The organism is Nocardia sp. NPDC052112 (genome assembly GCF_040680135.1).
Classification (GTDB): domain Bacteria; phylum Actinomycetota; class Actinomycetes; order Mycobacteriales; family Mycobacteriaceae; genus Nocardia.
Genome location: NZ_JBFAWD010000011.1, coordinates 1 through 57287, shown reverse-complemented (window position 1 = coordinate 57287; position 57287 = coordinate 1). Strand labels below are relative to the sequence as shown.

Sequence of the window (57287 nt, the reverse complement as noted above, 5' to 3'; positions counted from 1 at the left end):
AATCGGACCTGCTCGGCGCCACCGAGGTGATCCGGCCGCTATCGCGCTCCGGGACCGAGGAACTCGCGATCGGCAGCCTCAGCCTGGATGACGTCGGGGACATGATCGAGACCAAGGAGGCGCTCACCGAAACTGTGCTCTGGCCGCTACGGCACCCGGATTCTTTCGCCCGTCTCGGTATCCGTCCGCCGCGCGGCGTACTGCTCTACGGTCCGCCGGGTTGCGGTAAGACCTTCCTGGTGCGCGCACTGGCCGGGACCGGTCAGCTCAGCGTGCATGCGGTCAAGGGCGCCGAATTGATGGACAAATGGGTCGGCGCCTCTGAGCGAGCGGTACGCGAATTATTCCAGCGCGCACGCGATTCCGCGCCGTCGCTGATCTTTCTGGACGAGGTGGACGCGCTCGCGCCGCGCCGCGGACAGAACAGTGACTCCGGTGTCGGTGACCGCGTGGTCGCGGCGCTGCTGACCGAACTCGACGGCGTGGAACCGCTCCGCGATGTGGTGGTGCTCGGCGCGACGAACCGTCCGGAATTGATCGATCCGGCACTGCTGCGGCCCGGTCGATTGGAACGGCTGATCTTCGTACCACCGCCGGATGGCGACGCCCGACTGGAAATCCTGCGGGCCGCCGGGAAATCGGTGCCGCTCGCCGCCGATGTCGACCTGGCCGCACTCGCCGCCGACCTGGACGGCTATTCCGCGGCCGATTGCAGTGCCCTGCTACGCGAAGCGGCACTGGCCGCGATGCGCCGCGACGTCGACGCCGCCGACGTCAACGCGGGGGATGTCGCGGCCGCCAGGGCGGTGGTGCGTCCTTCGCTCGAGGCCGAGCAGGTCGAGTCGCTGCGCCGGTACGCGGACAGCCGCCGATAGCCGTTCAGCGCAATCCACTGGCAATTGTCGCCTTCCTGCTGTTTCCGCAGTTCCGACATGTTCGGGCGATATGGGCGCAATCACCCGTTCCCACATCGAGCGCGGGTAAGTTCGACGGGGTGCGCAAGATCGGCGATGCGATCGACACGATCACGGCCTTCTTCGGGGCCGCGGTCGCGGGCGTCGCACTATTCCTGCCGATCACCTTCAGTTGGTCCGCCGACAGCTCGCCGTATCGGTTGGCCAGCCTGAACAACAGCGTCCCGCGCAGCGCGGCGATCGGGGTGATCGTCGCGGTGGCCGTCGCCGTGCTGGTGATCACCTTCCGCAAGCCGCTGCTGGCCTGGGCGTCGGCACTGTTCGGCGCGGTCGCCATGGACGTCAATCACTTTGCCGGACGCCATGTTTCCTCAGCCGACCTGCTGACCACCCAGAACTATCTGGATTCGATTCTGGCCGGTGTACTGCTCGGCGCGCTGGGCGCGGCGGTGCTGCGCCGACCAGGTCCGGCGGCCGGCTACGCGATCGGCGCCGCGGGCTTCTTCGTTTTCGGTGATCTCGCGCAGGCGCTGGAGATCGCCGATGACAATCCGTACTCGGTGCTCGAGACACCGCCGCGCTGGCTTGTCAGCGTCGCGGTGGCCCTACTGGTCATCAGTACGCTGCGCAATCGGTCCCGACCGAAGGAATCGAAGCCGCCGCGGATCGCCGTCGAACTGCCGGTCACGCCGATCCTGGCCGCGATGGTGCTGGCACTGGTGATCCTGGCCATTACCGAATGGCTGGCGCGGCAGTATCAGCATGCGCCGGGGGTCAGCCATGCGGTCGAAATCGGGATGGCGGTCGCCGCGACGGTCATCGCCGCCACCGCCGCCGCCATGCTGCTACCAGGGCGCGACGGGACCGGGGTGTATCTGGCGGTGAGTCTGGTCGCCACCGCGGACGCGATGGGCGGCGATCCGCGGCCAGGGTGGAGCGTCGCCGCGCTGATCGCGGCAACCGCGGTCGGGCTGCTGATCGGGATGCGCCTGCCCTCGACCTTCATCGCCATCGTGCTGATCGTGGGGCTCGCGGTATTCGCCCTGGTGAAATCCCCCCACGACCATCGCTTTGTGGCCGCGGTGGGCAGCACGGCCCTGGCATTGACGGCCGGTTACTGCTGTGGCACCGCGTGGCCGCGCTACGCACCGAGCGGGGTGCTCGCCATTTCGGCGCTGTACCTGCCGTCGATCATCACCGCATTGCCGCACGACAGCGCCGAATGGCCGCTGAACGGGGGCGCCGACCATCAAGAGCTGGCAGGCCGGACCGCGCTCGCCATCGCCTGCGGTTCGGCCCTCGGGTTGGCGGTGCTGCGCCGATTCCGGCCGCGCAGCCGGCGCAAGCCGGGGCGGTCCGTCGACGACGAGACGTTAGCGGACATATAGCCCACCCGCGTGGAGATGGCATACGCCATACTCGCTCGGCCGACGAAAGCCCCAGGCTCCAAGTAAGATCATTCGCATCACCCCGCCGCAACTACCCGACGGAGTGCAGTTTGCTCGGAATCCTGCTCGCGCTCGTGCTGGCCGCACTGGCGGCACCGTTGTGCGTGCGGGCGTTGGGGCGCAACGGTTTCTACGTCCTCGCGCTCGTGCCGTTCGGCTGTCTCGGCTGGGTGATCGCGAATTGGGGTAGGACACAACGGGTTCGGGTCGGTTGGGCGCCGAGCATCGAAATGAATATCGAACTGCGCTTCGACTCACTCGCCGCCATCATGTCCGCGCTGGTACTCGGCATCGGCGCGGTGATTCTCGCTTATTGCGCGCGGTATTTCGAGGACGACGAACCGCGGCTGCCGGTGTTCGCGGCCCAGTTGGTCGCCTTCGCCGGGGCCATGTTCGGCCTGGTCACCAGCGATAACATGTTGCTGCTGTTCGTCTTCTGGGAAATGACGACGGTGCTGTCGTTCCTGCTGGTCGGCCACAATGCCGAGCAGGCGGTGAGCCGGCGTGCGGCCATCCAGGCGCTCCTGGTGACCGGGGCGGGTGGCCTGGCCATGCTGGTCGGGATTGTCATCCTCGGTCAGGTGCGCGGCAGTTATCTGCTCTCGGATCTGCTCGCCGGGCCGCCATCCGGGGTCGCGGTCGATGTCGCGGTGGTGCTGTTGCTGGTCGGGGCGTTGAGCAAATCGGCGATCGTGCCGCTGCACTTCTGGCTGCCGGGTGCGATGGCGGCACCGACACCGGTGAGCGCATATCTGCACGCGGCGGCCATGGTGAAGGCGGGCGTTTATCTGGTGGCGCGGTTGGCGCCGGTATTCGCCGAAAGCCCGGCCTGGCATCCGCTGATCCTTACGCTCGGCGTGGCCTCGATGGTGCTCGCGGGGTTGCGGTCGTTGCAGGTGACGGATCTGAAGCTGGTGCTCGCCTTCGGGACGGTGAGCCAGTTGGGCTTTCTGATTCTGCTGGTCGGACTGGGTACGCCGGATGCGGCGCTGGCCGGTGCGACCTTGATCGTGGCGCATGCGCTGTTCAAGGCGTGTTTGTTCATGGTGGTCGGGATCATCGACCACGGTGCCGGTACGCGGGATCTGCGGGAACTGTCGGGGCTGGGGCGGCGCGCGCCGGTGCTGTGCGGGGTTGCGGTGCTGGCGGCGCTCAGCATGGCCGGAATTCCACCGTTGCTCGGGTTCGTGGGCAAGGAAAGTGCGTTGGCCGCGGTATTGGATGCGGATGTCCTCGCCGAACCGGCCAAGGCCGCGTTGGCCGCCGGTGTGGCGCTCGGATCCGTACTGACCGTCGGCTACAGCATTCGGTTCATCTGGGGAGCCTTCGCGGACCGCGAGGTGCCATCCTGGACCGAGTCCGATAGCGCGGATTCACACTCTGCCGGGAACATACCCCCAGCGGAGCCCGGTTATCCGCAACCGCGTCACTGGCATGCACCGGGAGCGCTGTTCACGGCTGGGCCCGCCTTACTCGCGGTGGGGAGCCTGGTAGCGGGTCTCGAAGCACCGTGGCTGGACGAACTGTTGAGCCCGTACGCGGAAACCCTTCCCGGCGTTCTCGATTCGCATCTGTCACGCTGGCACGGATTCAATGCCCCACTGGCGCTCACGATCCTGATCATCTGCGCGGGCATCATGGTCTTCCAGCTGCGTGGTCGCATCGGCGAATCCGCCACCATGCTCGGCAATGCCGACCGCGCCTACGATGCCACCCTGCGCGCCATGGACCGGCTGTCGCTGCGGATGACCGGTGCGGTGCAGCGCGGTTCGCTGCCGCTGAGCCAGGCTGCGATTCTGGTGACACTGATCCTGCTGCCGACGATTCTGCTCGCGGTCGGCACCCGCACCGGAGTTCGCCTGCGCCTGTGGGATTCGCCGTTCCAGGTGGCCATCGGCGCGATCATGGCCGTCCTGGCACTGGCCGCGACGGTGCTGCGCAACCGGTTGGCCAGTGTGCTCGTGGTCGGGGTCACCGGTTACGGCTGCGGTGTGATCTTCGCGCTGCACGGCGCGCCCGATCTGGCGCTGACCCAATTCCTGGTCGAGACACTGACTTTGGTGATTTTCGTGCTGGTGCTGCGGGCCTTCCCCGCCGACATCGACGAAAGCCGGACGGCGGCATTCAAAGCTCGGCGTGCGATCCTGTCCGCACTGGTCGGCGCGACCGTCGCGGTGTTGGCCGCCTTCGCCGTCGCCGCCCGCTCCACCGAACCCATCTGGCGCCTGATTCCCGATGCCGCATACACATTCGGCGGCGGCAAGAACGCCGTCAATGTGCTGCTGGTCGACATCCGAGCCTGGGATACCCTCGGCGAGATCTCGGTCCTCGTCGTTGCCGCGACCGGTGTGGCATCACTGGTGTTCCGCAGTCGACGATTCGGCAGCGCCCCGCGCGCGGCGGATGCGCCGAACTACGATCCGGACCTGGTCAGCTGGTTACCCGCGGGGCGACTGGTGGATCGGCGCGACCGATCGATGGTCCTGCAGGTCACCACCCGGCTGGTCTTCCCGACCATCATGGTGCTGTCGGTGTACTTCTTCTGCTCCGGCCACAATGCGCCGGGCGGCGGTTTCGCGGGCGGGCTGACCGCCGGACTCGCACTGACGCTGCGCTATCTCGCGGGCGGCCGCTACGAACTCGGCGAGGCACTGCCCGTAGATGCGGGGCATCTGCTCGGCGGCGGTCTCGCGCTGGCCGCCGGAACCGCGAGCACCTCACTGCTGCTCGGCGCCCCGCCGCTGTCGTCGGCGATCGTGGAAGTGACGCTGCCGGTGCTCGGGCACGTCGAGGTGGTCACCGCGATGTTCTTCGATCTCGGTGTCTATCTCATCGTGGTCGGCCTGGTCCTGGATGTGCTGCGCAGCCTCGGTGCGCGCCTGGACAGTGAACTGGCCACAGCCGAGGACGAATCCCCCTCGGTGCGCGGAGGTTTCCAGTGACCGCGAATCTGACCCTGCTGATCCTGATCGGGATTCTCGTCGCGTGCGGTGTCTATCTGATCCTCGAACGCGCGGTGTCGAAGATGCTGCTCGGCATGATCCTGTTCGGCAATGCGGTGAATCTGCTGATCCTCACCGTCGGCGGACGCAACGGTCGGCCACCCATTCGGGGCGCGGCCGGGCATCAGGGCGAAGAGATGGCCGATCCGCTGGCTCAGGCCATGGTACTCACCGCGATCGTGATCACTATGGGCCTGGCGGCCTTCGTGCTGGCCCTCGCCTATCGGTCCTACATCCTCACCACCACCGACACCGTGCAGAACGATCCGGAGGACGCCGAGGTCGCCGCCCGGCGCCAGGGAGAGGATCCGGAGCATTGAGTCCGCTGCCCACCCTCGCACCGCTACCGGTCCTGGTGCCCCTGCTCGGGGCGGCGGGCACGCTGGCGTTCGGGCGGCGACCGCGCATCCAGAGCTTCGTCATGCTGTTCACGCTGTCGGTCGTGGTGGTCGTCTGCGCAACGCTGCTGTATCTGGTCGATCGCGACGGGACCACCGCACTACAGGTCGGCGGCTGGAGTACGCCGATCGGCATCACGCTGGTGGTCGATCGACTTTCCGCGGCCATGCTGCTCGTCTCCGCGATCGTGCTGTTCGCGGTCTCGGTCTACGGTGCGGGCCAGAACATCCGTGACGGTGACGAGCGCCAGCCGACCTCGATCTATCGACCGACGTATCTCGTACTCACCGCCGGTGTTTCGGCCGCCTTCCTGGCCGGTGACCTGTTCAACCTGTTCGTGGGCTTCGAAATCCTGCTCGCCGCATCGTTTGTGCTGCTCACCGTCGGCGCCACCGCGGACCGGATCCGCGCAGGCATCGCGTACGTGATGGTCTCGATGGTGTCTTCGCTCATCTTCCTGACCGGCATCGCACTGGCCTACGCGGCCACCGGAACACTGAACCTGGCCCAATTGGCGGTGCGAATGGGCCAGGTGCCCAACGGTATTCGGATGGCCGTCTACGCGGTGCTGCTGGTGGCATTCGGTATCAAGGCGGCCGTCTTCCCGCTGTCGAACTGGCTGCCCGACTCCTACCCCACCGCACCCGCACCGGTGACCGCGGTTTTCGCGGGCCTGCTGACGAAAGTCGGTGTGTACGCGATCATCCGGACGCACTCCCTGCTGTTCCCGGACGGCCGATTCGACGATGTGCTGCTGGTCTGTGGCCTGCTCACCATGTTGGTCGGCATCTTCGGCGCGATCGCGCAGAGCGATATCCGACGCCTGCTGTCGTTCACCCTGGTGAGCCATATCGGCTACATGGTGTTCGGCATCGGACTCTCCAGCGCCGCCGGACTTTCCGGCGCGGTGTTCTACGTCGCGCACCACATTCTGGTGCAGACGGCACTGTTCCTGGTGGTCGGACTGATCGAGCGACAGGCGGGCTCGGTATCACTGCGACGACTGGGGGGCTTGGCGGCGGCCAGTCCATTGCTGGCGATCCTTTTCCTGGTGCCCGCCTTGAATCTCGGTGGGATACCGCCGTTCTCGGGATTCATCGGCAAGGTCGCATTGCTGCAGGCGGGCGCGGCCGATGGCAGTGTGCTGGCATGGGTGTTGGTCGCGGGGTCGGTGGTGACCAGCCTGCTGACGTTGTATGCCGTTGCGCGGGTGTGGAGCAAGGCGTTCTGGCGGCCGCGCATCGAGGCACCGGAGGGACATCTCACCGCGGCGAAACCCCCGACTCTGGTCGAGGAGTCGACCGATGTGCTGTATGACGAACGCACCGACCCGGGACGCATGCCGCTGCTGATGGTGGCATCGACGGCGGCGCTGGTGGCGGTCGGTCTGTGCCTGACCGTATTCGCCGGTCCGATCCTGCGTATCGCGGACCGCGCCGCCGACGATCTGAGCGATCCGGTGGTGTATGTCGTTGCGGTACTCGGCAATCCGTCTGCCGCAGCGAAGGGCGCCGTCCGATGAGGACCGTTCGTCGGCTTGTCCCGAATCGCTCGACAATCGTGCGCATCGGCGTGCTGTTGTGGCTCACCGCCGTTTGGGTGACGCTCTGGGGCGATCTCAGTGTGGGCAACCTGCTGGCCGGACTCGCGGTGGCTGCGTCGATCATGTTGACCTTGCCGCTGCCCCGCGTCCCGGTATCCGGGCGGCTGCATCCGCTGTCGCTGGTCGAATTGATCATCGTCAGTTCGTATTACGCACTGGAATCCAGTCTGCAGATCGCCTGGTTCGCCATCCGTCCGGCACCGCCGCCGGTCTCCGGTGTACTGCGGGTGCATCTGAGTATGCGATCGGATCTGGTGCTGGTGTTGTGCGCCGACTTGCTCAATCTGATTCCCGGCACCATGGTGCTGGAGATCGACCGGCAGCGTTGCGTCTTCTATGTACACGTCCTGGACGTGGGCAGTGAGAAGGCTGTCGACAAGTTCTTCCGGACCACCCGACGGCTGGAACGGCTGCTCATCTCATCATTCGAGCGCCCGACCGAATGGCGTTCGGACCGAACAACTCCGGAGGAGAAAGAGGTGCAGCCGTGACTGTTGTCGCGATTGTGGCGGGCATCATGCTGATGGCGGCTGCCGTCATCGTCAGCTACCGCATCCTGGTCGGACCGAACACCCTCGACCGCGTTGTCGGCATCGACTCGCTGATGGCCATCGCCGCCTCCGGCCTGGCGGTCTGGGCCGCTTACAGTGACGACACCACGGTCATTCCCGCGATCGTCGCGCTGGCACTGGTCGGCTTCCTCGGCTCCGCCGCGGTCTCCCGCTTCCGCGTCCGGGACGACGTATGAATCTGTGGCATGTGGCCGCCGCGACCCTCATCCTGAGCGGCGCAACGCTCGCGCTGACCGCATCGATCGCCATCGTGCGCTTTCCGGACACCCTCACACGCATGCACGCCGCCACCAAACCCCAGGTGGTCGGCCTGATCCTGGTGCTGGAGGGGGTGGCGCTCCAATTGCGCGGCCACGGCAATATCTGGCTGCTGGTGCTGGTCGGGCTGTTCACCCTGCTCACCGCGCCGGTAATCGCGCATCTGATCGGCCGGACGGCCTATCGGGAGCAGCGCTACCGCGACGGGCTTTTGCGCGTCAACGAGTTGCGGGACGACACGTTGTGAGCTCCTGACCAGCTGCCGGGACCACCACAGGAATGGGCGCAACGACTATCGAGCCGCACCCACCGGCCTCTGGTCCGCCGCGACTTCGGGCGTCGCGGCAAACCACGTCGCATGGAATGCCGCGGCCATCGCGGCCAGCAGCGCGAGCACGACCGTCCCGGCCAGCACCGGGTATTCGGCCATCGAAACCGCGAGATACCGGAATGAAAGCAGCAGCGTGCCGAGGATTGCCGCACCGAAAAGCACAAGGCGCACCCGGAACCAGCCCCAGCCGCGCTCGGGATCACGCAGCGCGGACTCGATGGTCAAGCAGAGCACCGCACCGGCGACCAGATCGACACCGTAGTGGTAGCCGAAGCCGAGCGTCGCCGTCAGCGTGGCAGCCAACCAGAACGCGCCGAGGCAGCGCAGCCACAGCGGAGCGCGCGAACCATCGCCGTCCCGGCGAGTATGCAGAAAGACCGACAGCGCCCAGGCCGTATGCATGGACGGCATGCAGTTGCGCGGCGTAAACGAATCGAATGGCAGCGGTACCGGATTGCGATCGATCGGCGGGATGGCACCGGGCCAGAAGTTGCCGACCTGCAGGCCGTGGCCGTCCGCACCGAAGGCGAACATCGGGCCGACCACCGGGAAGATCACATAGATGACCGGACCGATCAGTCCGAGCACCAGGAAGGTACGCACCAGATAGTGCGTCGGCCATACGCCGGTCGACACCACCCGGCGCAACTGCCACACCGCGACGACGATCGCCGCCACCGGCAGTTCGATATAGACCCAGTGCAGCACCGCGTAGACGGCCGGTCCCAGCGCATCCACCACGCGGCCCAGCACCCAGGACGGATCGCCGAGCGCGTGATCGGCCAGGGCCACATAGACGTCGTAGACCTGTGGCCGACTGACGACCGTAATGTGCAGCCACACATCACCGACCTTGGTGGCCAGCACCAGCAGCGCGCCCAATGCGGCGGCATGCAGCGCATTGCGACGCTCCGCCCCGCTCCAGCGGAATCCGGCGACCAGCGCCAGACCGGTGAGCACGAGTGTCGGCCCATTGCCGATGGCGAACGACTCGCCGTTCAGCAGTCGAATACCCGCCCACACCAGGTCGATACCCGCCGCGATGGCTACCGCGATTATTCTGCGGCGCTTGGCGATTCCCACCAAAGCGAGCACGAGTCCGGCCCACGGCACCGACATGGACTTCGGAGTGCCGACGTAGTCGTGCCACAGACTGCCGAGCGGCCCCTCGAAATCGTGCCCGATCGAACCCACCTGTAGCGCGATGAGCAGTACCGGCACCGCCGCGATCGCGGCCACCGTCCAGATCCGCGAGCGCGGCACGCGCACCTGCTCGGCGACGCGACCGCTGGCCTTTTCGAGCGACCTGCGAGCATTCGCTACGGGATGTCCCGGATCTTCGACAAGCACGTCGACCATAGTAAACGGCGGATGAACGCCATCCCCCTGACCAGCTGAACGTCAGCCATCTGTTCGGCCAGGAAGATCTACTGGTCCAACTCCTTGACCAGGGCATCGACCACCGCGACCAGATCACCCTGGGTGCTCGCGGCCACTTTGCGCTGCCGCTGATAGGAGGCCCCACGCTGTGGGATCTCCGCCACCATGGCGAGTTCGTCCGCACAGCCGAGCCGCTTGGCGGTCGGCTCCAACCGCTGCAGCAGATCCATCAGATCATCGGTGACCAACCGCTCATTGCTGTCGTCGTCCACGATGACGATCGCGTCGAGACCATAGCGGGCCGCGCGCCACTTGTTCTCCTGAACATGCCACGGCGGGATGGTCGGCAGCGTCTCGCCATTGTCGAGGCGCTGATCGAGATCGACGATCAGACAGTGGATGAGCGCGGCCATGGCCGACAGCTCCGCGCGGGTCGAGATCCCATCGCAGACCCGCACCTCGATGGTGCCCCATTTCGGCGCGGGCCGGATATCCCAGTGCATGCCGCCGAGCTGCTCGAAGACACCGGTCTTCATCTGGTCGTGTACGAAATACTCGAACTGAGACCAGTTTTCGAATTGGAACGGCAGACCGGCGGTGGGCAGCTGCTGGAACATCAACGTCCGGTTGCTGGCGTAACCGGTATCGGCACCCGCCCACATCGGCGAGGACGCGGACAGCGACAGCAGATGCGGATACGACAGCAGCAGCGAGTTGAGGATCGGAAAAACCTTCTCGGCGTGCGAAACTCCGACATGCACATGGACGCCCCAGATCATCATCTGGCGGCCCCACCACTGGGTGCGATCGATCAGTTCGTCGTAATGCGCTGAGCGCGTGAGCTGTTGGGCCGACCACTGGGCGAACGGATGGGTGCCCGCGCAGAACAGGTCGACGCCGAGCGGATCGGCGGCCCGCCGCACGGTATCCATGGTGCCGCGCAGATCGTCGACGGCCTCGCCGACATTGTTGTGCACACCGGTGACAAGTTCGACCGTATTGCGCAGCAATTCCTTGGTGACCTGCGGAGTGCCATCGTAGGCGTGCAGGTCACCGAGCGAATCGAATACGGCCGCAGCGGTATTCGACAGATCGCGGGTCACCTTGTCGACGAGCGCGATCTCCCATTCGATACCGATGGTAGGCCGGGGCGACCCGGGAAAGGGAACCCGCGCGATTGCTGTCCCGGCCATATCGGTGACCTTGCTACTGGATTACACCGCAAGCGACGCGGCCGCCAGCATCGCCCGTCGCCAGAGTGGTGTCGTCCGGGCCGGCAACGCCGTCGGCGCGGACATAACGGTTGGGGATATTGCCGAAGTTATCGGCGTCGGCGTGGATCATCAGGGCCTTGCCCTTGATGTCGTCCAACGTCACCGCATCGGTGGTGGTGACCAGCTTGGCCGAACCATCGGAACGGACCTCGAGTGAGGTCAGATCGCCGCTGGCCGGATGGGCATTGGCGCTGCCGACCTGCAGGTGGCCACCGGCCGACAGGAAGTCACCCGCGGGTCCGCCGGTGGGCGCGACCGAATTGGGCTCGCATTTGCCGAACTGATGGATGTGCAGACCGTGGAAGCCGGGGCGCAGGCCGTGCGCCTCGATGCTGACCTGCAGGTGATTGCCGTCCTTGGTGATGTTCGCGACGGCGACCGAGGCACCTGCCGGATCCTTGAGGTCGACCTTGACCCCGGCATTGGCATTCGGGGCGCCGGTCTCGGGGCCGGATTCGCCGGCCGGTGGGGCGGACGCACCGGTCCACACGGGCGGCGTAGTTCCCTGGACGTCGCTCGACTCCTGACTGTTCGAGCAGGCGGCCAGCCCGAAGACCGCGACAGCGAGCACCGGGGTCACAGTCCGCCAGGACGGGCGACGAGTTGTGTTCGGGGCCATCGGAGGAACTCCTTTACGAGTACCGAGTTTACGAGTAAAGCTGGGTGGACACGTTCGTTACCGGACAAGATGATGCCACGCCCGCCGTGTCGCACCCGTGACCGGGCCGTGTCGCGAGCCCCCGTACTGGTCAGTTGCCCGTGACAACTACCGTCACACCCGAACCGGACCCGCCGGAGCGCAGCTCGGCGGTCACGCCCAGTTCGTCGGCTATGGCCAGTGCGGCTTCTTTCTCACCAGGGTTATTGCCGTAGAACACAGTCGTATTCACGATATTCGGGCCGGGATAGTTGCCGACCTCGGCAACCGTCCAGCCATCGGCGGTGAGCTCGCTCGCGGTGCGCGCGGCCAGCCCGACAACGGTGCTGTTGTTCAGAACATGGACCGGCACAGCGCGATTCGCCGTGGTCGTACTCGGCGTCGTCGTGGTCGACGACTTCGTGGTGGCCGATGCCGAACTGGTCGGTGCCGCACTCGTGGTCTGCACCGGCGAGTTGGTCGTCGCGACCGCCGTTGTGGCGGCGGCCCGACTCGTTGTGCTCGAGGAATCACCCGCCCCCGAGGTATCGGAATCCGAACTCGATAACGACATCGCACCGAGCCCGGCAAAAACGATGGCCAGCGCGATCAACACCATCGCCAGCGCGCGCAACGGCGGCCCGCCGGAGGTGGGATTCGGGTTGCTCACGTTCAAAACCCTAGCCGCAAACCCGGCCGCATGGTCGTTGCACCGGCTCCGCTATCGCGGCGGCGCGTCATACCTGGAAGCCGAGCCTCCGAGCGGCTCGCGCCTTCTGCCTGCTCGCCCGCAGTCGGCGCAGCCGTTTCACCAGCATGGGATCGGCGGCCAATGCCTCCGACCGATCCACCATCGCATTGAGTACCTGGTAGTACCTGGTCGGCGACATGCCGAACAGTTCACGAATGGCCTCTTCTTTGGCCCCGGCGTATTTCCACCATTGCCGTTCGAAGGCCAGGATGTCGTGTTCGCGACGACTGAGACCATCACCGTCACCATCGACCTGCTCGACTGCCGTGACATCTTCGCTCGCAGAAGGGCCGTCTTGGGTCGCGGAAAGATTCCGAGCCGCTGCGCCGTCCATCTTGCTCCCTCGCCGAGTAGCCACCAGACGAAAATGATGCTTGTACGTCGCGGATCATTCAACCATGGGCCGCGGGATTGCCCCAGCACCGTCGCGGCGTGTTCGCTACCGGCCGGTAGCGAGTCGCGGCCACCGGCGATGGGTGGCCGATCGCGGCGGCTGCGCCCCGTGCGAGCCCATCGGCAATAATTGCCCCATGGCAATCCTCCCCATCGTGATCGTCGGTGACCCGGTTCTGCACAATCCGACCGAGCAGGTCACCCAGACGCCGGAGGAACTGGCCGAGCTGATCGCGGACATGTACGAGACGCTCGATGCCGCCAACGGCGTCGGACTGGCCGCGAACCAGGTCGGCGTGCCGCTGCGGCTGTTCGTCTACGACTGCCCGGATATCGATGCGAAGGGTTCGGCCGTGCGGCGCAAGGGCGCGGTGATCAATCCGGTGCTGGAGACCTCGGAGATTCCGGAGACCATGCCGGATCCCGATGACAATGACGAGGGCTGCCTATCGGTACCCGGTGAGCAGTTCCCCACCGGGCGCGCCGAATGGGCCCGCGTCACCGGAACCGATGAGCACGGCGAGCCGGTGGATATCGAGGGCAAGGGTTTCTTCGCCCGCATGCTCCAGCACGAGGTCGGACATCTCGACGGCTTCCTCTATGTGGATGTGCTGATCGGGCGCAATGCCCGCGCGGCCAAGAAGGCGATCAAGCGAAACGGTTGGGGCACACCGGGACTCAGCTGGATTCCGGGGACGGTGCCCGATCCGTTCGGACACGATGACTGATCCTGCGGCACCACCGGGCGATTCGACATTGCCCGATATCCCATTGGGTCGGCGGGTGGTGCTGCGGTACCGATTGCCAGCGGGCTATCCACAACCACTCACAGATGTGATCGGCGAACTGGTTTCGCTGGATCCGCCCACCGTGCGGGCCGCGGACGGACAGATCGTCGCGGTCGCGGTGGATCGTGTCGTCGCCATGAAAGCATTGGGGCCGAGGCCGATTCGCACCAGAGAGATCCGCGCGCTGGAGGCCGCGGCGGCATACGGCTGGCCCGGTACCGAACAGGGTTGGATCGATGGCTGGCTGTTGCGAGCCGGCAGCGGTTACACCAACCGAGCCAATTCCGCTGTGCCACTCGGCAGCTCGGAGGGCCCGGCGGCATTGGGCGCGGAAACACTGCAGCGGATCGGCGAGTGGTATACCGCGCACGGCCTGCCGGTGCAGCTGGCGCTGCCGGATCGGCTCGCGGCACTGCCGCCGGGTTGGCGGAGTCGGCGGGAAACCCAGATGTTGGCGATCGATATCGATAATTTCGTACTGCCGCAGGGGCCACGGATGGTGCGCATCGCGCCCGCCCCCGATGACGCCTGGTTGTCGATGCACCGCTACAGCGGTGAAGATCCCGCGACACAGCCGGTTTCGACGCCACCCGTGGTGGAGGTGCTGACGGCCGTACACGACGGCGAAGTCGGCTTCGCCTCGCTCGGATTGCCGCAGCCCATCGCGATCGGCCGCGGCGCACTCACCACCGCACCGGACGGCCGCCGCTGGATCGGCTTGACATGCGTCGCGGTGGCGGCCGAACACCGCCGGCACGGACTGGGTTCGCTGATCTGCGCGGAGCTGATCCGCTGGGGTGCGGACCGTGCGGCCACCCACGCATATCTCCAGGTCGAGGCCGAGAACACCGGGGCCATCGCGATGTATCACGAGCTGGGCTTCCTCGACCACCACACCTACCGGTATGCCACGCCGGATGGCTCTCGCTGAACCAACAGCCCTGTGGTACCACAGACTTATAGCCCATTGTGAAGGAAGGCATCCGTGCGTCTCGCGACCTGGAACGTCAATTCGATCCGCTCCCGCCTCGACCGGGTCGCGGACTTCCTCGACCGCCAGGACATCGATGTGCTCGCGATGCAGGAAACCAAATGTCGCGATGACCAGTTCCCGTTCGAGCGCTTCGACGAACTCGGCTATGAGGTCGCCCACGTCGGGTTGAACCAGTGGAACGGTGTCGCCATCGCCTCACGCATCGGCCTCGACGATGTGGCGGCCGCCTTCCCGAATCAGCCCGGCTTCGACAAGGACGCGGGCGAATCGCTGATCAGCACCCCGATCGTGGAATCGCGCGCACTCGGTGCGACCTGCGGCGGAGTCCGGGTCTGGAGCCTGTACGTCCCCAATGGCCGCACCCTGCAGGACCCGCACTACGCCTACAAACTGGAATGGCTCGCCGCCCTGCGCGCCAACGGCGCCCAGTGGCTCGCCGCCGAACCGGAGGCGCAGATCGCACTGGTCGGCGACTGGAATATCGCGCCCACCGACGACGATGTCTGGTCCGTCGAATTCTTCGCCGACAAAACCCATACCTCCCAACCGGAACGCGACGCCTTCGACGCCATAGTCGAAACCGGCTTCGCCGATGTCATGCGCCCGTACGCCCCCGGCCCCGGCGTCTACACCTACTGGGACTACACCCAGCTGCGCTTCCCCCGAAAAGAAGGTATGCGCATCGATTTCGTCCTCGCCTCCCCCGCGCTCGCCGCCCGCACCAAGGACGCGATGGTCGACCGCGAGGAGCGAAAAGGCAAGGGCCCCAGCGACCACGCGCCCGTGATCGCCGAATTCACCGACTAGCGGTCAGACCACTCAGCGCACCCAGGCCGGCAATGGCTCGGTATCCAACTTGACATCGACCGGCTTCATGCAGCCGTGGTCGCCGTCCGGCACCGCCTTGACCACCAGTTTTCCGTCGATGAACTCGAGCCGCACACCTTCAGCGATATGGTCCGCCGTCCGGGCGAGTTCTTCGAACTGCTCGGTCGTCATGAGTGACTCGGCCACGGCGGTCATGTCCTAACGATATGGGAGCGCTGGCAATCGACGGGGATCATGCGCGAGACAAACTCAGGATATCGCCGTCCAGACGGCGAGTCGCCTTCACTATCTGGTCTCGCGCTTGTCTCAGCCCGCAGCGCGAAGTGCGGACGTCACAGACGCGCACCTCATGCCGCGCCATGAACACCGTCTCAGGGGTTCATCTCGTAGCGACCGGCATGCGCGCGTGCCTGTGCGAGTACCCGATCGAAACGCGAACGCGAGGCGATCGGGCGTCGGATGAGGTCGAGCGCGCGGGTCTGTTGGGATTTGGTCGCGGTGGGCTTGGTGTGGAGGGTCAGTGCGTTCTTGGAGAATTCGCGGACGAAGACGTCGAAGATCTGGTCCAGCACATCTATTGTGGTGCCCTCGATTTCGGCTTGCTCCAGGATCAGCTGGGCATAGGGCACCGCGGTGAACAGTTCTCCCAAGGCGAAGAGGAAGTCCACGTCGCGCTGCTGTGCCGCGGTCGGCGCGGCGGCGGCGAGCAGGGTTTGGAATGCGCGGGCCTGTTCCAGGAAGAGGGCGACATTCGGTATGTGCGCGAACTTTCCGAAGACCGGACGCCAGTCGCGGAAGCGGATTCGGCCGAGGCCGCTGCTCGGCCCCTGTCGGAACAGGAATTCGTCATCGGCCGGGTCGCGGCGCGTGGGCACGGGATCGTAACTGGCACCGGCGAATTCGGCGCGCAGCTCGGGTACCGCCGCACCGGCGTGCCGGGTGAGCTTGCGGCTCGACCAGCTCAGCGCACCGGAAACCGCCCGCACCGCACCCTTCGGCGCGATACCCGCGCCGGGAAGGTAACGCAGCGCCGCCAATCCGGCATCCGCGGGATGGAACATGTAGTTGGCCATGAATTTCAGCGACAGTGCCATATTCACATGGACCGTGCCTTCGAGCCGCGGCAGTCCGAAGAGCCCCAGCATCGCCATCGGGAAGTACATATCGTTTTCGAAACCGCGGGCCGCGATGACATCCGCGAGATCCTCGATGATCCGCTGTCCCTGCCGAGTCACGGTCATTTTCTCGATCGCGTTGAACAGCAGATAGCGGCGGTCGTCCGGGGATGCGCAGCGCAGGTAGTCGATGGCGCGTTCGCTGTAGAGTTTCATGCCGAGCAGCCGGGCGTATGAATCGGTCAGCAGCGATTGCACCTGCGGGAATTCGGTTACCCGGTGCCCGAACAGGATTCGGTTCTCGGCATGGGTGATCGCCTCGTAAAAGGCGTGTTCACAGGCGCCGACCGCACCGAAGCCGAGATTGAATTTGCCGACGTTCACCGTATTCATCGCGGCGTGGAAGGCCTGTTCGCCGCGATGCAGGACATCCTCCTCGGCGACCGGATACTGCTCCAAATCGAAGGCCGCCACATACATCTGGCTGTCGACGACATTGCGGCGCAACTTGTAGTTCCGGTGTTTGCTATCGGCGACGAAGAACAGATACCCCTCGTAATCCTCCTGCGTCGGCTTGCTTTCCAGTGCCTTCGCACTGTCGATGATCGGTTTGTCGGCCCGGCGACCGAAGACCGACACCATGCCCGCCAGATTGCCGTTGCCGATGTAGTGCTTACTGCCGGAAGCTGTATAGCCGCCACCATGCGCGGGCGTGAGGACCATATCGGTGGAATACACGTCCGCGCCGTGCTCCTTCTCGGAGAGTCCGAAGGCGAAGATTTCACCGGAATCCAGCAGCGCGGCGGCCTTTTGCTTGGCGGCCTTGTTCTCGCTCTGCCAGATCGGGCCTAGTCCGAGAATGGTGACCTGCCAGACGTACCAGTAGGACATGCCGTAGAAGCCGAGGATCTGGCTCATCATCGCGATCCGGCCGGTGTCCCAGCGCTTGTTCGGATCGCCGTTGGCCTCGGCCGCCGGGGTGAGGAAGGTGGCGAATATCCGCTCCCGCTTCACGAAATCGAGGAAGTCGGCATACCAGATCCGCTCCCGATCGTCGTGTTTCAGCGCCGCCCTACCCCTGGTCTCGAACCACTCCACGGTGGCGCGCAGGAGTCTGCGGGTCTCCGCGTCGAACTCGGCGAACTCGCAGGTCTTCGGGTTGAACAGGGTATCGGTCATGGCTGTCTCCTCATTGATCCGAACGGGAACCGGCGACTTCATTCGCGAATGTAGCATTATTGTTCATAAACGTAGGAATTTGATCTTCAGGCCCGGTACCAGGGCTGATCCAGCGAACAACGCTGATATCTTGGTGCCCATGGGTAGCGAGACGGCCGTGCCGCCACGGCAGCGGGCACAGCATTTGGGCCCGGAGCGTCGCCGCCCCCAGGTGCTCGACACCGCGCTCGCGATCGCCGTCGAGCACGGTGTCGCGGCAGTCACCATGGCCGCGATCGCCGAGCGGATGAACGTGACCCGGCCCGTGGTGTACGCCTGCTTCCCGGATCGCGTCGAATTGATCGAGGCGCTCATCCAACGTGAGGAGAGCTTCCTGGTCGGCGGAGTGCTCGAGGTGCTGCCGCCCCGGGCTGTCGACGCGGGCGAGACCGTATTCGTCGATGGCTTCCGCGCACTGCTGGAGAAGGCGGCCGAGCGGCCGGATGCGTGGCGCCTGCTGTATGCCAACCCCGATCCGGCCGTTGCGAATTCGTTCGGGCACGGACGCAGGCTCGCCATCGAACGCTGCACGACACTGCTGCGACCGACGCTGCGCGCATGGGGCACCGAGGACGCCGAGCGCAAATTGCCGGCGCTGGTCGAACTGTGGGTGTCCGCGGGTGAGGGTGCGGTACGCACGCTGTTGTCGGGCGAGGGCGGTTGGGATCCGCAGAGCCTCGGGGCCTTCGTCGGGGCGGCCGTGTACCGCGCATTGCGTCACGCCTGACAATTGTTCAGCACTTCGCCCCATCGCTAGGCGAAATGCCGCAGAAGTCGGCAGCGAACCGACAAAATGTGCACCCTACCGGCGCCTGCGGCACTACGATGGAAGGCAAATCCAGCGGTCCAGCCGGAGGTGCGGTCATGGCGTTCTATCGGCAGGTGGGAGCGGTGCCGCCGAAGCGGCACACGCAGCATCGAGACGACCGGGGACGGCTCTATTACGAAGAGCTGATGGGCGAGGAGGGCTTCTCCGGCGATTCCTCGCTGCTGTATCACCGTGGCCTGCCGCCCGCCATCGTCGATTCGACGGTATGGGAGCTACCGGACCAGACCCTCACCCCGAACCATCCACTGCGCCATCGACATCTGCGGCTACATGGACTGTTTCCCGGTGACAGCCCGGCGGGTACCGATCCCGTCACCGGACGTCGGCTGCTGCTCGGCAATGCGGATGTGCGGATCTCCTATGTGGTCGCCAAGGGTGCCTCGCCGCTGTACCGCAATGCGATAGGCGACGAGCTGGTGTACGTGGAATCCGGTGCGGCCGTTGTCGAAACGGTCTTCGGCACCATCCCGGCCCGCCAAGGCGACCAGGTTTTGATCCCGCGCGCGACCACGCACCGCTGGCTGCCCAGCGGCCCGGAACCGCTGCGCGCATATGTGATCGAAGCATCCAGCCACATCACCCCGCCGAAGCGCTATCTGTCGAAATTCGGTCAGCTGCTGGAACATTCGCCGTACTGCGAGCGGGATCTGCATGGGCCGGGGGAAACGTTGATCGCCACCGGAACCGATATCGAAGTGCTGGTCAAGCATCGCCCGAGCGGCCAGGTGGTCGGCACGCGGATGATCTACGCGACGCATCCGTTCGATGTGATCGGCTGGGACGGCTGTCTGTATCCGCTCACCTTCAATATCGCCGATTTCGAACCGCTTACCGGCCGGGTGCACCAGCCGCCACCCGCCCATCAGGCATTCGAGGGGATCAATTTCGTGGTATGCAATTTCGTACCGCGCAAGGTCGACTATCACCCGCTGTCGATTCCGGTGCCGTACTACCACTCCAATGTCGACAGCGACGAGATCATGTTCTACTGCGGCGGAAATTACGAGGCGCGTAGGGGTTCCGGTATCGGACCGGGTTCGGTATCGGTCCATCCCGGCGGTTATGCGCACGGTCCGCAGCCGGGCGCCTATGAGCGCAGTATCGGCATCGATTTCTTCGACGAACTCGCGGTCATGGTCGACACCTTCCGACCGCTCGAACTCGGCGAAGGCGCGCTGGCCTGCGAGGATCCCGGATATGCGTGGACCTGGTCCGGTCGCGGACCGCAGTCCGACGGGCATCGGCAACCGGATCAGCGACCGCATGCGAACCTGCGCCGTGGACCCGCATGAAAACCCGCATCGAGGTTCCCGACAACACCCTCTTCGGTCCGGACAATCTGCCCTACGGTGTCTTCGCGCCGGAGGGCGCGAGCTTCCGAGTCGGCGCGAGAATCGGCGAGCAGGTCATCGATCTCGCCGCTGCACTGGAGGATCCGGTATTCGCCGAGCCGAGTCTCAATGCCTTCATGGCGGCGGGGCCACGTCGGTGGCATGCGGTGCGCAGCAGGCTCCGTGAGCTGATAGATGACGAAATCCCCACGGAGGCAGTGCATCTACTGCACGACGTACGGATGAAGCTGCCGGTGGATATCGGTGACTACGTCGATTTCTACGCCAGCATCGACCACGCGACGAACCTCGGCAGGCTGTTCCGTCCCGATGCCGAACCACTCCTACCCAATTGGCGGCATCTGCCGGTCGGATATCACGGACGGGCCGGCACCGTCGTCGTCTCCGGTACCGATATCGTGCGACCACGTGGCCAGCGCCGAACCCCCACCGGCACACCGGATTTCGGCCCGTCGCAACGCCTCGATATCGAGGCCGAGCTCGGATTCGTGGTCGGGGTCGGTTCCGAACTCGGTATGCCCATCGATATCGATCAGTTCGCCGATCACGTCTTCGGCGTTGCGCTGGTGAACGATTGGTCCGCGCGCGATATCCAGGCCTGGGAGTACCAGCCGCTCGGGCCGTTCCTCGGCAAGTCGTTCGCGACCTCGCTCTCGGCCTGGATAACGCCGCTGGCCGCCTTGGAGACCGCGCGCAGACAGCTGCCGAAACAAGAACCCAAGCCGCTGCCCTACCTGCGAGGCAGCCAGCCATGGGGCCTCGATATCGATGTGGCCGTGCATTGGAACGGCCAAACCGTCTCGCATCCGCCGTATTCCCGGATGTACTGGTCACCGGCGCAGATGCTGGCGCATCTCACCGTGAACGGCGCCGCCACGCGCACCGGCGATCTCTACGCCTCCGGCACCATCTCCGGATCGGAGTCGGACCAGCGCGGTTCGTTCATCGAATTGTCCTGGGGCGGGGCGGAACCTGTCCTGGTGAACGGTCTGCACCGGACCTTTCTCGAGGACGGTGACGAGGTGGTCATCACGGCATCGGCACCGGGTTCGAAGAAGCGGCGCATCGGCCTCGGTGAGGTCCGTGGACGCGTCTGGCATGCGTTACGTGATCGCGCCTGAGCGGCGCACTCACTGCGTGGCGGCTCGAACACCAGCATCGACCGCGGCGATGAAGCGCAGCGGATCCTCGGTGAGCGGATCGACCACATCGGGAACGCCAGCGTGGTCATGATGGTGCAGCCAGTCCTTCGCCGCCCTCGGTTTTCCGATCGCCCGCGCGAATGTCGGACAGGCAACCACTCGGCATCAATTTTGGCGAATCCGCTCCTGAGCGGCGGATTCTTCGTGTACCTTCCTGAATGAAGCCCCGGACCACCCCTTGGTCCGGGGCTATCGCCATTTCAGCGGACTGCTTATGATACGACCGGCAGGTACACCTGTGCGCCGTGGTCGGCGAATTCCGCGGACTTCTCGGCCATTCCGGCTTCGATCGCCTCGGTCTCCGAAAGCCCCTGGCGCGCGGCGTATTCCCGCACATCGGCGGAGATGCGCATGGAGCAGAACTTCGGTCCGCACATGGAGCAGAAGTGCGCGGTTTTGGCGGGCTCGGCGGGCAGGGTTTCGTCGTGGTACTCGCGGGCGGTGTCCGGATCGAGGGACAGGGCGAACTGATCGCGCCAGCGGAATTCGAACCGGGCCTTGGACAATTCGTTATCGCGGTCCTGGGCGTACGGATGCCCCTTGGCGAGGTCGGCGGCGTGCGCGGCGATCTTGTAGGTGATCACGCCGACCTTGACGTCGTCCCGGTTGGGCAGCCCCAGATGCTCCTTGGGGGTGACATAACACAGCATCGCGGTGCCCGCCTGGGCGATGATGGCCGCGCCGATGGCCGAGGTGATGTGGTCGTAGGCGGGTGCGATATCGGTGGCGAGCGGGCCGAGGGTGTAGAACGGCGCTTCCTCGCACAGTTCCTCTTCCAGCCGCACGTTCTCCACGATCTTGTGCATCGGCACGTGCCCCGGCCCCTCGATCATGACCTGTACGCCATGCGATTTCGCGATCTTGGTCAGCTCACCGAGGGTGCGCAGCTCGGCGAACTGGGCCTCGTCATTGGCATCGGCAATGGAGCCGGGACGCAGGCCGTCGCCGAGGGAGAAGGTCACATCGTATTTCGCCAGGATCTCACAGAGTTCGGCGAAGTTGGTGTACAGGAACGACTCCCGATGATGCGCCAGACACCATGCGGCCATGATGGATCCGCCACGCGAGACGATGCCGGTGACCCGCTTGGCGGTCAGCGGCACGTAACGCAGCAGCACACCGGCGTGCACGGTCATATAGTCCACGCCCTGCTCGCACTGCTCGATTACGGTGTCGCGGTAGATCTCCCAGGTGAGCGCGGTGGGATCACCGTTCACCTGCTCCAGCGCCTGATAGATCGGCACGGTGCCGACCGGGACTGGCGAATTGCGCAGGATCCATTCGCGCGTCTCGTGAATGTTCTTGCCGGTGGACAGATCCATAATGGTGTCCGCACCCCAGCGGGTGGCCCACACCATCTTCTCCACCTCCTCCGCGATCGAGGAGGACACGGCCGAATTGCCGATATTGGCATTGATCTTCACCAGGAACTTCTTGCCGATAACGGTCGGCTCCAGCTCCGGATGCCGGTGGTTGGCCGGGATGACCGCGCGACCCGCGGCGACCTCGTCGCGCACCAGCTCCGGCGAAACGCCCTCGCGTACGGCGATGAAGCGCATCTCGGGGGTGATGAGACCCTGCCGCGCCCAGGCCAGCTGGGTACGCGGACCGTCGACCTCGGGCTTTGCCCAGCCGTCGCGCAACTTCGGTAGACCGGCCTCCAGATCGACGGACGCCTTATCGTCGGTGTACGGGCCCGAGGTGTCGTAGACGTCGAAGTGCTCGCCATTGGTCAGATTGATCCGACGCACCGGAATGCGCAGGTCATCGACCGCCTGGTAGTGCTTGACGCTGCCTTCGATCGGACCGGTGGTCACGGAATCGACAGGTGTGCCCATGAATATCCTCCCTACGCCGGCATTACCCGGTCAGGTTCATACGGTCGACGGCCCTGAACGCCCGAATTGGGCTAGCCGTCCTCTCAGCCCGCTGGTGCGAGCCCCCGTTGGTGTGTGAAATTTTCCCGCCCGACGATACCTTTCCACGTCCGTGCCCCGCCCGGCGATCGGAGGAACATACAGCGAAGCGACCGTCGCCCAACCGGGCGCCGGTACATTCCTCAGGGTGAAATTCACCCTGGAGGTAGATCTGGATGTCCTGCCCGAGGGCGTGGCGGCGCCGGCCGATCTCGCCGATGAGCTCGGCCGCATCCTGCGCTATTGGGGCGGAAATATGAAGCACTACCAGATCACCGAGGGCGACGGCTCCGCCATCTACAACTCCGGATACCGCGAGGTCGGCTCCTGGCAGATCAGCTGACCTTGCCTTCGTAGGCGTCCCGCATGCCCTGCAGGTCGATCTTCTGCATTCCGAGCATCGCCTGCATAGCGCGGTTCGCGGCCGCGCGGTCGGTAGCGGCCAGCAGGGTGTCGGCTTCGACGGGCCAGATCTGCCACGGCACACCGTATTTGTCATTGAGCCAACCGCATTCGATCGGCTGGCCGCCGTCGGCGAGCAGCGCCGTCCAGAGCCGGTCGACCTCGTCTTGGCTGTCGCAATTGACCAGCAGCGACATGGCGTGGGTGTAGTGGTAGTCGCCGCCGCCGTTGATGGCGGTGAACTTCTGTCCGTTGAGTTCGAAATCGACGAGCATGGTGAGCCCGGCTTCGCGTGGCCCCGCCTCGGAGTAGGGCACGACATTGGTGATCTTCGAATCCTCGAACAGCGAACAGTAGAACTCGGCGGCCTCCTCGGCCTGGGTGTCGTACCAGAGGTTCGTGACGATTTTCTGCATGGTGGTCCTCCCGGTCGGTGTACGTGTATCAGTGCCGACGGTGCGCGCGGGCGGAATTCATCGCTGGTCAGTAGGACTGGAGTTCGATCAGGGTGCCCGCCGGGTCGCGCAGGTGCGCGGTGCGCAGATTCGGGCCCCAGTGCGGCCGGTCGGCCGCGGCGGCGGCCAGGGTCGCGCCGTTGCGCAGGCACAGCTCGAGGCCCGCGTCGACATCGGGCACTCGGCAGACGAACATCGCGGCGTCCTGCGCTGGTGCGGCGGTGGCGGGCATATCGGTGGTCCCGACGACTTCGGACATCGCGGTGCGGTCGAAGAGCACCAGTACCGCTTGATCGTCGACATCCCAGTTCGCATAGGGACCGGCCGCGGTGCCTTTGATCAGCTTCGCGCCGATGAGCTCGGGAAGGACGGCGTTGTAGAAGTCGAAGCATTGGGCGAAACCGGTGACGAGCAGTCTCGAGTACAGGGCGTCCACGCCAACTCCTTATTAGTAGGTCCAGACCTATCGTAGGCACCGACCTATAATTTGTCGCATGGATTCCGCGCGTGCCCTGCCACCGAGCCTGCTCGGGCTCGAGATCTACCTGTTGTCGCGGGTGGGCAAGGTCGCGCGCGGCCGGTTCGCCGATCGGCTCGCGGCGCGCGGACTTCGGCTGTGGCATATGGCGGTACTCGCCGCACTCGCCGATTTCGGGCCGCATATGCAGCGCGATCTGGGTATTCGGCTCGATATCCATCCGAGCGATGTGGCGAAGATCGTCGACGAATTGGCCGGTGCCGGTCAGGTCGAACGCACCCGCGATCCGGCCGATCGTCGTCGCATGTCGGTGCGGATCACCAGATCCGGTCGGGCCTTGCTGAGGGCCCTCGAGCAGGAGGCGGGACAAGTACGCGACGAGATCCTCGCTCCGCTGAGTCAGCAGGAGCGAATTATGCTGGCGGACATTATGCTTCGGCTGTTCGGGCACGCTCACCTGGACACCGGCACGGACTGACCCCTCGTCGGTCCGTGCCGGAGATCGTCAATTCGACGTCACTTCCGGGCGCAATAGCACATTCAGCTCTATCGCGATATGCCGTCCGATCATCAATTCCGGCGCCCGGATACCGATTTCCCGCCGGTCCAGCACGGCATGGGCGAGCAGGCGGACGGTGTCGTCGGGACCGAGGACGAATTTGGCTACGGTGCAGACGAGTTCGACCCGCCGCCCGCGCACCCGTGCGGTCCCGGCGACTCGCCATTCACCGGCCATATCGGTGATGTGGTCGGCGGTGAAGGTCATCAGCGGATGCCGGTCCAGATCGAGCAGGCGGCGGGCACGCAGATCCCGATCGCGCCGGGCGTGCGCGGTGTCGATCGCACCTAGATCGACTGTGCCGGTGACGGTTTCGGGCGTACCGCCGCGCCCCGTGGTCAAGCGACCCTCCCGGATCGGCGCCCGGCCGTAGACGGTGCGGCCGAAATTGGCGACGGTGAATTCGGCGCGACTGTGCGCCGGGTCGACCACCCAATGTCGTTGGCCACGTTGCAGCTGTGGTTCGACGAGCAGTGTCCACGACATGGCTAGCCCCGATCCGCATAGCTGTCGGCGGAGCCGCGATGCGCGATCACCGGGTAGGTCTCCACCCGGTCGGGGCCGGGCAGCAGTGCCATATCCTCGCCGGGCAGCAGTTCGGTGGCCAGGATCGCGCGCTGCGCGTCGAGCAGCACGCCCTCGGATTCGGCGATCGCGATGATTATCCCGGACCCGTCGTGGCGGCGCAGTTCATAGGTGGTGAGCAGTCCGGGGATACCGGCGAGCGCCGGCTCGATCCGGTGCCGGGACGCGAAGTCCGCCGCGACCAATTGGTCGCTGCTGCGTGGTCCGTCGAAATAGACGAGTTGTGCGTACATCGGAGGCGCTCCTGATCTGCGGGAATGATGTACTCAGCTTCGGCGCCGCAGCAGCGATGCGGATCAGTGTCACCACGTACGCGGGGTACTGAAACTCGCGCACGGTCCACGGAACGCATGGATACTGCTGCCTATGCAGGACCCGCTGATCGGTCGTCATCACGAGCTCGCCCGACTGCGGGCCGCTGTGCTCGCAGCCGCCGCGGGACAGGGGCGGTTGATCCTGATCGACGGGCCGGCCGGAATCGGCAAGACCCGGCTGGCCGAACACACCGCGGCAATCGCCGCCGAATGCGGGCTGCGCGTCGGCCGTGGTTTCGCTGTCGACGACACGGGGATGCCGCCGCTGTGGCCGTGGCACCGGCTCGGCCGCGACCTCCCGGAGTTGTCCGAGACGCTGGCGGGTGGCGACGCCGTGCAGTGGGCGGATTCGGCCTCGCAACGGTTTCGCATGTTCACCGTCTTCACCGACGCGCTCGAAGCACTCGCGGCTCCGGCCGGACTCGCGGTGGTGCTGGAGGACCTGCACTGGGCCGATCGAACCTCACTACTGCTGCTGCGGCACGTCGCCGCCGAACTCCCGCGTCAGCGGTTGCTTCTGCTGGCCACCGCACGCGACACCACCGACGGCCCCTATCTCGAACAATTGCCGGACCTGGTAGGGATGCGGCACACCCAGACGATGCCGCTGACCGGACTATCGGTCGAGGAGGTCCGGTATTGGTTGCGCCAGGCCGCGCCCGCCCTGGATACCGCGACCGCCGATCGGCTATACGAACGCACCCGCGGCAACCCGCTCTATGTTCGACTCGTCGTCGAATCGGCCGGTGACTCCGATTCGGATCCGTTGTCCCGTCCAGGTTTTCGACGGCTGGCATTGGCACACGTGAACCGGCTCGACACCGCGACCCGGACGGTACTGCGCGCCGCGAGCGTGCTCGGCGAGCGGATCGAACCGGATCTACTCGAACAGCTGACGGGCACCGCTGTCGATACCGCGCTGGATACGGCTGTGACCGCCGGTGTGGTCCGGCACCCCGACGACGGCGGAGTGGCATTCGTCCACGCGCTGATCCGCGATGCGATCTACGCCGAATTGCCGCCGTCGGAGCGAATGTCATTGCACCGCAGCGCCGCCGAGTTGCTCGCCGCCCGCGCCGATGGCGATCCCTCGGTGGCCGGACCGATCGCGACCCACTTGCGAAGGGCGAGCGGCCCGGACGGCAACGCCGACTGCGCACACTGGGCTCGCATCGCCGCCGAATCCGCACGCGCGGCGACCGCATTCGATGACGCGATCCGCTTCCACCAGTGGGCGATCGAGGCGACCGGACCGAGCGCACCCGGCCCGCTGCGAGCCGAGCTGTTGATCGAGCTCGCGCGCAGCGAATTCGAGGCCGGACGCATCGACGGCAGCATCGACCATTGCGCACAGGCCGCGACGATTGCGGAGCAGGCAGCCCGCCCCGACCTCCTGGCGGCGGCCGCGTTGGTGGTGCACGGTATCGGCACCCCGAAGATAATCGCCACGGCGGATCGGCTGTGCCGCAGTGCATTACGCTATCTATCCGCCGATACCGACGGCGCGTCGATCGCCCGGCTCACCGCGCATCGCGCCATGGCGGCCGCCGAGATCGGCGAATGCGACCGTGCCAGAGAGCTTTCCGCGACGGCCATGGCGACCGCCGAACGCAGCGGCGACCCCGACACCCTGCTCGATGCCATCCACGCTCGCCACCTCGCCCTTTCGGCGCCACATTTCCTCGCCGAGCGGATGGACCTCGTCGAACGCGCCATCGAGCTCGGCGCTCGTGCGCGTCAGCCGCTGGCCCGGCTGTGGGGCTATCTCTGGCAGGCCTCGGCCGCAATCCAACTCGGCGATCTCGGCCTGGTAGACCGAGCGATCATCGAACTCGAGCAGGTCGCCGAGCAGGGACGCCTGCCGATCGCGCGCTGGCATCGGCATCGACTCGTTGCCACCCGCGCCGCATTGACCGGCGATTTCGCCGCCGCGGACGAAAGTAATAACGCCGCGTTCGAACTCGCCGTCCGGATGGGCGACGAGTCGCTGCTCGGTTTGCACCACGCGTTCCGCGGATTGATGAACATGGTGCAGGGATATGTGTCCGAAACCGAAGCCGCCGAGCGATTCGCGGCGATCCGCCATGCGCCGCAGATACCGTTGATCCGGATCTTCCTACCGATGACACGCGCCCTGGCCGGCGATCTCGACGAGGCACGCGCGCTATTCCAGGAGTTCCGGGAATTGCCCGGCACCTTTCAGATCGGTCCGCATTGGCTCGGGCTGCTCTACAACATCGGTTTCACCGCGGTGTTGTTACGCGACAAGGAAACCGCCGAGCGCACCTACCAGGCGTTCGGCCCCGACGACTACTACCTCGGCGACGGCGGCGCTGTCCTGTGCGCCGGTTCTATCGCCCGCCCGATCGCCGACCTCGCGCTCACCGCCGGACGGGTCGACGCCGCGATCGGGCACTACCAACGTGCGATCGCGATGGACGGCCGCATCGGCGCGCGCCCCTTTCTGGCACTGAGCCGTCTCGGGCTGGCCGACGCGTTGCGCACCCGGCGCGCACCCGGGGATCTGCGCGCCGCCCGGTCGGCGATAACCGAAGCGGCACAAGAATTCCGGCGACTCGGTATGACGCATCGCTTGCGGGCCGCCGATGCGCTGCTCGCCGACATCGACCGGGCGGGTCGCGATGCGAACCCGCTGACCGCACGGGAAACCGAAGTCGCGGACCTGGTCGCGAATGGATTGGCCAACCGCGAAATCGCCGCTCGGCTCGTACTTTCCGAGCGCACAGTGGAAACGCATGTCCGCAGCATCCTGGCCAAATTGGGATTTCAGAATCGAACCGAGATCGCCGCATGGCGTTTGCGCTCCTGACTCGGCAGGGCGCGCGGCCATGCCACGCAAGGGAACTTCGTCGATGAACCATGCGATCAGGAAGCCGAGTGCGCGGACTGCGGTGGCAGCCAGGAAGACGTGTCCAGTGGCGAAGACCTCGAGGCACCCGTGTCCCTCGGTGGGTGCATGCGAAAACGGCTGGGGTCACTGACTTCCGGAGATTTCCTCCGCACCGCGAGCACGCCCCAGCGGACCGCTCGATACGGCTGCACGCGGAAATCCCGGTATCGCTTGACTCCTAGATCTAGCGTTGCTAGATTCTCTAACAACGCTACAGACAACGAACGGAAAAGCTCATGATCACCACCCTCATCCAGGTCGTCGCCATCGTCTCGGTCCTCGCGAACGCCGTTGTCTACGGCACCGATGCCTGCTTCGCACTGATCACGCGGTCGGTGTACGACAAGCTGGACGACCGGACCGTGACCATCTCGGCGGGCTGGGGTCACTACTACGGCGATCGCCGGATGCCGATCGTCGGCGTCGGCGGTGTGGTGACCGCTGTTGCGGCAACGGCCCTCGCAGCCATCGGCGGCCACACGGCCGCGGCGATCGCCGCGGGTATCGCCGTCGTGGCCCTGGTGACCTGGCTCGGCATCTACGTTCGGGTCGCGAAGCCGGTGAACACCCAGCAGACCGCCGCCGCGCACTCCGGCGTCATTCCGGCGAATGCCCGTGCACTGCAGGACAAGTGGAACAGCGTCATCAACGGCCGGGTGGCCTTGCAGTTCACCGCCGTCGCCGGACTGTGCGCCGCGATCGCACTCGCCTGACCCACCTGATTGAAATCCCTGTGTCGGCTCATGCCGCCGACACAGGGATTTTCGTGTCTAACGAATGGTTTGGTCGATCAACCGGCGCGCGGCCCGGTCGGTGCGCTCCACATCACCGGTTATCAACCGATCCTGAATAATGCCGCGCAATCCCGAAACCAACAGCGTCGCAACGGCCTCCGGATCGTCGATGGATTCGAGCCGACGCAACGCATCGGCGAGCGTCCCGATAAAGGTCGCGATCGCCGCATTCGCGTATTCGCCATAGGGACTGTTCGGCACACACGCGGCCCCGAGCACCTGCAGCAGCACCCGCACACTCGTCGTGGCCTCCCCCGCGATATTCACCGCACAGAATTCGCCGAGCCGCGCGCGCAGCGATGCCGCATCGGAGATCCCCGCGAAGACCGCGGCAATATTCGGACGCTGCGTGGTAAGCGCCTGCACCAGCAGTTCTTCCTTGGTGTTGAAGTAGTGGATCAGCATGCGCGAACTGGTGCCGAGTTCGGCGGCGAGCGGGCGCAGCGACAGATCGCCGAGACCGTGGGCGGCGATGTATTCGACGACACCGGCCAGCAGGTCGGCGCGTTTCGCGTAGTCGAGTGGGCGGGCCATGGGTTGACTGTAGCGATTGGTACAGGTATTCATGACACCGTGACTGTAACAATCGCTTCAGAAACTCGCCCGGCCGTCGTGGTCACCGCGGTCGCCGCGACCACATCGATCGCCGATGACATCGACGCGACCTGGTCCGGACTGCTTGCCGGGCGCAGCGGTATCGGCATGCTCGCCGACGATTTCGTGGCCGAATACGACCTGCCGGTCCGCATCGGCGGCAAGTTGCAGTCCCGGCCGGGCGACCAGCTCACCCGCGTCGAACAGCGCCGTCACTCCTACGTCGAGCAGATGGCCCTGGTGCTCGGCCGCCAGGTCTGGCGCAATGCGGGCGCACCCGAGGTCGAGGGCGAGCGGCTCGCGGTCGTCATCGGCACCGGACTCGGCGGCGGCGACGCCCTCATCACTGCGGTCGATTCGATGCGCGACGGCGGCTATCGGAAGGTTTCGCCGATGTCGGTGCCGATGGTCATGCCGAACGGTCCGGCCGCCACGGTCGGACTCGAAATCGGCGCCAAGGCAGGGGTTTTCGCGCCGGTCTCGGCCTGTTCCTCCGGTTCGGAGGCGATCGCGCACGCTTGGCGGCTGATCACCACCGGCGAGGCGGACGTCGTGGTGGCCGGTGGCGTCGAGGGGCATATCGATGCGGTACCGATCGCTAGTTTCGCCATGATGCGGGCGATGAGTACCCGCAATGACGAACCGGAGCGGGCATCGCGGCCGTTCGACCGGGACCGCGACGGGTTCGTCTTCGGCGAGGCGGGAGCACTGCTGGTGCTGGAGTCCGAGCGGCACGCGCGGGCGCGTGGCGCTCGGATTCACGGCCGCGTGCTCGGCGCGGGAATCACCTCCGACGCCTATCACATCGTCGCGTCGGAGCCGGAGGGCATCGGTGCGGCGCGCGCCATGCGCAAGGCGATATCTACTGCCGGGCTGCAGGTTTCGGATATTCAGCACGTCAATGCCCACGCCACTTCGACATCGATCGGCGATGCGTCGGAGGCCAATGCCATCACCGCGGTCACTCCGGCGGCATCGGTCTACGCACCCAAATCCGCACTGGGCCATTCGATCGGCGCGGTCGGCGCGCTCGAATCCATCCTCACCATGCTGACACTGCGCGACCAAATCGTCCCGCCCACTTTGAATCTCGATAACCGAGACCTGGAGATCGATCTCGATATCGTGGCCGGTGCGCCCCGCGAGCAGCGCATCGATTTCGCGCTCAACAATTCCTTCGGCTTCGGCGGCCACAATGTCGCCCTCGCGTTCGGGCGGGCATAGCACCGGCGGCCGGTCGCCGCGAAGTAGCGTCGTAGCAGAATCGTTAACCGTACGAACCACCCAGCGGAACGGGACAACGACGTGACCGGTGCCTTTTACACCCCAGATCCGGCGAATCCGAATCGATTCGTCTCGACCGAACTGACTCGCGGTCCGTGGTCACCGGACGCTCAGCACGCCGGACCACCATCGGCGCTGCTCGGGTACGCGATCGAGCGCTGTGAACCGCGGGCCGGATTCCAGGTCGGGCGGGTCGCGGTGGAGATTCTCGGACCGGTCCCGCTGGAGCCGTTGACGGTGGCAACACGGGCGGCCCGCCCCGGACGCAGTGTGGAGCTGATCGAGGCGACGCTGTCCACCGATCGCGGACCGGTCATGCGAGCGAACGCCTGGCGCTTCAAACTCGCCGAGCCGGAGCTCGAATTGCCCGAACAGATCCTGCCGAGCGGCACCCGACCCGGTCCGGATCAGGGTGTGTCGTCGCCGTTTCCGTCGACGCAGTCCATCGGTTTTCATACCGGCATCGACTACCGGTTCGTCACCGGATCATTCGCCGAACCCGGCCCGGCGATTTGCTGGATCCGGCTGAAATATCCGATCGTCGCCGGTACCACGCCGAGTCCGCTGGAACGCACACTGGCCGCGGCGGATTCGGGCAATGGCGTCAGCGCGGTGCTGGATTGGTCCCGCTACCTGTTCATCAATACCGATCTCACGGTCACTCTGCACCGCCAGCCGGTCGGCGAATGGGTCTGCCTGGACGCCGTCACCTACCCGCAACCGCACGGCATCGGCCTTGCCGAGTCCGCGCTCTTCGACGAGAAGGGGCCGCTCGGCCGCAGCACCCAGACCCTGTTCGTGGGACCGCGCTAGCTCACCGGCAAACCTGCGCGGTCGAGGATTACACCCTATCCAGACACCGGTGTGCGCCGTCCGGCAGACCGGATCAAAGACGAAAGCGCGGACAAGGTGGTCCGAACTTCGCAGGTCGAGCCCACGGATCGGCCTGTTGCTGAGCAATCGCCGCATGTGAAACCATAAAAGTGATTCGGTCGACCCAAGAACTCCGATGACTGGACATCCGGCAGCCAGCCGCGCACCGCGGACACCGGGCCCGGCGACCGAGACCACTCGTGCAATGGTTCGTGGTCCGGGTCTTGCTGAATTTTGTGCCCTGCTCGGCCTGCTTGCGGTCGCGCCACTGCTGGCCTGGATCGCCCCGGGCGACCGGGCATCGCGGCGACAGACGGATATGTGCGACCGCTCATACCTGGGCCGCTCCGGCGGCCGTCGCATCGTGTGCATCCACGCCGGTGCGGTATGGACGCCCACCGAGCCGCTTTCGCGCAACGGCCCGGCCGCGGGAAGGAGTCGATGATGCTGATGCGTTTCCGACTGGACCCGGACCAACTCGCCGCGGCCTTGTCCATCGCTGGGCTCGAGCCAGGACCGCGGTCCGCCCTGCCGCCGACGACCCCGCCGCCCGACCCGGCGGCCGCGCTGCGGGACAGCGGACTGCTCGAAGCCGACGACCGACTCGCCGAACCGGCGACGGGAGCACTGCGCATCGCCGCCGATCCCGCCCACACCACCGCCATTACCGCCAACCACGCCGGGCAGGACAACTGGACAGCGGCGCTGGTGCTGCGCGGGGACGAAGACGACACCTTCGTCATGCAGGCCGGGACCGGCGACGACGGCTTCGATTTCACCGTCGTGCCAACGCTCACCCAGGCCACCATGCTGGTCGACCAACTGCTCGATCTCACCTCCTACGGCCCCGGATTCGCATCACCCCCGATCGACCTCGATCTCATCGCATTCGCCGCACTGCTCGCCGCCGCCGACGCGGCACAAGAGGCCCGCTTGGCCGGGGTCCTGCATCGAAACGTCGCGCTCGGCCCGCTCGAGTTGCGGGCGCTCGAGTTGGAGGAGCAACTCGCCAAGGGGCTGGCCGCCGGCGACACCCGTTGGGCCTTGTCCGCCGCCCAGGGCGCCACACCGGTATCACTCGCGGCGGCGGCCGGTCGGATGACGGAGGGACTGGCGCGGCTGGCGTCGCTGGGCCTTGTTCGACTGGAAGCGCTCGGTAGCTACCGATTCACCGATGCCGGGACCGCGGTGGCGCGGTCGTTCGGTCAGCTGCTGACAACCGGGAGCATTACCGTAATGGCCGGTGCGGCAGGGAAACAGGATGCACTCGCCCATTTCACGGTGTTCCGTTCGACGTTCTCGAGCCGGTTCGCAAGCTGGCGCGAGCTGGCGGCGCGCAATCCGCGGGCCGAATTGTTCGAGACCACAACGGAAGTCGCGCTCCGTCTGGTGCGCGATGTGCTGGACCCCGCCGTGGTCAAGCCGTTCGCCGGTGGCATACCGGCATTCGACGCGTCCGAGGTGCCCACCGAAGTCGTGCCAGCGGTCGAGCGCGGCGGCTCTCCGGCATTTCATCCGACTCACCAGGTGCCCGCCAACGGCATGCCCGCATGGGCCACTCCCGACTCGACCCAGCAGCCCATCGCCCACATCGACCCGCGCGTCGAACTCCAGATCCTCGAGCGCTCCGGGGACTGGGCACATATCGCCTGCAACAACGGCTGGACCGGATGGGTCGACGGCCGTGCCATCGAACCCCTCGCCGCCCTCTGGTACCCGACCCACCTGGTACCCGAGGGTGGATTGGACGCATGGGCGGCGCCCGATCCGAGCCTCGGCCCCATCACCAGCATCGATCCCGGCGTCGAACTCCAGATCCTCGGCCGCGCCGGGGACTGGGCACATATCGCCTGCAACAACGGCTGGACCGCGTGGGTCGACGGCCGCGCGATCCACCCGCTCGCACGGCCCGGCGCACCCTGGACATCCACCGAAAACAGGCGCGTCTGATTCCCGGTCACGAGTGGTCGCGGCCGAACTCATCGACGCTAGTTGCGCGGTTTCCAGCGCCAGGCGAATTCGCCCGCCTCGGGTGGCGGGCCGGGCAGTTCACCTTTTCCCGAGAGCCCCGCGATCAGCATGGCGAGCACGCGCCTGCGCAGCTCGGCCGTTCGGGCTTCGTCCGGCATAGCGATAGCCGCACATGATTCCAGGACGAGACCGAGGTCGTTGGCATTGACATCCGCGCGCAGCCGACCGGTCACATGCGCCCGCCGCACCAGTTCCTCGGTGACCGCACCCGAATGCATGACGTCCGGCAGCATCGACTCGTCCGGGGTGAAGGTGCCCGCCAGATGCACGGTCAACGAGTGCACATCCGCATCGACCACCCGTTCCAGGAATCCGACCAGACCGTGCCAGCCGTCCGAATCCGTCAGCGCGGCATCGGCTTCGGCGTTATAGCGGCGCAGCCCCTCATGGCAGAGGGTGCGCAACAGCACCTCCTTGCTCGGATAGCGGCGGTAGAGAGCGCTGATGCCCACTCCCGCACGCTCGGCGACGGCGGCGATGGGGGCATTGGCGTCGGCGAGGAAGACCGCGCGGGCGGCCTCCAGGATGAGCCCGTCATTGCGGGCGGCCTGCGCCTTGCGGCCGGGCAGACCCTTCTGAGCTGGGGCATCGGATGTCTTCGGCATGGATTCAGATTAACACTTGAAACGGAATGATCCGTTCTGTTACTGTTCAAACAGAACGAAGCATTCCGTTTCACGAGGAGTAGAGATGACCGCCATCACCCCCTTCCGCATCGACGTCCCGCAGGCCCGGCTCGACGACCTGGCCGACCGGCTCTCCCGAGCCCTCTACCCGAACGAACTGCCCGGCGTCGGCGACGCCTACGGGGTGCCGAACGAGCGGGTGCGGGCCCTCGCCACGTACTGGCTGGAACGCTTCGACTGGCGCGCGCTGGAGGCGAAGCTGAACTCCTACCCGCAGTTCACCACCGAGATCGACGGCGAAGATATCCACTTCCTGCACATCAGGTCCTCCAGGGCGGACGCGCTGCCGGTGGTCCTCACCCACGGCTGGCCGGGTTCGGTGCTGGAATACCTCGATGTCATTGCGCCGCTGACCGAGCCGGAATCCGCCGATGAGCCCGCCTTCCACCTGGTCATCCCGTCGCTGCCCGGATTCGGATTCTCCGGGCCGACCCGCAGTACCGGATGGGGCACCGTCCGCACCGCCGCGGCCTGGGCGGAGCTGATGGGCCGACTCGGCTATGCGCGCTACGGCGCCATCGGTAACGACGGTGGCTCGATGGTCTCACCGGAAATCGGACGGCTGGATTCCGATCACGTCGTCGGCGTGCATGTGACGCAGCTGTTTTCGTTCCCGTCCGGTGACCCATCGGAATTCGAGGGGCTGTCCGAGGAGGATATGGCGGCGCTGCAGCACCTGCAGTGGTTCCACGAGAACAAGATGGCCTTCAACGCCTTGCACAGTCAGCAGCCGCAGACGCTGGCATTCGCGCTGGCCGATTCGCCGGTCGGATTGCTCGGCTGGAATGCGCAACTGTTCGGCGAGAGCCTCGACGAGGAGTTCGTGATCGCCAATGTGGCGATCTACTGGCTGACCGGTACGGCCGGGTCGTCGCTGCGGTTCTACTACGAGAACGCGCACACAACGCAGCAGCCGAGCGAACCGACCACGGTGCCGACCGGATTGGCGATGTTCAAGGGCGATTTCCAGTCGATCCGCCGGTTCGCCGAGCGCGATCACAGCAACATCGTCAGCTGGAATTCCTACGACGTCGGCTCCGTACAAGGCGGCCCCAACGATGCGGCCGGACATTACGCCGCACACGAGGCACCCCAGGTGATCGTCGCCGACATTCGGCAGTTCTTCGCCAAGCTCGGCTGAGCGCACGGTGTGCAACGGCCCGCATCCGACTTCCGGACGCGGGCCGTTGCATGGTTCCGCAGAGACCCTCTCGTATGTCTTCGAGACGCACGGCCATGGTTCGTCTCGTTCTCCGTTGATGTACTGGATTCACCAACAGCTCAACAGCTTTCAACACAAGGAGAACACAATGCGTATCGCGGTTTTCGGAGCCACCAGCACCGTCGGTCGGCTGGTCGTCGAGCAGGCGCTGGAACAGGGACACGAGGTCACCGCCTTCACTCGCGACGCGGCGAGCATCACGCAGCGGCATGACCGGCTGCACATCGTCGAGGGCAATGTGCTGGATACGAATTCGGTCGAACCGGCCGTCGCCGGTCAGGATGCGGTGCTGATCTCGCTCGGCGCGGGCCGCAAGGGGGTCATCCGGGCCGAGGGCACCAGGGCGGTCATCGAGGCGATGAACCGGACCGGGGTCAAGCGCCTGATCTGCCAGACCACCCTCGGGGTCGGCGACAGCGAGGGCAACCTGAACTTCCTGTGGAAGTACGTGATGTTCGGGATGCTGCTGCGCGCGGCCTACGCCGACCACGTCGAGCAGGAAGAATACGTCCGCGCCAGCAAGCTCGACTGGACCATCGTGCGCCCGAGCGCCTTCACCGACGGCCCCCGCACCGAGGCCTACCGCCGCGCCTTCGGCGCCGACGCCAAGGGCCTCACCCTGAAGATCGCGCGCGCCGACATCGCCGCGTTCATGCTCGAACAACTCACCGACGCCACCTACACCCACCTGGCCCCTGGCATCTCGAACTGAGCCGACCATGCCGCCCCAACTCGGCAGTGTCCGCGCGACCGGCCCACCCGGTCGGAAACCCACGCCCGTTCCGGTGCGTGGGTTTCCGCCGTTTCAGGTGATCAGCGCGTTGGTTGCCGGCGGGGCCGATCGGGCTGATCCACGACGCACGCTGCCGAGCGTGCGTCGCCCCATGCTCACCGACCGAGAACGCAGCGGCCTCGACGTTTGCCCGCATGCGGATCTGCTCCAGGGTCAGTGCTGGTGGAGGGCGCCCCAGGTGGGGAAGGGGTCGGGGTAGGTGGTCCAGGTGGTCGGTCCAGCGCTGAATTCGTCGTCGGTGAGCAGGGCGGCGTCGAGAAGGGCACGGATGTGGACGGTGTCGAGTTCGACGCCGATGAAGACGATTTCTTGGCCTGCGGGGACTTCCACGGCGGACCACCAGGCGGCGGGTTCGAAGACGAGATCGGGTCCGGCCTGGGACCAGACGACGGCAAGGTCGGGGCGGGTGGCCAGCCAGCAGAAACCCTTGCTGCGCAACATGCCTCGCAGTTGGGCGAGGACATCGGCGAGGCGTTCGGGGTGGAACGGACGGTCGGCGGTGTAGGTGAGGCTGCGGATGCCGTATTCCTCGGTTTCCGGAGTGTGGCCGCCCGCGAGTTCTTCGGCCCAGCCCTCGGATTCGGCGGCGACGACGGGGTTGTAGCGACCGGTCGCGAGGACCTCCGCGAGATCTACCACCCCCCGCTCGGTCCGCAGCACATGGGCGCGCGGATTCAGTCGTCGCACCGTGGCTTCCACTGTTCCGGCGGCATTGGCGCTGACCAGATCGGTCTTATTGATCAGCAGGACATCGGCGAATTCGACCTGGTCGACGAGCAAGTCGGCGATGGTACGCGTATCACCCTCGCCCACTTCGAGATTGCGCTCGGCGAGGGTCTGTCCGCGGGCGATCTCGGCGAGGAAGGTGGCGGCGTCCACCACGGTGACCATGGTGTCCAGGCGAGCGATATCACCGAGTTTGCAGCCGTCTTCGAATTCCCAGTCGAAGGTCGCGGCGACCGGCATCGGCTCGGAGATTCCGGTGGATTCGATGACCAGCTGATCGAAGCGGCCCTCGCGGGCGAGCCTGCCGACCGCCTCGATCAGATCCTCGCGCAGCGTGCAGCAGATGCAGCCATTGGTCAGTTCGACCAGCTTCTCTTCGGTGCGATCCAGGTGTCCCTGCCCGGCGACGAGCGCGGCATCAATATTGACCTCGCTCATATCGTTGACGATCACCGCGACGCGGCGCCCGTCCCGATTGGCCAGGATGTGGTTGAGCAGGGTGGTCTTGCCCGCGCCGAGGAAGCCGGATAGCACGGTGACGGGCAGCAGGTCAGGGGGCGATGAAGTGGTCACACCTTAATGATAATGGTTTTCATTTATGTCGAGTGCGTGGGGCGTCAGGGGTCGACGCTGAGTAGGGTCTGGGTTGTGAAATTCCTGCCGCTCGTGCCCGACGGGCAGACCCCGGTTCGTGTCCTCACTATCGCCGGGACCGACTCCGGCGGCGGGGCGGGAATTCAGGCCGATTCGCGGACCATGGCGCTGTGCGGCGTGCACGCGTGTGTGGCGGTGGCCGCGGTGACGGTGCAGAACTCGGTCGGGGTGAGCGGGTTCCACGAGATTCCGCCGCAGGTCGTGGCCGATCAGGTGCGGGCGGTGGTCGGGGATATCGGGGTCGGGGCAGCCAAGACCGGCATGCTTGCCTCGACCGCGATCATCGAGTCGGTCGCGGCGGTGTGTCAGGAGGTGGGGATCGGGCGGGATCGGACGCCGCTGGTGGTCGATCCGGTGGCGGCATCCATGCACGGCGATCCGCTGCTGCACGAGGAGGCGCTGGATGCGGTGCGGCATACGCTGATTCCGCTGGCCACGGTGGTGACGCCGAATCTCGACGAGGTGCGGCTGATCACCGGAATCGAGGTCACCGATGACGCATCGGCACGGCGGGCGGCGCAGGCACTGCACAAGCTCGGGGCGCAATGGGCGATCGTCAAGGGCGGACATCTGCGATCCTCCGAGGTCAGCACCGACCTGCTTTTCGATGGCGACCGGTTCCTGGAATTCACCGCGCCGCGGATCAGCACCGGCAATGACCATGGCGGTGGTGACACTTTGGCCGCTGCGATCGCGTGCGCGCTCGCCAATGGCTATTCGGTGCCCGATGCGGTCGAGTTCGCCAAGGATTGGACGTATCGCTGCCTGGCCGCGTCGTATGACCTCGGCGCAGGTCACGGGCCCGTTTCACCGCTCTGGCGGCTCTCGCGTACCTGATCGCCGCAGCCGTTGGGAGCGCCCCGCAAGGGTGCGATGCCCGAGCGGACGGCGAGTCGCAGCTACCGGGTTCGGCGGGCGATTCGGCAAGGACCAGCGGGCGATTCGGCTCGACACCGCGACCAACTCGACCCGACCCAGCGGGCAATTCAGCCCGACACCGCGACCACTCGACCCGACCCAGCGACCAACTCGAACCGACCCAGCGACCAACTCGAACCGACCCAGCGGGCAATTCGGTCGGGCTCAGCGGGTGGGCTCGGGTGCCGAAACTTGTCGGTGGGCGGGTACATACTCGAGGCATCGCAGACACTGTTGGCCTCGACGATGCGGTTGACGAGAACAATGTGGTTCGAAGTGGCTTCGGCCCGCCGACCGCCACAGGCGCGCCCGCGGTCGGCACCACCGGTGGGACAAGTGAATGCGATCAGTCGCTGGCGAACGCGAGGTGCAGCGGTAGGTCCGCATCGAAGCGGATGCCGTTCAGCCGCGCATTGGCATCGGCCAATGCGGAGATGATCTCGGCGAGGTATGCGACGAACTTCTCGATCGGCATGGTGTGTGCCTGCAACCGGTTCGCGCCGAGCCACCAGTCCGTGGCCGAGGCCACCGCACCGAATACCGAATAGTTGACGAGTTCGACGCTGGATACCTCGACGGACTTGTCGGCGAGCAGACCGGTGAACAGATCCGCGGCCCGCTTGGCCGATTGTCGAGCCGATTGGAGCGCCCGCTCGGATTCATCGGCCCGTCGCGTGAAGTGGCTGTGCAGCATGAACCGGAAAACATTGGGATGCTCGGACACCACGAGCACATATTCGGCCGCGCCCCGCCGAATCAACTCCCGCACCGAATCATTCGTCAAATCGGCACTGGAAACGATCCGCTCCCACAGCATGTCGCGCACCCGGTCGACAATCGCGTTGTACAGATCCGTCTTATCCTCGAAGTGCCGATAGAGTTTGGGTTTGGCCGCCCCGGCCTCCTTCGCGATATCCCCCATGCTCACCTCGGGCCCGAACTTGTCCAGCGCCCGAAAAGCCGCATCCACGAATTCACCCCGAACCTGCACACGATGCTCCCGCCACCGCTCGGTCCGAGCATCGACCCGCCTTGGCGCCCCCGCATCCACTCCCCGCCCACTGCGCATCACGAATCCGACCGTACCAATCCCGGCAGCCGACCTCGCTCGGAGCCGAAACCGGGGCCTGCGGACTTTGCCGAACCGGCAAGATAGTTGGCGTTGTCGCGGACCCTGCGTACATCATGCGAACAGGGTCGATGGACCGGGATACGCGATTTCGATGGGAGAGCGACGCATGAGCGAGGAGACCGCAATCGGCAATACCCAGGAGTTCTGGGAGGAGTTCTATCGGGATCGGGATCAGATCTGGACCGGAAATCCCAATCCACTGCTGGTGCGCGAGGCCACGGCGCTCGAGCCGGGGACCGCACTGGACCTCGGATGTGGTGAGGGCGCGGATGCCGTCTGGCTTGCGCGGCGCGGATGGCGGGTCACCGCGGTCGATGTGTCCCTGACAGCGTTGCGGCGGGCGGCCGCGCATGCCGACGACGCGGGCGTCGGGGAGCACATCACGTTCGTGGAACATGATCTGGCGCAATCATTTCCGGAGGGAATGTTCGATCTGGTTTCGGCTCAGTTCTTTCACTCCCCGGTGGCGCAGGAACAGGAGCGGACGAAGGTGCTGCGGCGGGCCGCGGCGGCGGTGGAGATCGGCGGTGTGTTGTTGATCGCGGGGCATGCCGGGTGGCCGTCATTTGTCGAACACCGACATGACGTGCACTTTCCGACCATGGATGAGGTACTGGACGGGCTTGCGCTCGGGACGGACTGGCGGGTCGAGACCAAGGATGCGGTCGAGCGGGAAATCACGTGGCCGGAGGGAAAGGTGGGGCTGCGCACCGATACCGTATTGCGGATTCGGCGGGTGCGGTAGGCGAGGTCCCCAGGAACCTCACAGGTAGGCCCCAGCCAGGGGCCAGCGCGGTTCGCGAGGGTAGTCACCATGACCGAATCGACGACCGCCGCGCACCGGGCGGAAATGACCGAAACGGTGATCACGCCCGTGCTGGACGTCGTGATCCCCGTCTACAACGAAGAGGCCGACCTGGGCGTCTGCGTGCGGCGGCTGCACGCCTACCTGCGCGACGGATTCCCGTTCCCGGCGCGCATCACCGTCGCCGACAACGCGAGCACCGATGACACCATGCAGGTCGCACGGCTGCTCGCGGATGAACTCGAGGATGTGCGAGTGGTGCACCTCGACGCCAAGGGCCGCGGCCGCGCGCTGCGTGCGGTGTGGGAGCACTCCGACGCCCAGGTCGTCGCCTATATGGATGTGGACCTGTCGACCGACCTGAATGCGTTGCTGCCTTTGGTCGCGCCGCTGATCTCCGGCCACTCCGATCTGGCCATCGGCACCCGACTCGACGCGGCATCGCGGGTGGTGCGCGGCCCCAAGCGCGAATTCATCTCGCGCTGCTACAACCTGATCCTGAAAGCCTCACTGCAAGCGCGCTTTTCGGATGCGCAGTGCGGTTTCAAGGCGATGCGCACCGAGGTGGCGCGGCGACTGCTGCCCCTGGTGCAGGACGGTGAATGGTTCTTCGACACCGAACTCCTGGTGCTCGCCGAGCGGGCCGGGCTGCGCATCCACGAGGTGCCGGTCGACTGGATCGACGATCCGGACAGCCGGGTCGACATCATCGATACCGCGCGCAAGGACCTGCTCGGCGTGTGGCGGCTGCTGCGCGGACTGACCACCGGTGCGCTGCCGTTGGACGAGCTGCGCCGCTCGATCGGCCGTGAACCACTGGTGCCCGGCGTGCCGTTGGGGATGGTCGGGCAGGCGGTGCGGTTCGCGATAGTCGGCGTTTTCTCCACACTCGCCTATATGCTGTTGTACCTGGTGTTACAGCCCATGGCCGGTGCTCAGGTCGCGAATTTCGCCGCGCTGCTGATCACCGCGGTCGGCAATACCGCCGCCAACCGCGCCTTCACCTTCGGGGTGCGTGGGTCGAATGGCGTGGTATCGCATCAATTCCAAGGTCTGCTGATATTCGGCTTCGGCTTATTGGTCACGAGCGGCTCGTTGTTCGCCTTGCACCGGTGGGCCCCCGACGCCGCGGTTCATCTGGAATTGTTCGTACTCGTGGTCGCCAATCTCATTGCCACGCTGATCCGATTCGTCGGCCTGCGCTGGGTCTTCCGTAACCCGACTGCCGGTCACACGGCGCTGGTCAGCGGGGGCGGACAGCAGTGACGGCCACCCTCACGCCACCGTCGACAGCGGTACGGCCGCAACCGCGCCCCGCGCGCGAGACCGCCTGGGAATATCCGGCATTGGCCGTACTGCTGCTCGGCACCGGAATCGCCTACCTGTGCAACCTCAGTGCCAGCGGGTGGGCGAATTCCTTCTATTCCGCCGCGGTACAGGCGGGTTCGAAGTCCTGGGCGGCCTTCTTCTTCGGTTCCTCGGATGCCGGGAATTCGATCACCGTCGACAAACCGCCGGCCTCACTCTGGTTGATGGAACTGTCGGTGCGGGCGTTCGGACTGAATTCCTGGAGCATCCTGGTCCCGGAGGTGCTGCTCGGCGTGGCGTCGGTGGCACTGGTGTGGGCGACGGTGCGCAGGCCGTTCGGCCCGGCGGCCGGACTCATCGCCGGACTGGTGCTCGCGGTAACTCCGGTCGCCGCACTGATGTTCCGCTTCAACAACCCGGATGCGCTGCTGGTATTCCTCATGATCGCGGCAACCTGGGCAATGACCAGGGCGGTCGAGGAGGGACGCACCCGCTGGCTGGTGCTCACCGGCGTCATCATCGGATTCGGATTCCTCACCAAGCAATTGCAGGTGCTGCTGGTAGTGCCCGCACTGGCGCTGACCTACCTGTTCGCCGGTCCGCCCAAGCTCGGCAAGCGGATCCTGCAGCTGCTCGCGGCCGGATTGTCGATGATCGTCGCGGCTGGCTGGTGGCTGCTCACGGTAGAACTGTGGCCCGCATCGTCGCGGCCGTGGATCGGTGGGTCGCAACACAATTCGATCGTCGAACTCACCATGGGCTACAACGGGCTCGGTCGATTGAACGGCAACGAGCACGGCAGCGTCACCCCAGGCGGTGGCGGTGATATGCCGCGCGGTGGCGGCGGCATGTGGGGCGACACCGGAATCACCCGGATGTTCGAACCGGCGCAGGGCGGTCAGATCGCCTGGCTGATCCCGGCCGCATTGGTGGCCCTGGTGGCCGGAATTCTGCTGCGTGGCAAGGCTGCGCGCACCGATGGACGGCGCGCGGCGCTCATCCTGTGGGGTGGCTGGCTGCTGGTGACCGGGCTGACCTTCAGTTTCATGGCGGGCATCTTCCACCAGTACTACACGGTCGCGCTGGCTCCGGCGGTCGCCGCCTTGGTCGGTATCGGCGCGGTTGTGCTGTGGCAGGATCGGCATCGGCTGTGGGTCCGGTTGTTCGCGGGACTCGCGGTCGGTCTGACCACCGCGACCTCGTGGATGCTGTTGTCGCGCAGTGCGAGTTTCGTGCCGTGGTTGCGTTGGACGGTGCTGGTGGTCGGCGTGCTCGCGACCATCGCGGTACTGCTCCCCGCACCGCGCAAGCTGGCGCTGGTGTCGGCGTTCGCGGCCGCATGCACCGGATTGGCCGGACCCGTAGCGTATTCCGCCCAAACCATTTCGACCGGGCACGAGGGTGGGATCGTCTCGGCCGGACCGAATGTCGGGCGATTCGGGATGTTCGGACCACCCCCCGGCGGCGAGGGCGGCTTCGGCGGTCCCGGCGGTGGTATGCCCGGCACCCGAAATGCCGATGGACGCAATGGCGCTGGCCCCAATGGCGCGCGAGGTAGACAACCCGGTGAAGCCACCGTGCAAGGCGCCAACGAGGCCGGGGGCAATCCGATGATGGGCGGCCCAGCCGGCGGTCTGCTCGGCGCGAGCAGGCCGAGCCAGCAGGTCATCGCGATGCTGGAAAGCAATGGCTCCGACTACACCTGGGTCGCCGCGGCCACCGGATCCAATAGCGCCGCCGGATTCCAGCTGGCCACCGAACTGCCGGTCATGCCGATCGGCGGCTTCAACGGCAGCGACCCCTCGCCGACATTGGATCAGTTCAAACAGTATGTCGCCGATGGAAAGATCCACTACTTCATCGGCAGCGGCAACCGCGGCGGCGAGGATGGCGGTGGCGGCTTCGGCCGCTCCGGCACCAGCAGTGAGATCAGCAAGTGGGTGCAAGAGCACTTCACGGCAACCGAAGTAGACGGCATCACCCTCTACGACCTGACCGCCGCCCACTGATTCACCGCGGGACCGCGATTCGCCCGGTGCACACGCATCGGGCGAATCGCGTTGCGAGTCAGGCGTAGGTGGCTTCGAGCCACTCGGCGAACGTCGGCCCGGCCAGTTCGGCGTGCGCCCCCGGCAGCAGCCCACCGTTCTCGTACTGTGCACGATCCGGGTTCGCCGGATCGCTCGACTCGATCACCTGAGCGGGCACACCACGTTTGGCCGCGAGCAGACCGGCCGCGCCCGCCATCGTCTCCGGCTGCGGGCCGGCGATCTCCGGGAACGGGCCGTCGAGCGATTCCGGCATCGGGTGCACTGCCAATTCCACCAGCGCCTCGGCCACCGCACGCGCCGCGACCAACTGCGTGCGCATCTTCGGCAGGTAGGCGACCTCGCCCTGGGTCCCCCACTGCACCATCACCTCGACCAATTCGTGGAACTGCGCGGCCCGCAGAATCTGCACCGGCAGTGGCCCTGCCAGCAGCGCGGCCTCATGCGCAAGCTTCGCGGCGTTGTACCCGGCGAGCGATCCATCGATGCCGATGATGGACACCACAACCAGCCGCTCGACACCGGCCTTGCGCCCCGCTTCGTGCAGGTTACGCGCCGCGGCACGGAAGAATTCGGTCGCGATGTTCTGGTCCGCGGACGGCGTGCTGGCTGCGTCGATGACGACATCCACGCCGTCGAGTGCTTCCACGAGCCCGACACCGGTCTCGATATCCACCCCGTTGGCCCGGGAGAATGCGACAACCTCGTGCCCCTGCTCGTTCAGCACATCGACGACGTGGCGGCCCAGCCGTCCGGTCGCTCCGGCTACTCCGTAGCGACTGCTTGCAGGTCGCTCGAAAGGGTCAGTGATCTTCTTGGTGTTCGACATGATTCCCGCTCCAGTTTTTCGCTGCGTTGTTCCGCTTTCACAGTGAGGACGACGCAGGCCGGACGAGTGTGACATGCCGTTTCGGACCGCTCCTCGAGATCCCTTTACCTGTTTCCTCGAAATCCTCTTAATGCGGCATTCATGCGAAACCCTTTCGCACGCCGCGAACTCCGGGAATGATGGTCCAGCGCAGGACGACTCCGGTCGGGGTCGGCCATCAGGTCAAGCGCCAACTCCGAGCCATCAGGAAAACCGTGAGAAGTATTTCGAGATTCGTCCTAACCGTCATCGGTGCGCTCGTCGCCATCGCGCTCACCGTCGGCTTCGCCTCGACCGCATCGGCCGCACCAGGCGAATCGCCGGAGCCGACGGCACCGGTCGCGACCGCACCGATCGCTGCGGCCGAACCGACCCCGCAGGCCACCCTGATCGGCGGGTGCCCGCTCCCGCCCGGCGACACCATCGAGGTCAGGACGCTGGTCGGCGGCCTGCTCGGCGCCGCCATCGGCGGCATCGCGGGCCTGCCCATTTTCTTCGTCGGCGCGATTCCGGGATTGGTCATCGGCGGACTCCTCGGTGTCCTCATCGGTTCCACCTCCTACGCGGTGGACGAGGGTCACATGCAACAGGCAGGGCTGTGCTGACCGCGAATTCCCCTTAGTGGCAAGCTGTTAGCGTGCGGATATGAGCTCGACGACCGATCGTTTCATCGACGCCGTATTCGACTTCGAACGCGCGGTGCACGCGCAGGATCCGCAAGCGCAGCAACAAGCCCACAAGGAAATGCATCGCCTATACGAATCAGCGACTCCAGCGGAGCTGTCACAGGGCGGGAAACGGCTCGCCGATGTGCTGGCGGATGTGCAGCAGGGACCGCGTTCGAGTATCGCGGTCCTCATCGGCGCATGTGTCGAGGGCGGCGCGGATCCGGTGGTATGCGCGCCGAGCGTGCTCGCGAATCTCGCCGTATCTCTGGACGATGCAACGGAATTCGCGCAGCGGTGGGCGGCCGCCGATGTCGGCGACGCACCCGATCCGGAGCAGGTCGAGCTGGATCCGGAGCTGTTCGAATACTTCGGATTCGCCCCGACGCTGTCGTGGTGGACGCTGGACGACTGGAGCCGGGCGGGGCTGGCCATGTTGCAGCACAAGGCGGTTCGACAGAAGTTCGGGCACGCCGGTCGCGAGATCATCCGGGAACGTCACGACGCACTCGGCGAAGTCTCCGATCGGTGGGACAAATGCCTGGGCTACGCGCTGATCGTGCTGGACGACGAGCCGATCATCGTGCTGCACCGGGAGACCGGCACCGGCTACACCATGCGCATGACCGGCATCGGCGACAATTTCCAACTGCACACCCTGCTCGCCGATGCCCTCATCGGCGGCGGCCACATTCCGGGAGAGGCACCGGCGGCGGAGGCGGTCGCCATGTGCCGCGATATGCCCGGCATGGTGCACACCACCGGATCGTTCAATCTGGTCGCGCCGGATGGCAGTTGGATCTGGAACGAGGGCACGCCTTCCGATATTCCGGTCGTCGACGGCACCCGCCTGCTGGTGCTCGATCCGCCTCCGTATCCGCGCACCTGGCCCGCCGGGCGCTTCTTCCCCGATATGGTCGGCGATCTGACGCTGGAGCGGGTGCTCACCGAGGCGGAGACGGCTGCCTGGTTCCAGCATGTGTCACCGGCAAAGGGGCCGACCGACGACTAGCGGGCTCGACTCGGCGGCGTCAGATCCGTGAGCCGTGCAAAGCGGCATGCAGCGTAGCCGCCCATTGCGAAACGATCTGCTTGCGGCGCGCCGAGTCGTCGGTCAGGACATCGGCCAGCCCGAGCCCGCGCGCCAAATCGAGGGTCGCCTGCACGAGGTGATGGGCGACCGGATCACCGTCGTCCACACCCAGCGCCTCCACGGCCCGGCGATGCGATATGCGCCCGAATTTGGCCTCCAGCGGCACAATTCGCTCCCGTAGCGCCGGGTCGGCCGCGGCATGGGTCCACACCTGCAGCGCCGCCTTGAACAGCGGGCTGGTGTAGGAGTCGACCAGACCCGCCACCACCGCCTCGGTGCGCTCGACCCCTCCGGCCAGCGCGGCCACCGCCAGCGCCTCGTCCTTGGACTGCTGGGTGCGGCTGTCGAACATGTACTCGAGTGCGCCGGTGATCAGGTCTTCCCTGGTCGGGAAGTGATGCTGGGCCGCGCCCCGCGATACCCCGGCCCGTTCCGCCACGACCGAGACCGTGGCCGCTGCCCAGCCCATTTCGGCCAGGCAGTCGATGGTCGCCTCGAGCAGGCGCTGCCGGGTGACCCGGCTGCGGTCCTGCTTGGGTTCGTGGGGTGTCACCATCAGCTCGCTCCGAACAGGCTGGCAGTCGTGGCGGTTTCGGTCGTCGGCGATGTCACGGCGCTATTCTGCCCAGGTCGGTGGGCGGCGCTGCAAGAAGGCCAGCATGCCCTCCTGTACCTCCGGGGTGCCGAAGAAGCTCGCGGAACGCTTCGCGAGTTCCTCGGCGGAGCTGTCGAACTGCGCCACGATGCCCGCGTTGACGAGTCGCTTGGCCTCGGCCAGGCCCTGCGGGGAGCCCATGCGCAGCTCGGCGCACAGCCGGGCCACCTCGGCCACCGGATCGTCCGCGGTGCTCGTGACCAGGCCGATCTGCTCGGCGATGGCCGCACCGAATTTCTCGCCGGTGAGGTAGTAGCGGCTGGCCGCGCGCGGGCTGAGCCGCGGCAGCAGGGTCAGCGAAATCATGAACGGCGCCAATCCGATACGCACCTCGGTGAGTGCGAAACTGCTGCCGGGACCAGCCACGACAATGTCACAGGCCGCGACGATGCCCATACCGCCCGCGCGCACGTTGCCATCGATGCGGGCAATGATCGGCTTCGGTGTTTCGACGAGTCGGCGCAGTACGCCGATCATTACGCGGGTGCGCTCATCGGCGGCCACGGCCGGGTCGGCGTCGCTGGCTTCACTGAGGTCGGCGCCCGCGCAGAAGGTATTGCCGGTGTGCGCGAGCACGATGCCGCGGACGGCGGGGTCCGCGGCGGCGGCGTCGAGGCCTTGGAGCAGTTCGGCGACCAGCCGCGAGGACAGCGCATTGCGGTTGTGCGGCGAATCCAGGGTCAGGGCGGCGAAGCCATCGCGCACCTCGTACCGCACATACGGCGCGGTGGACGTTTCGGGCCCACCCGTCTCCTGACCACTGCTCATCGTGTCGTGCTGCGACGCTGTGTCCATTCCAGCCTCCTCCATCAGTACGACTTGGGCAGGCCGAGGGAGTACTGGGCGACGAAGTTGAGCACCATCTCCCGGCTGACCGGCGCGATGCGACCGATGCGGGCCGCGGCGAGCATGGCGGCCAGGCCGTACTCCTTGGTGAGTCCCGCACCGCCGTGGGTCTGGATGGCCTGATCGAGTGCCTTGATACTGGCTTCCGCCGCCGCGTATTTGGCCATATTCGCGGCCTCGGCGGCACCCATCTCATCGCCGGCGTCGTAGAGGGTCGCGGCCTTCTGCATCATCAGCCTGGCCAGCTCCACTTCGACCTTCACCGCGGCGAGCGGATGCGAAATGCCTTGGTGCGCACCGATCGGCGTCTTCCACACCGTGCGTTCCTTCGCGTATTCGACGGCACGGTCGATGGCGTAGCGCCCCATGCCGACGGCCATGGCCGCACCCATGATGCGCTCCGGGTTGAGACCCGCGAACAGCTGCATGAGTGCGGCATCTTCCTTGCCCACCAAGGCATCCGAGGGCAGGCGCACGTCATCGAGGAAGAGCGTGAACTGGTGGTCCGGCTCGATGATGTCCATTTCCTGCGGCGTTTTGACGAAGCCGGGGGCATCGGTCGGCACGATGAACAGCGCGGGCTTGAGCTTGCCGGTCTTGTGGTCCTCGGTGCGCGAGACGATGAGCACGGCCTCGGCCTGGTCGACGCCGGAGATGAAGATCTTGCGGCCGTTGAGGATCCAGTCGTCCCCGTCGCGGCGCGCGGTGGTGGTGATCTGGTGCGAGTTCGAACCGGCGTCGGGTTCGGTAATGCCGAAGACCATCTTGGCGCTGCCGTCGGAGAGTTTGGGCAGCCACTGCTGCTTCTGCTCGTCGGTGCCGTATTTGGTGATGATGGTGCCGCAGATGGCCGGTGAGACCACCATGAGCAGCAGGCCCGCGCCCTGCGCGGACAGCTCCTCCATGACCAACGCGAGCTCGTACATGCCCGCGCCACCGCCGCCGTACTCCTCCGGCAGATTCACCCCGAGGAAGCCGAGTTTGCCTGCCTCATCCCATAGTTCGGTGAGCGGTTCGTTCCTGCGCGCCTTCGGCAGCACATAATCGCGGAAGCTGTACTTCGCGGCGAGCCCGGCAACCGCGGCCCGCAGCGCCTTCTGCTCGTCGGTTTCGATAAAACTCATGAGTTCTCCTGGGATTCGGTGGGATCGACGACGGCGAGCACGGCGCCGACATCGACCTGCTGGCCGACGGTGACATTGAGGGCGCTGAGTACGCCCGCGGCGGGCGCGGAGATGGTGTGCTCCATCTTCATGGCCTCCAGCCACAGAATCGGCTGGCCCTGTTCGACGGCGCTGCCGACCTCGGCGCCGATGCGAATCACACTGCCCGGCATGGGCGCGAGCAGTGAACCGTACGCGACCTGATCGGCCGGATCGCTGAAGCGCGGCAGTCTGCGCACCGACACCGGTCCGAGCGGAGAATCCACGCAGACCAGTTCGCCGTAGCGGGCGATATCGAATTGCCTGCGCACCAGGCCGCGTTCGCCGGGAACGGCGAGGACCACACGCTCGGGACCCGCTGCCACCAATTCGAGGCCGGCGTGACCGTCCACCGCGACACCGCCGGTGCGGGTGAAGCGGTAGCCGATGTCATGTGTGCCGCTGGTGCGGCTCTCGTACGACTTGTGCTGCGACTGCGACGCCAGATTTCGCCAGCCCACGGGCAACCCACCGCCGACCCTGGCCGCCTTCCGGTTGGCCGTCGCATCCGCGAGCGCGGCGGCGGCGATGGACAGTGCCTCATCGCTCTCGGACACCAAGGGTGCGGAGAGCGAAGCCAATCCGTGCGTTTCGAAGAATGCGGTATCGGTGTCCCCGGCCAGGAACGCCGGATGGCGCAGTACCCGTACCAGCAGATCGCGGTTGGTCACCAAACCGTGAATCTTGGCCCGTTGCAGGGCCGTTGCCAACAGCCGTGCCGCCTCGCCGCGGGTCGGGGCGTAGGAGATGACCTTCGCGAGCATCGGGTCGTAGTGCACACCGACAACCGAACCGTCCACCACACCGGTATCCAGGCGTACGCCCGGACGGTCGAGGACATCGAATTCGGTTACCACCGAAGGTATTTCGAGCTTATGCACAGTTCCGCTCTGCGGCTGCCACTCGTTCGCCGGATCCTCGGCATACAACCGGACCTCGATCGAATGCCCGCGCAGTGGCGGCGGCGCGGCCGCCAACTCGCCGCCCGCCGCGACCTCCAACTGCGACCGCACCAGATCCAGTCCGGTGGTGCATTCGGTGACCGGATGTTCCACTTGCAGCCGGGTATTCATCTCCAGGAAGAAGAATTCACCCGCTTCGTCGGCGAGGAATTCCACGGTGCCGGCACCGGTGTACCCGATCGCACCGGCCGCCAGCCTGGCCGCCTCGAACAGCCGCTCGCGCATGCTCTGTCCATCGGCCATGCGCGCGGGCCCGGCGTGGTCACGCCCCGCTACCGCCTCCTGGCCTGACGCGCGCATGGCGTCGATCCGCTCGACCAACGGCGACGGCGCTTCCTCGATCACCTTCTGGTGGCGGCGCTGAATGGAGCATTCCCGCTCGCCGACCGCCCAGATGGTGCCGTGGGTATCGGCCATGACCTGGACCTCGATATGCCTGCCGGTCTCCAGGTACCGCTCGCAGAACACCGTCGGATCGCCGAATGCCGATTCGGCTTCCCGGCGGGCGGCGGCGATTTGCGGTTCCAGGTCGGCGAGTTCGCGCACCACGCGCATACCGCGTCCGCCCCCACCGGCGGAGGCCTTGATCAGCACCGGCAGTTGCGCGGCGGTGACCTCGGCGGGATCGAGTTCGGCGAGCACCGGGACGCCGGCCGCATCCATCATCTTCTTGGCGGCGACCTTCGAGCCCATCTGCTCGATGGCCTCGACCGGCGGACCGATCCACGCCAGTCCGGCCGCCAGCACAGCCCGTGCGAATTCCGCATTCTCGGAAAGGAATCCGTAACCGGGATGAATGGCATCGGCACCGGTGGCCAAGGCCGCCTCGACGATCAGCTCGCCGCGCAGATAGGTCTCGGCCGGAGTATTGCCCGCAAGACGCACCGCCGCATCGGCTTCGGCGACATGCGGTGCCGCGGCATCCGCGTCGGAGTAGACCGCGACCGTGCCGATACCCATGCGACGGCAGCTGGCGAATACGCGACGCGCGATCTCACCGCGATTGGCAACCAGAACAGTGGTGATAGGCCTACCCGCCACCCGAGCGCCACCCCTCACGGAATCGCTATGCGATGCTGGCCCACCCGTCACCCGGCCACCACCCCTCACTGAATCGCTACGCGATGCTGTCATTTTCGGCCCTCACATCCGGAAGACGCCGAAGCCGTCGGCGCCCTCGACTGGGGCATTGTGAATGGCCGACAACGCCATTCCCAACACCGTGCGGGTATCACGGGGATCGATCACGCCATCGTCGTACAGCCGCCCCGACATGAACATCGGCAGCGATTCGGCCTCGATCTGCGCCTCCACCATGGCGCGCATCCCGGCATCGGCCTCCTCGTCGAACGGCAGGCCCTTCGCCTCGGCGGCCGCCCGGCCCACTATCGAGATCACTCCGGCCAATTGCGCGCCGCCCATAACAGCGGATTTCGCACTCGGCCAAGCGAAGACGAACCGTGGATCGTAGGCGCGACCGCACATGCCGTAATGCCCCGCACCGTAGGACGCGCCGACCAGCAGCGAAATATGCGGCACCTTCGAGTTGGATACCGCGTTGATCATCATCGCGCCGTGCTTGATGATGCCCTTCTGTTCGAACTCCTTGCCGACCATGTAGCCGGTGGTGTTGTGCAGGAACAGTAGTGGCGTATTCGATTGATTGGCCAGCTGGATGAACTGGGTCGCCTTCTGCGATTCCTCCGAGAACAGCACGCCGCGCGCATTGGCGAGAATGCCGACCGGATATCCGTGCAGCTCCGCCCATCCGGTGACCAGGCTGCCGCCGTAGAGCGGTTTGAACTCGTCGAAATCGGAACCGTCGACGATGCGGGCGATCACCTCGCGCGGATCGAACGGAATCTTCAGATCGGACGGGACGATGCCGAGCAGATCTTCCTGGTCGTACCGCGGCTCGAGCACCTCGGCGCGCGGCGCCGGACCCTGCTTCTTCCAGTTCAGCCGCTTGATAATGGAGCGGCCGATGCGGATAGCGTCCTGCTCGTCGACCGCCAGGTAGTCGGCCAGGCCCGAGACGCGCGCGTGCATATCCGCGCCGCCGAGCGATTCGTCATCGGATTCCTCACCGGTGGCCATCTTGACCAGCGGTGGTCCGCCGAGAAATACCTTGGAGCGCTCCTTGATCATCACCGTGTAATCGGACATGCCCGGGATATAGGCGCCACCGGCGGTGGAATTGCCGAAAACCAATGCGATGGTGGGGATTCCGGCCGCCGAGGCCCTGGTGAGATCGCGGAACATCCGTCCGCCGGGTACGAAGACTTCCTTCTGGGTCGGCAGATCCGCACCGCCGGATTCGACGAGTCCGATGACCGGCAGCCGGTTCTGCATGACGATATCGTTCATGCGCAGGTTCTTGCGCAGCGTCCACGGATTCGAGGTGCCGCCGCGCACCGTGGGATCCGGTGCGACGATCATGCATTCGACACCCTCGACGATGCCGATACCGCACACCACACTCGCCCCGACGTGGAACTCGCTGCCCCACGCGGCAAGCGGGCACAGCTCGAGGAATGGCGAATCCTCGTCGATGAGCAGTTCGATGCGCTCGCGCGCGGTCAATTTGCCGCGCTTGCGATGCCGGGCCAGCTTATCCGGGCCGCCGCCCGCGATGGCCTTGGCGAATTCGGCCTCCACCTCGGCGAGTTTGGCGGTCATGGCCTCGGCCGCGGCCGTGTATTCCGGCGATGCGGTATCGAGGGTGGTGCGTAGTGTCGTCAAGACTGGTACCCCAATCGTTTCGCCGCCAGTCCGGTCAGGATTTCCGTTGTGCCACCGCCGATGCCGAGAATGCGGATATCGCGGTATTGCCGCTCGACCTCGGATTCGCGCATATAGCCGAGGCCACCGAACAGCTGAACGGCCTGATTGGCCACCCATTCACCCGCCGCCACGGCGGTGTTCTTGGCGAAACACACCTCGGCGATCAAATCGGTTTCGCCATCGGCACGGTATCCACCCACCCCGCCGACTGCGTCGGCTACCGTCCCCCAGTGCTGCACCACATTTCGGGTGTAGACGCGGGCCACATCGATGCGGCGGGCCATCTCGGTCACCGTATTCTGCACGGCCTGCCTGCTGATCAGCGGGCGGCCGAAGGTCTCTCGATTGCGCACCCAGTCCAAGGTCAGGTCCAGGCAGCGCTGGGCCTGCGAATACGCCTGCACCGCAAGGCCGACCCGCTCGCTGACGAACGCGCCGGCGATCTGATAGAAGCCGGAATTCTCCGGGCCGACCAAATTCTCCACCGGCACCCGGACATCCACATAGGAGAGTTCGGCGGTATCGGAGGCCAGCCAGCCCATTTTGTCGAGCTTGCGGCTCACCGTGAAGCCCGGTGTGCCCTTCTCCACCACCATCAGCGAAATTCCGCCGGAGCCCGGACCGCCCGTGCGCACAGCGGTCACCACGAAATCGGCGCGCACACCCGAGGTGATGTAGGTCTTGGCGCCATTGACGATGTAGTGGTCGCCATCGCGGCGCGCGGTGGTGGTGAGGTGGCCGACATCGGAGCCGCCGCCCGGTTCGGTAATGGCGAGCGAGCCGATCTTCTCCCCGGCAAGTGTCGGGCGTGCGAAGCGCTCGATCAGATCTTCGTTACCCGAGGCGATGATGTGCGGCACCGCGATACCGCAGGTGAACAGCGAGGCGAACAGGCCGCCGGAACACCCGGCCTGATGCATCTCCTCACAGACGATCATGGCGTCGATACCATCACCACCGGAACCGCCCGCTGATTCCGGGAATTGGATGCCGAGCAGGCCGAGCGCTCCGGCCTTCTTGTGCAGTTCGCGCGGGATCTCACCGTCGCGCTCCCACGCATCGAGGTACGGGAGCACTTCTCGCTCGGCGAAACCCCTGACGGTGGCACGCAATTCGCGCCGTTCCGGCGTATTCCACGGATTCACAGCAACTCCAATGGGATATCAACATGACGCGAGCGCAGCCATTCGCCGAGCCCCTTGGCCTGCGGATCGAAGCGGGCCTGATAGGCCACACCCTGTCCGAGCAGACCCTCGATAATGAAGTTCACGGCACGCAGATTCGGCAGCACGTGCCGGGTGACGGTCAGTGGTGCGGCCTCGGGCAGCAGTTCCTTGATCCGCGCCACCGTCAGCGTATGCGCCAGCCAGCGCCACTGTTCATCCGTGCGAACCCACACGCCGATATTGGCATTGCCGCCCTTGTCGCCACTGCGGGCCAGCGCGATCGTGCCCAGTGGAGCTCGGCGAGTTGCGTCGACGGGCAATGGCTGCGGCAGTTGCGGCTCGGCTACCTCGGCCAATTCCTTGGTATCCGCGGTGGGTGCGATATCGATACGAGTGCCCTGCGGCAGCACCGCCGCATGCGGCACCTCGGCGGCATCGACGAAGCCCGGTGTGTACACCCCGTACGGCGAACCGTTGCCGGGCAGGCTGGTGAAGCTGGTCCCCGGGTAACTGGCCAGGGCCAGCTCGACCGCGACATTGGAGAAGGAGCGGCCGACCTTGTTCGGATCCGGATCGCGGACCACGCAGCGCAGCAGCGCGCTCGCCTGCTCCTCGGTTTCGGCATCCGGTCGGTCGAGGCGCGCGAGCGTCCAGGTCAGCTCCGCGGGACGCACGGGCAGCCAGGACTCCAGCTGTCGTTGCGCCAGTGCGGCTTTGGCCTCGATATCCAGTCCGGTGAGCACGAACTCCATCTCATTGCGGAAACCGCCGAGGGTATTGAGCGACACCTTGAGTTGTGGCGGTGGCGCTTCGCCGGTCACACCGCTGATCAGCACCCGATCGGGGCCTTCCGGACCGAGCTCGATGCTGTCCAGCCGCGTGGTGACATCCGGCCCCGCATAGCGCGCGCCCTGGATCTCGTACATCAGCTGTGCCGCAACGGTATCCACCGTGACCGCGCCGCCGGTGCCCTGATGTTTGGTAATGACACTGCTGCCATCCCTGCGCACTTCGGCGATGGGGAAGCCGGGCCGTCCGAGATCGGCCAGTTCGGTGAAGAACGCGAAGTTGCCGCCGGTGGCCTGCGTACCGCACTCGATCACATGTCCGGCCACGACCGCACCGGCCAGCTGATCGTAATCGGTTCGCCCCCAACCGAAATGGGCGGCGGCCGGGCCGACGATCACCGAAGCGTCGGTGACCCGACCGGTGACCACGATATCGGCGCCCGCATTCAAGCATTCGACGATGCCCCAGGCACCGAGATAGGCATTGGCGGTCAGCGGCGACCCGAGGCCGAGCTCGCCCGCCCGACCCAGCAGGTCGTCCCCCTCGACGTGCGCGACCTTGGCATCGAGCCCGAGATCCGCCGCAACCTTGCGCAGCTGCTCCGCGAGCCCGGCCGGGTTGAGGCCGCCCGCATTGGTGACGATCTGAACATTGCGTTCCAGTGCCAGGCCGAGGCAGTCCTCGATCTGCCGGACGAAAGTTTTGGCATATCCGAGGCTGGGATCCTTCATCCGGTCGCGGCCGAGGATCAGCATGGTCAACTCGGCGAGGTAGTCCCCGGTGAGCACATCGAGCTGCCCGCCCTCGAGCATCTCCCGCATGGCACTGAGCCGATCACCGTAGAACCCGGAACAGTTGCCGATTCGGATCAGCTCCGGATCGGCGGCCAGCATACTCATCAGCTGGAAGGCCCTCCTGTACGGCGAACCGTCCCGGCACGCCGCGTCGCGCCGCCGGTGGAGTCCGCGTTCCGAAGTCCAGCATCACACCCGATCCAGAAAAAAGCAAGCATGCGTGATTGTTAATTGCCCAAACCCCACGAGGCAGAATGACTGGATGTCGTCCGTCATCCTGTTCGCGCTGGCCGGGTTCCTGCTGGGCGGAGCCTTCTCCACCTGGAAGACCGCCCGCCCCCTCGCCATCGCCCTCGCGGTGCTCGCCGTACTCGCGGCAGCGGGTGCGGTCGCCTGGTTGATGTAGGAGACCTCGCCACCCACTCAACCACCACGGAGCGAGCTTACGAGCAACGTTCGCGGCCCGTCTCGCATCCGAGCCGAAGGCGCGCCCATCGAACACAGCCGAGCCGTCAACGCCACATGCGCCGCAGACACGAGACTCACCCATCCGACGCGCCTACACCCGGTGCCGAACACCCCGCCATCAGCAACCACCACCGAGCGAGTCTTACGAGCGACCGTTCGCGGCCCGTCTCGCGTCCGAGTCGTCGAAGCGCATGCGACGAAGTCGCGAGTCTCGACGGC

The 57287-nt window shown here is 66.0% G+C and carries 54 protein-coding genes and 1 riboswitch (1 of these 55 running past the window's edge); of the genes, 30 read left to right on the top strand and 24 right to left on the bottom strand.

What is annotated here, in order from left to right:
* The 8 genes from AB0L58_RS22045 to mnhG form a co-directional block, all read left to right on the top strand.
* A protein-coding gene (locus AB0L58_RS22045) for an AAA family ATPase (protein WP_364389323.1) crosses the window boundary here: on the top strand, window positions 1-875 show its 3' portion. Its footprint begins 1384 nt before the window's first position; only the last 875 of its 2259 coding nucleotides appear in the window; its start codon lies off the left edge, out of view; it ends in the stop codon at window positions 873-875.
* A 119-nt stretch (window positions 876-994) separates the two neighbouring features.
* Window positions 995-2302: a hypothetical protein gene (locus tag AB0L58_RS22040; RefSeq protein ID WP_364389322.1), complete on the top strand. Its 1308-nt coding sequence runs from the start codon at window positions 995-997 to the stop codon at window positions 2300-2302.
* Between the two features lie 110 nt (window positions 2303-2412).
* A complete protein-coding gene (locus AB0L58_RS22035; protein WP_364389321.1) occupies window positions 2413-5304 on the top strand; it encodes a Na+/H+ antiporter subunit A in 2892 nt (963 codons plus the stop codon).
* On the top strand, window positions 5301-5684 hold the full coding sequence (locus tag AB0L58_RS22030; RefSeq protein ID WP_364389320.1) for a Na(+)/H(+) antiporter subunit C: 384 nt from the start codon (window positions 5301-5303) through the stop codon (window positions 5682-5684). Before AB0L58_RS22035 ends, AB0L58_RS22030 begins: the two co-directional genes overlap by 4 nt.
* Window positions 5681-7285, top strand: a complete 1605-nt coding sequence (locus AB0L58_RS22025; RefSeq protein WP_364389319.1) for a Na+/H+ antiporter subunit D — start codon at window positions 5681-5683, stop codon at window positions 7283-7285. The genes AB0L58_RS22030 and AB0L58_RS22025 overlap by 4 nt, the downstream gene beginning before the upstream one ends.
* Window positions 7282-7857, top strand: coding sequence for a Na+/H+ antiporter subunit E (locus AB0L58_RS22020; protein ID WP_364389318.1), 576 nt, complete (start codon window positions 7282-7284; stop codon window positions 7855-7857). The genes AB0L58_RS22025 and AB0L58_RS22020 overlap by 4 nt, the downstream gene beginning before the upstream one ends.
* Entirely contained in the window at window positions 7854-8114 is a 261-nt protein-coding gene (locus AB0L58_RS22015; protein WP_364389317.1) for a monovalent cation/H+ antiporter complex subunit F, read from the top strand. The genes AB0L58_RS22020 and AB0L58_RS22015 overlap by 4 nt, the downstream gene beginning before the upstream one ends.
* Window positions 8111-8443, top strand: a complete 333-nt coding sequence (gene mnhG / locus AB0L58_RS22010) for a monovalent cation/H(+) antiporter subunit G (RefSeq protein ID WP_364389316.1) — start codon at window positions 8111-8113, stop codon at window positions 8441-8443. The genes AB0L58_RS22015 and mnhG overlap by 4 nt, the downstream gene beginning before the upstream one ends.
* A gap of 45 nt (window positions 8444-8488) precedes the next feature.
* Here mnhG and AB0L58_RS22005 read toward each other — a convergent pair whose 3' ends face one another.
* From AB0L58_RS22005 to AB0L58_RS21985, 5 genes are all read right to left on the bottom strand, one after another.
* Window positions 8489-9790 (bottom strand): DUF5933 domain-containing protein, encoded by a 1302-nt coding sequence (locus AB0L58_RS22005; RefSeq protein ID WP_364389605.1) that lies wholly within the window; start codon window positions 9788-9790, stop codon window positions 8489-8491.
* Between the two features lie 164 nt (window positions 9791-9954).
* Window positions 9955-11100 (bottom strand): glutamate--cysteine ligase, encoded by a 1146-nt coding sequence (locus AB0L58_RS22000; RefSeq protein ID WP_364389315.1) that lies wholly within the window; start codon window positions 11098-11100, stop codon window positions 9955-9957.
* A gap of 13 nt (window positions 11101-11113) precedes the next feature.
* On the bottom strand, window positions 11114-11800 hold the full coding sequence (locus AB0L58_RS21995) for a superoxide dismutase family protein (RefSeq protein ID WP_364389314.1): 687 nt from the start codon (window positions 11798-11800) through the stop codon (window positions 11114-11116).
* Window positions 11801-11930: 130 nt separating this feature from the next.
* Window positions 11931-12488: a LytR C-terminal domain-containing protein gene (locus AB0L58_RS21990; RefSeq protein WP_364389313.1), complete on the bottom strand. Its 558-nt coding sequence runs from the start codon at window positions 12486-12488 to the stop codon at window positions 11931-11933.
* 67 nt (window positions 12489-12555) lie between these two features.
* Complete coding sequence (locus tag AB0L58_RS21985) at window positions 12556-12903, bottom strand: DUF3263 domain-containing protein (protein ID WP_364389312.1); 348 nt, start codon at window positions 12901-12903, stop codon at window positions 12556-12558.
* A gap of 196 nt (window positions 12904-13099) precedes the next feature.
* Here AB0L58_RS21985 and AB0L58_RS21980 point away from each other — a divergent pair, with 196 nt between their 5' ends.
* The 3 genes from AB0L58_RS21980 to AB0L58_RS21970 are packed head-to-tail and all read left to right on the top strand — an operon-like array spanning window position 13100 to window position 15551.
* Window positions 13100-13690: a peptide deformylase gene (locus AB0L58_RS21980; RefSeq protein ID WP_364389311.1), complete on the top strand. Its 591-nt coding sequence runs from the start codon at window positions 13100-13102 to the stop codon at window positions 13688-13690.
* Window positions 13683-14681: a GNAT family N-acetyltransferase gene (locus AB0L58_RS21975; protein ID WP_364389309.1), complete on the top strand. Its 999-nt coding sequence runs from the start codon at window positions 13683-13685 to the stop codon at window positions 14679-14681. The genes AB0L58_RS21980 and AB0L58_RS21975 overlap by 8 nt, the downstream gene beginning before the upstream one ends.
* Window positions 14682-14735: 54 nt before the next feature.
* Window positions 14736-15551, top strand: coding sequence for an exodeoxyribonuclease III (locus tag AB0L58_RS21970; RefSeq protein WP_364389308.1), 816 nt, complete (start codon window positions 14736-14738; stop codon window positions 15549-15551).
* A gap of 12 nt (window positions 15552-15563) precedes the next feature.
* Here the strand turns inward: AB0L58_RS21970 and AB0L58_RS21965 are convergent, their stop codons facing one another.
* Entirely contained in the window at window positions 15564-15767 is a 204-nt protein-coding gene (locus AB0L58_RS21965; RefSeq protein WP_364389306.1) for a hypothetical protein, read from the bottom strand.
* Between the two features lie 176 nt (window positions 15768-15943).
* Complete coding sequence (locus AB0L58_RS21960) at window positions 15944-17866, bottom strand: acyl-CoA dehydrogenase (RefSeq protein ID WP_364389305.1); 1923 nt, start codon at window positions 17864-17866, stop codon at window positions 15944-15946.
* Between the two features lie 139 nt (window positions 17867-18005).
* On the opposite strand from AB0L58_RS21960, the gene AB0L58_RS21955 reads away from it, so the two are divergent.
* From AB0L58_RS21955 to fahA, 3 genes are all read left to right on the top strand, one after another.
* The gene (locus AB0L58_RS21955; RefSeq protein WP_364389304.1) at window positions 18006-18632 is read left to right on the top strand and encodes a TetR/AcrR family transcriptional regulator; all 627 of its coding nucleotides are present in this window, start codon (window positions 18006-18008) and stop codon (window positions 18630-18632) included.
* A gap of 137 nt (window positions 18633-18769) precedes the next feature.
* Window positions 18770-20026: a homogentisate 1,2-dioxygenase domain-containing protein gene (locus AB0L58_RS21950; protein ID WP_364389303.1), complete on the top strand. Its 1257-nt coding sequence runs from the start codon at window positions 18770-18772 to the stop codon at window positions 20024-20026.
* On the top strand, window positions 20023-21207 hold the full coding sequence (gene fahA, locus AB0L58_RS21945) for a fumarylacetoacetase (RefSeq protein WP_364389302.1): 1185 nt from the start codon (window positions 20023-20025) through the stop codon (window positions 21205-21207). The genes AB0L58_RS21950 and fahA overlap by 4 nt, the downstream gene beginning before the upstream one ends.
* Before the next feature lie 293 nt (window positions 21208-21500).
* Here the strand turns inward: fahA and thiC are convergent, their stop codons facing one another.
* Window positions 21501-23126 carry a phosphomethylpyrimidine synthase ThiC gene (gene thiC / locus AB0L58_RS21940; protein WP_364389301.1) on the bottom strand — a complete coding sequence of 542 codons (1626 nt, stop codon included), beginning with the start codon at window positions 23124-23126 and terminating at the stop codon, window positions 21501-21503.
* Window positions 23118-23244: riboswitch (TPP riboswitch) on the bottom strand. Its footprint overlaps the gene before it by 9 nt.
* Before the next feature lie 108 nt (window positions 23245-23352).
* Here thiC and AB0L58_RS21935 point away from each other — a divergent pair.
* Complete coding sequence (locus tag AB0L58_RS21935) at window positions 23353-23547, top strand: hypothetical protein (protein WP_364389300.1); 195 nt, start codon at window positions 23353-23355, stop codon at window positions 23545-23547.
* On the opposite strand, the gene AB0L58_RS21930 is transcribed toward AB0L58_RS21935, so the two are convergent.
* The gene (locus AB0L58_RS21930) at window positions 23540-24022 is read right to left on the bottom strand and encodes a VOC family protein (RefSeq protein WP_364389299.1); all 483 of its coding nucleotides are present in this window, start codon (window positions 24020-24022) and stop codon (window positions 23540-23542) included. The genes AB0L58_RS21935 and AB0L58_RS21930 overlap by 8 nt on opposite strands.
* A gap of 67 nt (window positions 24023-24089) precedes the next feature.
* A complete protein-coding gene (locus AB0L58_RS21925; protein WP_364389297.1) occupies window positions 24090-24497 on the bottom strand; it encodes a hypothetical protein in 408 nt (135 codons plus the stop codon).
* Between the two features lie 58 nt (window positions 24498-24555).
* On the opposite strand from AB0L58_RS21925, the gene AB0L58_RS21920 reads away from it, so the two are divergent.
* Complete coding sequence (locus tag AB0L58_RS21920) at window positions 24556-25017, top strand: MarR family transcriptional regulator (protein WP_364389296.1); 462 nt, start codon at window positions 24556-24558, stop codon at window positions 25015-25017.
* A gap of 27 nt (window positions 25018-25044) precedes the next feature.
* Here AB0L58_RS21920 and AB0L58_RS21915 read toward each other — a convergent pair whose 3' ends face one another.
* Both AB0L58_RS21915 and AB0L58_RS21910 read right to left on the bottom strand, forming a co-directional pair.
* A complete protein-coding gene (locus AB0L58_RS21915) occupies window positions 25045-25584 on the bottom strand; it encodes a YceI family protein (RefSeq protein WP_364389294.1) in 540 nt (179 codons plus the stop codon).
* Between the two features lie 2 nt (window positions 25585-25586).
* Window positions 25587-25916, bottom strand: coding sequence for a hypothetical protein (locus tag AB0L58_RS21910; RefSeq protein ID WP_364389293.1), 330 nt, complete (start codon window positions 25914-25916; stop codon window positions 25587-25589).
* Between the two features lie 133 nt (window positions 25917-26049).
* Here AB0L58_RS21910 and AB0L58_RS21905 point away from each other — a divergent pair, with 133 nt between their 5' ends.
* Both AB0L58_RS21905 and AB0L58_RS21900 read left to right on the top strand, forming a co-directional pair.
* Window positions 26050-28827: an AAA family ATPase gene (locus AB0L58_RS21905; RefSeq protein ID WP_364389292.1), complete on the top strand. Its 2778-nt coding sequence runs from the start codon at window positions 26050-26052 to the stop codon at window positions 28825-28827.
* Window positions 28828-29144: 317 nt separating this feature from the next.
* On the top strand, window positions 29145-29621 hold the full coding sequence (locus tag AB0L58_RS21900) for a DUF1772 domain-containing protein (protein ID WP_364389290.1): 477 nt from the start codon (window positions 29145-29147) through the stop codon (window positions 29619-29621).
* 57 nt (window positions 29622-29678) lie between these two features.
* Here the strand turns inward: AB0L58_RS21900 and AB0L58_RS21895 are convergent, their stop codons facing one another.
* Window positions 29679-30236, bottom strand: coding sequence for a helix-turn-helix domain-containing protein (locus tag AB0L58_RS21895; RefSeq protein ID WP_364389289.1), 558 nt, complete (start codon window positions 30234-30236; stop codon window positions 29679-29681).
* A gap of 39 nt (window positions 30237-30275) precedes the next feature.
* On the opposite strand from AB0L58_RS21895, the gene AB0L58_RS21890 reads away from it, so the two are divergent.
* From AB0L58_RS21890 to AB0L58_RS21880, 3 genes are all read left to right on the top strand, one after another.
* The gene (locus AB0L58_RS21890) at window positions 30276-31520 is read left to right on the top strand and encodes a KasA/KasB family beta-ketoacyl-ACP synthase (protein ID WP_364389288.1); all 1245 of its coding nucleotides are present in this window, start codon (window positions 30276-30278) and stop codon (window positions 31518-31520) included.
* 81 nt (window positions 31521-31601) lie between these two features.
* Window positions 31602-32393: a thioesterase family protein gene (locus tag AB0L58_RS21885; protein ID WP_364389287.1), complete on the top strand. Its 792-nt coding sequence runs from the start codon at window positions 31602-31604 to the stop codon at window positions 32391-32393.
* 510 nt (window positions 32394-32903) lie between these two features.
* On the top strand, window positions 32904-34403 hold the full coding sequence (locus tag AB0L58_RS21880) for an SH3 domain-containing protein (RefSeq protein ID WP_364389286.1): 1500 nt from the start codon (window positions 32904-32906) through the stop codon (window positions 34401-34403).
* A gap of 38 nt (window positions 34404-34441) precedes the next feature.
* Here AB0L58_RS21880 and AB0L58_RS21875 read toward each other — a convergent pair whose 3' ends face one another.
* On the bottom strand, window positions 34442-35089 hold the full coding sequence (locus tag AB0L58_RS21875) for a TetR/AcrR family transcriptional regulator (protein WP_364389284.1): 648 nt from the start codon (window positions 35087-35089) through the stop codon (window positions 34442-34444).
* 85 nt (window positions 35090-35174) lie between these two features.
* Between AB0L58_RS21875 and AB0L58_RS21870 the strand changes: the two genes are divergently transcribed.
* Both AB0L58_RS21870 and AB0L58_RS21865 read left to right on the top strand, forming a co-directional pair.
* Complete coding sequence (locus AB0L58_RS21870) at window positions 35175-36311, top strand: epoxide hydrolase family protein (protein WP_364389283.1); 1137 nt, start codon at window positions 35175-35177, stop codon at window positions 36309-36311.
* 169 nt (window positions 36312-36480) lie between these two features.
* Window positions 36481-37104, top strand: coding sequence for an SDR family oxidoreductase (locus AB0L58_RS21865; RefSeq protein ID WP_364389282.1), 624 nt, complete (start codon window positions 36481-36483; stop codon window positions 37102-37104).
* A gap of 234 nt (window positions 37105-37338) precedes the next feature.
* On the opposite strand, the gene AB0L58_RS21860 is transcribed toward AB0L58_RS21865, so the two are convergent.
* Complete coding sequence (locus tag AB0L58_RS21860) at window positions 37339-38484, bottom strand: GTP-binding protein (RefSeq protein ID WP_364389281.1); 1146 nt, start codon at window positions 38482-38484, stop codon at window positions 37339-37341.
* Between the two features lie 75 nt (window positions 38485-38559).
* Here AB0L58_RS21860 and thiD point away from each other — a divergent pair, with 75 nt between their 5' ends.
* Window positions 38560-39402, top strand: coding sequence for a bifunctional hydroxymethylpyrimidine kinase/phosphomethylpyrimidine kinase (gene thiD, locus AB0L58_RS21855; protein WP_364389279.1), 843 nt, complete (start codon window positions 38560-38562; stop codon window positions 39400-39402).
* 427 nt (window positions 39403-39829) lie between these two features.
* Here thiD and AB0L58_RS21850 read toward each other — a convergent pair whose 3' ends face one another.
* Window positions 39830-40474 carry a TetR/AcrR family transcriptional regulator gene (locus AB0L58_RS21850; RefSeq protein ID WP_364389278.1) on the bottom strand — a complete coding sequence of 215 codons (645 nt, stop codon included), beginning with the start codon at window positions 40472-40474 and terminating at the stop codon, window positions 39830-39832.
* A gap of 247 nt (window positions 40475-40721) precedes the next feature.
* Between AB0L58_RS21850 and AB0L58_RS21845 the strand changes: the two genes are divergently transcribed.
* The 3 genes from AB0L58_RS21845 to AB0L58_RS21835 all read left to right on the top strand — a co-directional run bounded on the left by AB0L58_RS21845 (window position 40722) and on the right by AB0L58_RS21835 (window position 44737).
* Complete coding sequence (locus AB0L58_RS21845; RefSeq protein ID WP_364389277.1) at window positions 40722-41360, top strand: class I SAM-dependent methyltransferase; 639 nt, start codon at window positions 40722-40724, stop codon at window positions 41358-41360.
* 69 nt (window positions 41361-41429) lie between these two features.
* Window positions 41430-42686 carry a bifunctional glycosyltransferase family 2/GtrA family protein gene (locus AB0L58_RS21840; RefSeq protein WP_364389276.1) on the top strand — a complete coding sequence of 419 codons (1257 nt, stop codon included), beginning with the start codon at window positions 41430-41432 and terminating at the stop codon, window positions 42684-42686.
* Window positions 42683-44737: a glycosyltransferase family 39 protein gene (locus AB0L58_RS21835; RefSeq protein ID WP_364389275.1), complete on the top strand. Its 2055-nt coding sequence runs from the start codon at window positions 42683-42685 to the stop codon at window positions 44735-44737. The genes AB0L58_RS21840 and AB0L58_RS21835 overlap by 4 nt, the downstream gene beginning before the upstream one ends.
* Before the next feature lie 58 nt (window positions 44738-44795).
* On the opposite strand, the gene AB0L58_RS21830 is transcribed toward AB0L58_RS21835, so the two are convergent.
* Window positions 44796-45605 (bottom strand): NAD(P)H-binding protein, encoded by an 810-nt coding sequence (locus tag AB0L58_RS21830; protein WP_364389274.1) that lies wholly within the window; start codon window positions 45603-45605, stop codon window positions 44796-44798.
* Between the two features lie 254 nt (window positions 45606-45859).
* Here AB0L58_RS21830 and AB0L58_RS21825 point away from each other — a divergent pair, with 254 nt between their 5' ends.
* On the top strand, window positions 45860-46249 hold the full coding sequence (locus AB0L58_RS21825; protein ID WP_364389273.1) for a hypothetical protein: 390 nt from the start codon (window positions 45860-45862) through the stop codon (window positions 46247-46249).
* A gap of 40 nt (window positions 46250-46289) precedes the next feature.
* Complete coding sequence (locus AB0L58_RS21820; RefSeq protein ID WP_364389272.1) at window positions 46290-47321, top strand: hypothetical protein; 1032 nt, start codon at window positions 46290-46292, stop codon at window positions 47319-47321.
* A 19-nt stretch (window positions 47322-47340) separates the two neighbouring features.
* Here the strand turns inward: AB0L58_RS21820 and AB0L58_RS21815 are convergent, their stop codons facing one another.
* From AB0L58_RS21815 to AB0L58_RS21785, 7 genes are all read right to left on the bottom strand, one after another.
* Window positions 47341-47958 (bottom strand): TetR/AcrR family transcriptional regulator, encoded by a 618-nt coding sequence (locus tag AB0L58_RS21815; protein ID WP_364389271.1) that lies wholly within the window; start codon window positions 47956-47958, stop codon window positions 47341-47343.
* 60 nt (window positions 47959-48018) lie between these two features.
* A complete protein-coding gene (locus tag AB0L58_RS21810; RefSeq protein WP_364389604.1) occupies window positions 48019-48825 on the bottom strand; it encodes an enoyl-CoA hydratase family protein in 807 nt (268 codons plus the stop codon).
* Between the two features lie 41 nt (window positions 48826-48866).
* A complete protein-coding gene (locus tag AB0L58_RS21805; protein ID WP_364389270.1) occupies window positions 48867-50027 on the bottom strand; it encodes an acyl-CoA dehydrogenase family protein in 1161 nt (386 codons plus the stop codon).
* Window positions 50024-52108 (bottom strand): biotin carboxylase N-terminal domain-containing protein, encoded by a 2085-nt coding sequence (locus tag AB0L58_RS21800; RefSeq protein WP_364389269.1) that lies wholly within the window; start codon window positions 52106-52108, stop codon window positions 50024-50026. Before AB0L58_RS21800 ends, AB0L58_RS21805 begins: the two co-directional genes overlap by 4 nt.
* A gap of 102 nt (window positions 52109-52210) precedes the next feature.
* Window positions 52211-53809 carry a carboxyl transferase domain-containing protein gene (locus AB0L58_RS21795; protein ID WP_364389268.1) on the bottom strand — a complete coding sequence of 533 codons (1599 nt, stop codon included), beginning with the start codon at window positions 53807-53809 and terminating at the stop codon, window positions 52211-52213.
* Window positions 53806-54996: an acyl-CoA dehydrogenase family protein gene (locus AB0L58_RS21790; protein ID WP_364389267.1), complete on the bottom strand. Its 1191-nt coding sequence runs from the start codon at window positions 54994-54996 to the stop codon at window positions 53806-53808. The genes AB0L58_RS21795 and AB0L58_RS21790 overlap by 4 nt, the downstream gene beginning before the upstream one ends.
* Window positions 54993-56705, bottom strand: coding sequence for an acyclic terpene utilization AtuA family protein (locus tag AB0L58_RS21785; protein WP_364389266.1), 1713 nt, complete (start codon window positions 56703-56705; stop codon window positions 54993-54995). Before AB0L58_RS21785 ends, AB0L58_RS21790 begins: the two co-directional genes overlap by 4 nt.
* A gap of 157 nt (window positions 56706-56862) precedes the next feature.
* Here AB0L58_RS21785 and AB0L58_RS21780 point away from each other — a divergent pair, with 157 nt between their 5' ends.
* On the top strand, window positions 56863-57006 hold the full coding sequence (locus tag AB0L58_RS21780) for a hypothetical protein (RefSeq protein WP_364389264.1): 144 nt from the start codon (window positions 56863-56865) through the stop codon (window positions 57004-57006).
* The last annotated feature ends 281 nt before the right edge of the window (window positions 57007-57287 follow it).

Excerpts from the sequence above, each read along its gene's own strand:
- AB0L58_RS22020 (WP_364389318.1), top strand. The coding sequence starts at position 7,282 with ATGAGGACCGTTCGTCGGCTTGTCCCGAATCGCTCGACAATCGTGCGC.
- mnhG (WP_364389316.1), top strand. The coding sequence starts at position 8,111 with ATGAATCTGTGGCATGTGGCCGCCGCGACCCTCATCCTGAGCGGCGCA.
- AB0L58_RS22000 (WP_364389315.1), bottom strand. The coding sequence starts at position 11,100 with ATGGCCGGGACAGCAATCGCGCGGGTTCCCTTTCCCGGGTCGCCCCGG.
- AB0L58_RS21995 (WP_364389314.1), bottom strand. The coding sequence starts at position 11,800 with ATGGCCCCGAACACAACTCGTCGCCCGTCCTGGCGGACTGTGACCCCG.
- AB0L58_RS21985 (WP_364389312.1), bottom strand. The coding sequence starts at position 12,903 with ATGGACGGCGCAGCGGCTCGGAATCTTTCCGCGACCCAAGACGGCCCT.
- AB0L58_RS21980 (WP_364389311.1), top strand. The coding sequence starts at position 13,100 with ATGGCAATCCTCCCCATCGTGATCGTCGGTGACCCGGTTCTGCACAAT.
- AB0L58_RS21975 (WP_364389309.1), top strand. The coding sequence starts at position 13,683 with ATGACTGATCCTGCGGCACCACCGGGCGATTCGACATTGCCCGATATC.
- AB0L58_RS21965 (WP_364389306.1), bottom strand. The coding sequence starts at position 15,767 with ATGACCGCCGTGGCCGAGTCACTCATGACGACCGAGCAGTTCGAAGAA.
- AB0L58_RS21960 (WP_364389305.1), bottom strand. The coding sequence starts at position 17,866 with ATGACCGATACCCTGTTCAACCCGAAGACCTGCGAGTTCGCCGAGTTC.
- AB0L58_RS21955 (WP_364389304.1), top strand. The coding sequence starts at position 18,006 with ATGGGTAGCGAGACGGCCGTGCCGCCACGGCAGCGGGCACAGCATTTG.
- AB0L58_RS21950 (WP_364389303.1), top strand. The coding sequence starts at position 18,770 with ATGGCGTTCTATCGGCAGGTGGGAGCGGTGCCGCCGAAGCGGCACACG.
- fahA (WP_364389302.1), top strand. The coding sequence starts at position 20,023 with ATGAAAACCCGCATCGAGGTTCCCGACAACACCCTCTTCGGTCCGGAC.
- thiC (WP_364389301.1), bottom strand. The coding sequence starts at position 23,126 with ATGGGCACACCTGTCGATTCCGTGACCACCGGTCCGATCGAAGGCAGC.
- AB0L58_RS21930 (WP_364389299.1), bottom strand. The coding sequence starts at position 24,022 with ATGCAGAAAATCGTCACGAACCTCTGGTACGACACCCAGGCCGAGGAG.
- AB0L58_RS21920 (WP_364389296.1), top strand. The coding sequence starts at position 24,556 with ATGGATTCCGCGCGTGCCCTGCCACCGAGCCTGCTCGGGCTCGAGATC.
- AB0L58_RS21915 (WP_364389294.1), bottom strand. The coding sequence starts at position 25,584 with ATGTCGTGGACACTGCTCGTCGAACCACAGCTGCAACGTGGCCAACGA.
- AB0L58_RS21910 (WP_364389293.1), bottom strand. The coding sequence starts at position 25,916 with ATGTACGCACAACTCGTCTATTTCGACGGACCACGCAGCAGCGACCAA.
- AB0L58_RS21905 (WP_364389292.1), top strand. The coding sequence starts at position 26,050 with ATGCAGGACCCGCTGATCGGTCGTCATCACGAGCTCGCCCGACTGCGG.
- AB0L58_RS21900 (WP_364389290.1), top strand. The coding sequence starts at position 29,145 with ATGATCACCACCCTCATCCAGGTCGTCGCCATCGTCTCGGTCCTCGCG.
- AB0L58_RS21895 (WP_364389289.1), bottom strand. The coding sequence starts at position 30,236 with ATGGCCCGCCCACTCGACTACGCGAAACGCGCCGACCTGCTGGCCGGT.
- AB0L58_RS21880 (WP_364389286.1), top strand. The coding sequence starts at position 32,904 with ATGCGTTTCCGACTGGACCCGGACCAACTCGCCGCGGCCTTGTCCATC.
- AB0L58_RS21875 (WP_364389284.1), bottom strand. The coding sequence starts at position 35,089 with ATGCCGAAGACATCCGATGCCCCAGCTCAGAAGGGTCTGCCCGGCCGC.
- AB0L58_RS21870 (WP_364389283.1), top strand. The coding sequence starts at position 35,175 with ATGACCGCCATCACCCCCTTCCGCATCGACGTCCCGCAGGCCCGGCTC.
- AB0L58_RS21865 (WP_364389282.1), top strand. The coding sequence starts at position 36,481 with ATGCGTATCGCGGTTTTCGGAGCCACCAGCACCGTCGGTCGGCTGGTC.
- AB0L58_RS21845 (WP_364389277.1), top strand. The coding sequence starts at position 40,722 with ATGAGCGAGGAGACCGCAATCGGCAATACCCAGGAGTTCTGGGAGGAG.
- AB0L58_RS21840 (WP_364389276.1), top strand. The coding sequence starts at position 41,430 with ATGACCGAATCGACGACCGCCGCGCACCGGGCGGAAATGACCGAAACG.
- AB0L58_RS21830 (WP_364389274.1), bottom strand. The coding sequence starts at position 45,605 with ATGTCGAACACCAAGAAGATCACTGACCCTTTCGAGCGACCTGCAAGC.
- AB0L58_RS21820 (WP_364389272.1), top strand. The coding sequence starts at position 46,290 with ATGAGCTCGACGACCGATCGTTTCATCGACGCCGTATTCGACTTCGAA.
- AB0L58_RS21815 (WP_364389271.1), bottom strand. The coding sequence starts at position 47,958 with ATGGTGACACCCCACGAACCCAAGCAGGACCGCAGCCGGGTCACCCGG.
- AB0L58_RS21810 (WP_364389604.1), bottom strand. The coding sequence starts at position 48,825 with ATGAGCAGTGGTCAGGAGACGGGTGGGCCCGAAACGTCCACCGCGCCG.
- AB0L58_RS21805 (WP_364389270.1), bottom strand. The coding sequence starts at position 50,027 with ATGAGTTTTATCGAAACCGACGAGCAGAAGGCGCTGCGGGCCGCGGTT.
- AB0L58_RS21785 (WP_364389266.1), bottom strand. The coding sequence starts at position 56,705 with ATGAGTATGCTGGCCGCCGATCCGGAGCTGATCCGAATCGGCAACTGT.
- AB0L58_RS21780 (WP_364389264.1), top strand. The coding sequence starts at position 56,863 with ATGTCGTCCGTCATCCTGTTCGCGCTGGCCGGGTTCCTGCTGGGCGGA.